The sequence below is a fragment of the Allobrachymonas chironomi DSM 19884 genome, assembly GCF_000374625.1.
Classification (GTDB): Bacteria; Pseudomonadota; Gammaproteobacteria; order Burkholderiales; family Burkholderiaceae_C; genus Brachymonas; species Brachymonas chironomi.
Window position 1 is genome coordinate 1 of sequence record NZ_KB894777.1, and the last position, 50511, is coordinate 50511.

Sequence of the window (50511 nt, forward strand, 5' to 3'; positions counted from 1 at the left end):
GACTTCTTTTAAAATTCCAGTTCGCAACGAGTGCCACCCTAAGGCAGCTACCGCAAACACCCACGCTTATCGGCTGTAAATTCTTAATGATCACGAGAGACTCCCATCTCCCAAACTCCGCCGCGATCAGCGAAGCCCTCTACTATAACACACTTCTTGATGACGTCAAGGAAATTTTTCAAAATCCTTTTTCATCCCGCCTGGATCAGCGCCTCAGCCCCTCAACCAGACCGCCTGTGCGGCGAAGAAGTGAACTATAACAGCATTTCCGGGTTTCCACCAGCTTCAGTCAAAAAATTGTCAAAAAAGTGCGCGTTGCGTGCGCTCTTCGACCCTGCTGCCGGTGAAGGTCAAGAGTATACACCGTCTTCACGTTCAGGGCGAGAACTCTTTCTCATTCCCCCATGACGATGCCTTCTCGTCTCGGGTCGGCGCCACCGAAGTAGCCATGGGGGGTGCGCATGATCGCCTGCAGGCCGCTGGTCATGGGCATTTCGCGGATCTCGGCGCCTCGTGTCCGCAAGGCATGGATTTCTGCTGCGGGGAATCGATGCTGCTCCAGCAAGGTGGGGCCGTTGGTGGAGCCGAAGTTGGGCAAGGCGATGGCCTGCTGGGTATCCAGCCCCCAATGCAGGGTGCCATAGAGTAGCTTGCTGACGTAATGGATGATGAGGGAACCGCCCGGGCTGCCGGCTGTCATCAGCAAGGGACCGCGGCTGCCATCGGCCTGCTGACGGTAGACCAGGATGGGCGCCATGCTGGAGCGCGGGCGCTTGCCGGGCTGCACCCGGTTGGCTACCGCGCGGCCTTGTGCATCTACCGGGGTGAAGCTGAAGTCGGTCAGCTGGTTGTTGAGCAGGAATCCACCCGGCAGACCCTGGCCGCGATTGACCATGAGACGGGCACCGAACTGGTCCTCGATGCTGCTGGTCATGGAAAGCGCCCTGCCCTGGGCATCGATGATGCTGATATGGCTGGTGCCGTATTCCAGCTGCGCCGGCATGCTGGCATGTGCCAGCCGGAAGCTGCCGGGCCGGCCGGGCTGTGCCGTCTGCATGGAGGCACCATCCGGGGCGATCAGGCTGGCGCGCTGGCGCAGGTAGGCGGAATCGAGCATGTCGGACCAGCTGTTGCCGGGTGCCGGCACGAAGTCCGGATCTGCCACATATTGGGCACGGTCGGCGAAGGCCAGGCGCGAGGCTTCCGTATAGAGATGCAGCCAGGGTGTCGATGGCAGCCCCTGCTGTAGCGGCAGTTGTGCGGCAGGTGTGTGGTCGAGGATTCCGAGGATCTGGCCGATGGCCAGCGTACCCGAGCTGGGTGGCGGCATGCCGCAGATAAGGTAGGCCTGCTGCTGCGCCAGGTGCCGGAAGCAGAGCGGCTCCCGCTGGCGAGGCTGGTAATGCGCCAGATCCTGCAGACTGAGCTGACCGGGGTTGCCGGGGTGCTGCTGCACCTTGTCGACCACGGCTTGTGCCCAGGCACCCTGCTGCAGGGCACTGGCGCCCTGGCTGGCAAGGGTTCGCAATATGGCAGCGTACTCGGGGTTCTTCAGGACATGCCCGACAGGCCAGGGCTGACCGGCGGCATCGTAGAAGTAGCGGGCTGCGACAGCATCGTTGCGTGCCAGATGCGGCTCGTTGCGCAGCAGCGTATGCAGGCGCGGGGAAATGGCGAAGCCCTGCTCGGCCAGACGGATGGCCGGATCGAACAGGTGCGCCCAGGGCAGGATGCCATGCTGGCGATGGGCCTGCTCCAGCATGGGCAGCAGGCCGGGAACGCCGACCGAACGACCGCCGACGACGGCATCATGAAAGGTTATGGGCTGGCCATCGGGCTTGAGGAACAAGGAGTCGGTTGCTGCAGCCGGTGCAGTTTCGCGGCCATCCCAGGCTTGCAGCTGCCGGCCATCGTCATACAGGAGAAAGGCTCCGCCGCCGATACCGCTGGACTGCGGCTCGACCAGGCCCAGTACCAGCTGGACGGCGATGGCAGCATCCAGGGCGCTGCCACCGGCTTGCAGGATCTCGAAGCCGGCACGGGTGGCGACCGGGTTGGCCGCCGCCACGGCAAAGCGGCTGGTGGACCAGCCAGGCTTGCTGCTGTAGCCGCTGGCAGCTTCGGGAGACTGGCGCGCCGCTGCGTGGGCGAAGCTGCCGGCTTGCGACCCGGAGCTGCCCGGCATGCTGCTGCAGGCACCGAGCAGCAAGGCGGAGAGCCAGACCGGCAGGCTGCGCCAGACTGCCGGTGCCAAGGCATGACACCGGCCTGCAGCCTCAGCCGCAGGAGACTGGCGGCGCGGCAGCATCGGACAGCTTATTCGGCGCCGATGTCTTCGGGGTCCTTTTGCGGCCAATCGCGGATGTAGGCCTTGAGCATCTTGTTCTCGAAGTTCTGGCTTTCGACCACGGTCTTGGCGACATCGTAGAAGCTGATGACACCGTGCATGGTGCGACCGTCCATGACCGGAATGTAGCGCGCATGGTGATCGAGCATGATGCGACGGACTTCGTCGAGGTCGGTATTGAGCGTGCAGGTGATCGGATGGTCATCCATGGCGGTACGCACCAGGGTGCTGCCGAGGTTGCCGCCATTGGCATGCAACTGGATGTTGAGCTCGCGGAAGGTCAGCATGCCGACCAGATCGCCATGCTCCATGACGGCGAGGGAGCCGATGTCTTTTTCGACCACGGTGGCCAGTGCCTTGAGCAGGGTGTCGTCGGGGTGAATGGTGTACAGGGTGTTGCCCTTGACACGGAGGATATCGCTGACCTTCATGCTTGCCTCTTGCTGGTTGCGTTGGAATTCCTGACAGATCGTCACAATATAGCCCAGCTTGCGGCGCTTTGGGCCATCTGCTTACCCCTATGTTCCCGGAGTCGCCGTCAGGCAGACGATACACTGTGACCAGACATCACTAGCAGGAGACCCCATGCCCGGATATTCCGATCCCGGATTCGACACCCTGGCGCTGCACGCCGGTGCCGCCCCCGATCCGTCCAATGGCGCACGCGCCGTACCGATTCACCTGACGACCTCGTTCGTGTTCCAGGACAGCGATCAGGCCGCCTCCCTGTTCAACATGGAGCGGGCCGGTCATGTCTACAGCCGCATCAGCAATCCGACAAATGCCGTGCTGGAACAGCGCGTGGCGGCGCTGGAAGGCGGTGTGGGCGGTATCGCGGTGGCGAGTGGCCAGGCTGCGCTGCACCTGATCGTGAGCACGCTGATGGGCGCTGGCGGCCATATCGTGGCCAGCACGGCGCTGTACGGCGGCAGCCACAACCTGCTGGATTACACCTTGCGCCGTTTCGGGATCGAGACCAGCTTTGTGCAACCGGGTGACCTGGATGGCTGGCGTGCCGCCATCCGCCCGGAGACGCGCATGCTGTTTGGCGAGACCGTGGGCAACCCGGGTCTGGACGTGCTGGATATTCCGGCAATCAGCCAGATTGCGCATGCGGCCGGTGTGCCGCTGGTGGTGGATTCGACGCTGACCACGCCTTATCTGATGAAGCCGCTGGAGCTGGGTGCCGATATCGTCTACCACTCGGCGACCAAGTTCCTGAGTGGCCATGGCACGGTGATTGGTGGCGTGGTGGTGGATGGCGGCAGTTTTGACTGGGCAGCATCGGGCAAGTTTCCGGAACTGAGCGAACCCTATGACGGCTTTCACGGCATGGTGTTTGCCGAGGAGAGCACGGTTGGCGCTTTCCTGCTGCGTGCGCGCCGCGAGGCCTTGCGCGATTTTGGTGCCTGCCTGAGCCCGCACAGTGCCTGGCTGATCCTGCAGGGCATCGAGACACTGTCGCTGCGCATGGAACGCCATATCGGCAACACCGAAAAGGTGGTGCGCTTCCTGGCCGAACATCCGATGGTGGAGCGCGTCGGGCATCCGCTGCTGGAGAGTCACCCGAGCCATGCCGCAGCAGAACGCCTGCTGCGGCTGGGTGCACGTGGTGCCGGCAGCGTGTTCAGCTTTGATCTCAAGGGGGATCGGGCACAAGGCCGCGTGTTTATCGAGAACCTGAAGCTGTTCAGCCATCTGGCGAATGTGGGCGATTGCCGCAGTCTGGTGATCCACCCGGCCAGTACCACGCATTTCCGCATGGATGATGCGGCCCTGGCCCAGGCCGGTATCGGAGCGGGCACGATCCGCCTGTCGATCGGACTGGAAGAGGCCGATGACCTGATCGATGATCTGAAACGCGCCCTGAAGGCGGCAGAAAAGGCGGGAGCACGCGCATGAACTACGCAATCAACGGACACAGCCTGTATGCCTACACCGGAGGCAAGACCTTTGACGCGGGCAAGCCGACGCTGGTGTTCATACACGGCGTGCTGAACGATCACAGTGTCTGGGCGCTGCAGAGCCGCTGGTTTGCCAACCATGGCTATAACGTGCTGGCGATTGACCTGCCGGGCCATGGCCGCAGCCAGGGTAAGCCGCCGGCCAGCGTGGCCGAGGCGGCAGAAGCGATCCTGGCGCTGCTGGACCAGCTGCAGGTGCCGCAGGCGGTGTTGGCAGGCCACAGCTGGGGCTCGCTGATTGCGCTGCACGCGGCCAGCCTGGCACCGCAGCGTGTCAGCCAGCTGGTGCTGGTGGGAACGGCGTTTCCGATGCCGGTGGCCCCTGCCTTGCTGGAGATGTCGGCATCGGCACCGGAGAAGGCGATCGCGATGGTGAACCAGTTCTCGCATTCCAGCTTGTGCAGCCCGGTGACAGGCCAGGGCATGAACAACGGCCTGTGGACCTATGGCGGTGCGCGCGCCCTGATGCGCCGGGTGCTGGCGAGCAACCCGGAACACAACGTGTTCCAGACAGGTTTCCAGGCCTGCAACAGCTACGCAACGGGTCTGGAAGACATGGCCAAGGTGAGCTGTCCGGTGCTGTTCATCCTGGGCAGCGCCGACCAGATGACCCCCCCCAGGGCGGCACGCGCGCTGGTGGATGCGGCCGCCAGCGCGCATGTGGTGACGCTGCCGGCCGGCCACAGCCTGATGACGGAAGCGCCGGATGGTGTGCTGCTGGCGATGCGCGAGCAGTTGTGCTGAAACCGGATGGAATCAACTGAGTGAAGTGACTGACTGATGTTGCCCCGTATCACACTGGCTCGCCTGGCCCAGAGCTTTTCGCTGACCCTGCCGCAGCAGCAGGCCTTGCATCAAAGTGCCGCGCTGGAACAGCCGCCGCCCGGTGCATGGCCACTGCTGCAGCGCATTCTGGTGTTGCTGGCCGCATCGCTGAGCGGATTTGGCCTGCTGATGGCGATTGCTGCCAACTGGGACGACTGGAGCCGCAGCACGCATTTTGTGCTGCTGGGACTGGCCGTGCTGCTGACGGCGCTGGCGAGCTGGGCGCTGTCCGGTCGGCGTGCGCTGCCGGCAACGGCACTGGGCGTGCTGGCGCTGGCCAGTGTGGGCGGCTTGCTGGCGTTTTTTGGCCAGACCTACCAGACCGGAGCCGATACCTGGCAGCTGTTTGCGCTGTGGGCAGCGTTGACACTGCCGCTCTGTCTGGGACTGCGCCATCCGCTGCTGTGGATCGTCTGGCTGGTGGTGGCGCATCTGGCGATCACCTTGTGGGCACATGAGCGGATCCAGGGCGGATTCTGGCTGCAGGATCGCCCTGTCCTGCTGACTCAGCTGCTGGCCATGGGCCTGGGTGGCCTGTGGTGGCTGGCCTTGCAGCCGGCCTGGCAGGCCTGGACCGGCAGTTCGCGCCTGGGCGCACGCGTGGCCTTGCTGTTGCTGGTGCTGCTGGCCACCGGATTGGCACTGTCGGGAGCCCGCATGGAGCAACCGCTGACGACGCTGTACAGCCTGCTGCCTGCCGTGCTGCTATTGCTGCTGTTGGGACTCTGGTATGGGCGGCCTGCGCACCATGACCTGATGAACCTAAGTGCAGTGGCACTGGGCCTGCTGGTGCTGGCCATGGCCCAGGTCAGCAGCATTCTGCTGCAGGATTTTCTGAGCCTGTTCAGCATCGGCCTGGTCGGGTTGCTGCTGCTGGGGTTGACCGTGGCGGGACTGATGCGTCTGCACACGCAACGCCAGGGCATGAGCCGATCCGAACCTGCGGGACAGGCTTCCGCGCCCATGCACAGGCTTGCGGATCTGCTGGCCGGGTCACAGGCAGACGGGCTGGCGCGTGCCCTGCGCCACGGCGTGACGCAAGATTGGTGGCCCTCTGCGGAGCAGGCCCTGGCAGCAATCCGGCCGGATGCCGCCGGGCAACGTCCCGCTTCGCTGATTGTTCTGTCGGCGCTGGGCGGCTGGCTGGCCGTGCTGCCCATGGCGCTGGCCTTTTTTGTCTCGGGCTCCAGCCCCGAAGCAGGTGCTGTCCTGGGTTTTCTCATGGTGGCGCTGGCACTGGCCGGATTGCGCGCCGGTGGACGCAGCCTGTTTCTTGAGCAGTGTTGCTATGCCTTTCTGCTGACGGGCATGCTGGCGGCCAGCGTCTTTACGGCCCTGTCCCTGGAGCGCGTGGGCTTGGACACCCGTGAGTTCGTTGCCGGCCTGTCTGTGCTGACGTTGCTGATGCTGCTGAGCACCTGGCTGCTGCGGCAGACCTGGCTAGTCTTGCTGATGGGTGCCGGCCTGTGCGTGACGCTGCCCTGGCTGATCGTCCAGCTGACGGGCACGGACAGCTTCCTGTTTATCGGCCAGGAGGCACCCGCCTGGGCGCTGGCCTGGCTGAATCCGCTGGTGGCACTGGTATTTCCGGCAGGCATCTGGTGGCTGCAACGCCAGGGCCTGTCCCTGCCCTGGAAGCGGCTGGAAAAAGCCGAGAGCTGGCTGGCCGGCTGGATGCTGGCAGTGCTGGGCCAGCACATGCTGGAAGCCGGCAACACTTTCTTGCTGACCGGCCTGCTGGGTGGCGGCCCGGGCATGGCCATGGGCTTGCCGGGAAGCGGTCCGGGCTGGAACTTCTGGAGCTGGTGGCTGCCGCTGATGTCGCTGCTGTTTGCCTTGCTGGGCAGCACCGCGCTGTGGCGTGCCTGGCCAGAATGGCGCCAGCCCCCCATGGTGGCACTGGCCGCCCTGCTGCTGCTCGCCTCGGCGCTGTTGCCCTCGCTGGGCGTACCGCTGTGCTATCTGGCGCTCTGCTGCGCGACCGGACGCTGGCGTCTGGCCGCTGCCGCCGTGGCTGCCGTGCTCTGGGTGATCGGTGCCTTCTATTACCAGATCCATTTCAGCCTGCTGGAAAAAGCCGGCATGCTGCTGCTGACCGGCATGCTGCTGGCTGCATTGGCGGCCTGGATGCGCGTGCGCCAGCAACGCCGAACAGCCGCTGAGCCAGCCGTCCCCGCTACTGCCCCCCGCCTGCCCATGCCACAGCTGCGGCACCTGATCCCGCTGACGGCACTGGCCACTGCCGCCGTGGTCCTGCCCGGCATCCAGAGCAACGAAGCCCTGATCCGCGACGGCGAACGCATTCTGGTGCGGCTGGCCCCGGTCGATCCGCGTTCGCTGGTGCAGGGCGACTATATGGCACTGGCGTTTGCGATTGATCCGACGCTGCCGCTTGGCGAACGCAGCCTGGCCGAAGCGGAACCCGCGCCCGACACCCTCCCCTCACCCGACGCAACGGCCAGCGCACCCGATGCGCCGGGCAGCCTGGACCAGCCCGAGCCGGACAACCAGGACTGGAAGCCCGAACCGCCAGCACGCCATGCCGTGTTCCAGCTTGATGCGCGTGGTGTGGCAACCATCGTGCGCCTGGAGCACGATGACAGCAAGCCGCCCCTGCAAGCCAACGAGCGACGCATGGCGCTGCGCCACCAGCATGGCATGCCGGTTCTGGTCACCAATGCCTGGTATTTCCGCGAGGGCGAGGCGCAAGCTTGGGAAGCCGCACGCTATGGCGAATTCCGCCTGCGTGACGATGGTCGTGCGCTGCTGGTCGGCATGGCCGACGAACAGCTGCAGACGATCAGGCCAGCACGGCCCTGAGGCTGCGGCCGCCGGAATCAGGGGCCGTAAGGGCTGTGCAACACATCGGCCAGCGTGACCTCTTCCGGCGGATGCCGCCACAGCGCCTCCAGCTGCGGCGTGCGTGGCAGCAGCCAGCGCTCGATCAGCGGCTGCATGCGGGTCTGTGCCACCGGGGCAATCAGCACCCAGCGGGCGTTGTCCTCGTCCAGCCGGGCCACCCAGTCAAGCGCCGCCATGTCTTCCAGTACCGATTCCAGCTGCGGTGACTCGACACGCAGACCGCACGACAATTCCTGCAGCGTGGCCCCCCGGCGCGGCTCCTGTTGGGACTGGTGCAGGCGGCGCAGCAGTTCAATCGCCAGCTGCAGCTGCCAGCCCCTGCCCTGGCCGTGACGACGCAAGCCGTCCAGCAGGCTCGGCAGGTAGGCCGCAACCACCGCGCCCAGCAGGATCACGATCCAGGTCAGATAGAGCCAGATCAGCAGGATAGGCACAGCGGCGAACGTGCCGTAGACAACGGAAATCGAGGGCACCGACTTCAGATACCAGCCGATCAGCTGCTGGCCGGTCGTGATGCCTGCTGCCGTGAATACGCCGCCAGCCAGCGCATGCGACCAGCGCACCTGGGTGTTGGGCACGAAATGGTAGAGCGCGGCAAAGCTGAGCGCCATCAGGCCGAATTCGATCAGGTCGATCAGAACCTGCAGCCCGCCCGGCGTGACCACCGGTATGCCGGTCACCCAGCCGCGCGACAGCGACAGCAGATAGGAGGTGGTGACAATGCTGCCACCCAGCAGCACCGGGCCGACGGTGGCGGCAGCCCAGAAGATCAGGATGCGCTGCCCCAGCGGACGCGGCTTGCGCACCCGCCAGATCGCATTGAGGTGCTGGTTGATGCCCGACATCAGGCTGAACACGGTGAGCACGAACAGCAGCATGCTGACGGTCCCCAGCTTGCCGGCATGGCTGGCAAAGCTCATCAGCCCTTCCAGCACCGGTTGCGCGATGGCGGGCGGGATCAGGCTGTCCACCATCCAGCTCTCGATGGCGTGGCGCAGCCGGCCGAACATGGGGAAGGCGGTAAAAATCGCCAGCATCAGCACGAAGAACGGCACCATGGCCATCAGCGTGGTCAGGGTCAGGCTGCTGGCGGTGAGCGCCAGATGGTCTTCGCGAAAGCGCTGCCAGAGCATGAGCAGGGTATCGCGCAGGGGGAAGTCCAGCACCAAGTGTGAAAACCTGGCCTTCCAGTGGTTCAGCGTGCGGAGGATCTGCATGGCGCTATGATGCCAGCATTGCGCGATGCTGCGCCCTCCGATTTTCCGCACCCATGACACCCGACACCCCTGATTCCGATGGCCTGCAGGTCATTCCTCCCACCCCGGCCATCCGCTGGACGCGCCATGTTGCCGTGGGCAGCCTGATGGCGCTGATTGCGCTGTGCCTGGCCTGGGAGCTGTGGCTGGCTCCGCTGCGTCCGGGCGGCTCCTGGGTCGCCCTGAAGGCCCTGCCGCTGTGCATTCCGCTGGCCGGCCTGCTGCGCAACCGCATGTACACCTATCGCTGGGTCAGCCTGATGATCTGGCTCTATTTCTGTGAAGGCGTGGTGCGCGCCTGGGGTGATCCGCCGCCGGTGCGCTATTACGCCATTGCCGAGATCGTGCTGTGCCTGGTGCTGTTTGTCTCCTGCAGCCTGCATGTCCGGCTGCGCTTCCGTGCCGCACGCGCCTTTTTTGCCAATGTGCTGCGCGAAAATGCCGAGGCCGTGCAACAGGCGGAGTCTGCCGCGCCGCAGGACAAGCCGGCCGCATCGGCCTGACTGCCACGAGGGGTATCATGACGGCCATGACCGTATCCAGCCCCACCACCTCTCCTGTCGACAACACCACTTTTCTCCGGCAACTGCAGACGCTGCTGGGGGCGACCCACGTGCTGACAGGCACGGATGCCCAGCCCCATCTGCAGGACTGGCGCAAGCGTTATCGCGGCCAGGCCCTGTGTGTGGCCAGGCCGGGCACGACCGCCGAAGTGGCCGCCGTGGTCCGGGCCTGCGCTGCAGCCGGCGTGGCGATAGTGCCACAGGGGGGCAATACCAGCCTGGTCGGCGGCGCCACGCCCGAACCGGCAGGCCACAGCATCGTGCTGAGCCTGCAGCGCATGGACCGCGTGCGCCGGATGGACGTGGCGAACCAGACCATCACGGTGGAAGCCGGCTGCATCCTGCAACAGCTGCAGCAGACCGCGGCAGACGCCGGCTGGCTGTTTCCGCTCAGCATGGGATCGGAAGGCAGCTGCACGATAGGCGGCAACCTGGGCACCAATGCCGGCGGCACGCAGGTGCTGCGCTACGGCAATACGCGCGAGCTGTGCCTGGGCCTGGAAGTGGTGACGCCGCAGGGCGAGGTGCTGGACATGCTGTCCGGACTGCGCAAGGACAACACCGGCTATGACCTGCGCGACTTGTATATCGGCAGCGAAGGCACGCTGGGAGTGATCACTGCCGCCACGCTCAGACTCTACCCGCAGCCCAGGGCGCAGCTGACAGCCTGGGCGGCCGTGCCCTCGGTGCAGGCCGCTACCGAACTGCTGAACCTGGCACGCGAACGGCTGGGTGCCAGCCTGACCGGTTTCGAGATGATGGCGCAGTTTGCGCTGGAACTGGTGGACCGCCATTTTCCGCAGCTGCGGGTGCCGCTCTACCAGGACACGCCCTACTGCGTGCTGCTGGAAAACTCCGATCAGGAGAGCGAGGAACATGCGCGTGCGCTGTTCGAATCCCTGCTGGAATCGGCCATGGAACAGGGCTGCGTCACGGATGCCATCGTGGCAGAAAACCTGAGCCAGGCACAGAACCTGTGGCATATGCGTGAAAGCATTTCGCTGGCACAGGCTGAGGAAGGCCTGAACATCAAGCACGATATTTCCCTGCCGATTTCGGCGATTGCCGATTTCGTGGCGCAGACCGATGCCGCGCTGGCGGCGGCCATTCCGGGTGTGCGCATCGTCAACTTCGGCCATCTGGGCGATGGCAATCTGCATTACAACGTGCAGGCCCCGGTCGGAGTCGATCCGGCCGATTTCCTGCGCGAGCAGGAGCCGGCGATCAACACGCTGGTGTTTGATGCGGTGCAGCGTTTCCAGGGCAGCATCAGCGCCGAACACGGCATTGGCCAGCTCAAGCGCGACACCCTGCCCGACTACAAGTCGCCGGTAGCCCTGCAGCTGATGCAGGCCGTGAAACAGGCGCTGGATCCGCAGGGCATCATGAACCCCGGGCGCGTGCTGCGCTGATGTCTGCCGCGCTGTTGCTGGGCGTATTCGCCCCGGCCGCCGTGCTGCATGGCATGGTCGGCATCGGTTTTCCACTGATCACCACGGCAGCACTGGCCTTGTTCATGCCGATGCCGCAGGCGGTGGCGCTGACGCTGCTGCCCACGCTGTTGCTGAACCTGGCCAGCCTGCTGCCGCTGCACAGCCTGCCGGCGATGATCCGGCGTTATGCACTGCTGGCGCTGGCCAGCGTCGTTGGCAGCCTGCTGGGGGTGTATCTGCTGCTGATCCTGCCTGCGGCCTGGCTGCAGCTGGCGCTGGCGCTGGCCACCGGCTTCTATGTCCTGCATTCGCTGCGGCGCGACCTGCCGGCACCACCCCGGGGCCTGCCGGCGACCCTGCTGCTCGGCCTGCTGGCCGGTGTGGTTGGCGGGGCCACCAATGCGATGTCCTCGATCCTGATGATGGTGCTGCTGGCGCAGAGCCGGGATCGGCACGAGATTGCACAGGCCGCCAACCTGTGCTTTGCGCTGAGCAAGCTGGTGCAACTGGTGGTGCTGTGGCCGGTGCTGCAGACGCTGCCACTCGGCTGGGCCATGATGGGGGCGTTGTGCCTGGTGGCGATCATCGGCCTGCTGGCCGGACTGGCCCTGCGCCAGCGCATGGCCTTCCGGCATTTCCGGCTGCTGTGCCTGCTGGTGCTGTCGGTGCTGGCCTTGCTGATGGGCTGGCGCGGCCTGCAGGGGCTGCTGGGTTGAGGGGCTGATGGGAGCTGAACCAGCCTGCCGGCACCATGGCTTCAGGCCGCCGGACAACCGGCCACAAGGCACGACTGCTATCATGGCCGCTTTCCTCCATGACACGCACATAGCGGTCCCGCGCAGCGGCTGACCGGCACTTTCCACCATGCAACAGTATCTGAATCTGGTCCGGGACATTTTCGAGAATGGCTCCTGGCAGGACAACCGCACCGGCATCCGCACGCGCAGCATTCCGGGCGCGATGATGCGTTTTGACCTGCAACAGGGCTTTCCGGCGGTGACCACCAAGAGGCTGGCCTTCAAGTCGGCGATTGGCGAAATGGTGGGTTTTCTGCGCGGCAGCCGCGATGCGGCGGAGTTCCGTGCGCTGGGCTGCAAGGTCTGGGACCAGAACGCCAACGAGAATGCCGCCTGGCTGGCCAACCCCTATCGCCTGCAGGAAGATGACCTGGGTCCGGTGTACGGTGTGCAGTGGCGTGCCTGGCCGGCCTTCAAGCTGATTGACCTGGCGCTGCCGCAAAGTGCCGCCCAGATCGCCGATGCCGAACAGCGCGGTTACCGCCAGCTCGGTACGGTGCTGGAGTCACAGCGCCCGCATGCGCTGCTGTACAAGGCGATCGACCAGCTGCGCCAGTGTCTGGACACCATCATGACCGATCCGACCAGCCGCCGCATCCTGTTCCATGGCTGGAACTGGGCGCAGCTGGAAGAGATGGCGCTACCGCCCTGCCACCTGCTGTACCAGTTCCTGGTGAACCAGGAAAAGCGCGAGATTTCGCTCTGCCTGTATATCCGCAGCAACGATGTCGGCCTGGGCACGCCGTTCAACCTGACCGAAGGCGCAGCGCTGCTGCATCTGGTGGGCCGGCTGACCGGCTACACGCCGCGCTGGTTTACCTATTTCATCGGCGATGCGCATATCTACGAAAACCATGTGGACATGCTGCAGCAGCAGCTGCAGCGCGAGCCCTTCCCGGCACCCAAGCTGGTGCTGTCGGACCGCATTCCCGACTATGCCGTGACCGGCCAGTACCAGCCGGAGTGGCTGGAACAGGTGGAACCATCCGATTTCCGGCTGGAAGGCTACGAACACCATGCGCCGCTGACGGCACCGATGGCGGTCTGATCGCATCATGCAGAAAACCGTTCTGAGCCGCCAGCAGCTGATCGCGCTGGTGGTGCTCACCCTGATGTGGGGGGTGAACTGGCCGATGATGAAGCTGTCGCTGCAACAGCTGCAGCCGCTACATTTCCGCACCCTCACCATGGGCCTGGGGATGCTCTGTCTGGCCATCTACTTCAAGTCGCGCAGCGTGCGCCTGATGCCGCAGAACCGGCAGGACTGGATCACGATTGGTGTGCTGGCCGTACCGAACATGCTGGGCTGGCACGGCCTGTCGATCTTCGGGCTGCAGCAGCTGCCCTCCGGCCGCGCCGCGATTCTCGGCTTTACCATGCCGGTGTGGACGGTGCTGATTGGCGTGCTGTTTTACCGGCAGCAGCTGACGTTGCGCCTGGGCGTGGCGGTGGGTGCCGTGCTGCTGGCGATTGGCCTGCTGCTGTCCAACGAGCTGGAGCGGCTGGCAGGCAGCCCGGCCGGCATCCTGTGGATGCAGGGGGCGGCCTTTGCCTGGGCGCTGGGCACGATCTGGATGCGCCGGGCGCAAACCACGCTGTCCAACGAGGCGCTGATTGTCTGGCTGCTTGGCTTTGGCACGATCTGCATGGCGATTCTGGCCTGGCTGTTCGAGGCACCGCAATCGTACGATTTCAGCGTGCCGGTCTGGATCAGCCTGGCTTATGGCGTGCTGATCAACTACGGCGCGGCGCAGGTGCTCTGGTTTGGCCTGGCACGCGCCCTGCCGCCTTCCACCAGCGCCATGAGCATCATGATGATTCCGCTGATCGGCATCCTGAGCGCGGCGCTGATCGTGGGCGAATGGCCGCAGTGGCAGGATATCGTGGCGGCGGCTTGCGTGATGCTGGCGATTGCGGCGGTGCTGCTCAAGCGCGCAGACTGAACAGCGCGCTACTGCCGCGATCAGCGCGCCCGGAACTGGTCATGGCACTTGCGGCAAATGGCGCCGGCTTCGTTGAGCGTCTTGCGCAGCTGCACCAGATCGCCACGCGCCACGGCACCATGGATCTTGTCGGATTCCTGCTGCAGGCTGCGCGCACTGTCGGCATAGCGCGGGGCAGCGGTCCAGATCTGGTCGGTTGCGCGGGAACCGGCCAGCGGTGCCGCCGTACCCGCCGGGAAGGCATGGAACGGCAGGCGTGACAGCACGCGGATGGCATTGGCATCGAGACGCGCCTGCAGCGGATCGTAGGGAATACGGTTCAGCGTCATCGCGGTCAGGTTGCTGAAGTGGGTTTCCAGCAGGCCGAAAGCCTGCTGGCGGTAGGCCACGGCATCTTCCGGCTTGTCAAAGGTCAGGGCTTGTGCCGAGGCGGACAGGCTGGCCAGGGCCAGGCTGCCGGCCAGCAGGAATCGGGAAAGGGTCATGTCGGGCATCCGTGTTCAGCGGGTTGCAGCGTGCTGCACGGCCCAGTCTACCAAGTCCTGGGCCACGCTATCGGTAGCAGCGCCAAAGGCCTGCACCACCTGCGGCACCTCCTTGCCGATCACCGAATGGCGGTGGGAAAAGCTGCGGCTGGCGATGATGCGGTTGGTGCTGGCGTTCAGCAGATGGGCATCGAGACGCACCACCACCACCGGCTGCCCGTTCTCGTAGACGCTCTGGAAGTCGCGCAGCTGGCTGGACAGCAGCAGATCGGCATGCGCCATCACGCCTTCATCGGTGGTGATGGACGGCAACCGGCCATCGGCCAGAAAGGCATCGACGATACGGTCCCGCACCAGCTGGGCCGCCGGTTCGCTCCAGACCGCGCCCTGGTAGACGCTTAACTGGTCCGGCTCCGGCATGACCACGATGCGCTTGCCGGCAATGGCACCGCCGGCGACCGGACGCACCACGCGCAGCGCCGGGCTGATGCCGGCCGAGTACACGCCGGCGGCGCGCTGGGACAGGGTACCGGGCAGCGCGTAGGTATCCACCGGCTCCTTCTCCGGCAGGATGGAGCAGGCAGAAGCCAGCGCAGCCGCTGCCAGCAGCAGGCCGACGCGGGACGCACGCAGAAACGGGAGACGCATCATGGCTTGAATTCCTTCATCGGTTCACGGCTCAGCAGGTAGCCGGCCGGGTCGTTGTCGAGCTCGCGCACCACGCCCTGCACCGAGCTCAGCGTGCCGCGCAATTCGGTCATGGTCGGGCCCAACTGGGCGACACCGCGTGCGCCGCTGTCAATGGCACCCCGGTTGTCCTTGACCAGTGCATCCAGCGTGCCCATGCTGCTTTCGAACGAGGCCATGGCGGCATTGGCACGCGCCAGGCTCTGCTTGAGTTCGCCATTGGCCAGCTTGTCGCTCGACTGCATCAGCTTGTTCATTTCGGCAAAGGCGCGATTGGCCTCGGCGCTGGCCTTGCTGAAGTTGGCCAGTGCCGCATTCATGCCCTGCTGCTTGTCGGCCAGGGCACTGGTGGTCTGCTCCAGGTGCGCCAGCGTCTTGCTCAGGCTGGCCACGTTGTCCTGGGAGAACAGGTTGCGCGCCCCAATCAGCAGTTCGTTGAAGTTGTAGAGCACGTCCTCGCCACCAGCCAGCAGCTTGCTCATGGGCGATGGTGTCGCCATGATGGTGGGAATCGAGACATCGGTGCTGACCAGCGGCTGGCTGTTCGGGTCTTCGCCGCTGGTGAGGCGGATCAGGGAGGTGCCGGTAATGCCGACCGGTACCAGCCTGGCCTTGGTATCGGTGCGCACCGGTGCCGTGCTTTCCACCCGCACCCGCGCATATACATTGCGCGGGTCCTTCGGGTTGATGCGCAGGTCGATCACGTCACCGACCTTGATGCCGTTGAACTCCACCGTGCTGCCACGCGACAGGCCGGTCACGGCCTCCTCGAAGGCGATATCGTAGAAATGGAAGTCGCGTTCGCTCTGTTGCGTCAGCCACAGGGTGAACAACAGGGCCAGTACCGTGGCAAGCACGGTAAACAGGCCAATCAGCACATGTCTGGCTCGGGTTTCCATCAGGATGTCTCCGGCAAATGGGTGGCAGAACGGATCGCTGCAGCGGCGGCCCGGCCGCGCGGGCCGTGGAAATAGGCCTGCACCCAGGGATCGTCGAACTGTTCGACGCGTTGCAGCGTGTCGTTGATGATGACGCGTTTCTGCGACAGCACCGCCACGCGGTCGGTAATGGTGTAGAGGGTGTCCAGATCATGCGTGATCAGCAACACGGTAAAACCCAGCGCATCGCGCAGGGTCAGGATCAGCTGGTCGAAGGCCGCCGCGCCGATCGGATCCAGGCCGGCGGTGGGCTCATCCAGGAACAGCATGTCGGGGTCCAGTGCCAGCGCCCGTGCCAGGGCGGCACGCTTGATCATGCCGCCGGACAGATCGGACGGGTAATCATTGCCGGCCTTGGCCGGCAGCCCGGTCAGCGCGATCTTGACGGCAGCGATGCGCTCGGCTTCGGCACGCGACAGGCCGGCATGCTCGATCAGCGGCATGGCGACGTTTTCCGTCACCGTCATCGACGAGAACAGTGCGCCCTTCTGGAACAGCACGCCAAACCGGCGCTCCTCCAGGCGACGTTCCGCCTCGGGCAGCGCCAGCAGATCCTTGCCGAACACGCGCACACTGCCGGCAGCCGCGCGGTTGAGGCCGACGATGGTGCGCAGCAACACCGACTTGCCACTGCCGGAGCCGCCGACCACGCCCAGGATTTCGCCCTGGCGCACATCCAGATCGAGCTGGTCATGCACCACATGGCTGCCAAACTGGGTGCGCAGGCCACGCAGTTCGATGATGTTGCGGGTGTCCGTGGCTTGCATGGCTTACCAGTCCATTTCCATGAAGAACAGCGCCGCCACCGCATCGATCAGGATCACGGTGAAGATCGATTGCACCACCGCCATGGTGGTGTGCTGGCCAACCGATTGCGCACTGCCCTGCACCTTGAAGCCTTCGGCACAGCCGATCATGGCGATCAGCACGGCCATGACCGGGGCCTTGCTCATGCCCAGGTAAAAGTGCAGCGCCGGAATGCTTTCCTGAATGATGGCCATGAACTGGCGCGGCGCGATGTCGAGCACGAGCGCGCACACCAGCATGCCGCCCGCCAGGCCGGACAGCATGGCGATAAAGGTCAGGATCGGCAGCCCGACCAGCAGGGCCAGCACACGCGGAATCACCAGCAGCTCCATCGGGTTCAGACCCTGGGCGCGGATCGCATCGATTTCCTCGTTGGCGCGCATCGAGCCGATCTGGGCGGCAAAGGCACTGGCAGTACGGCCGGCCACCAGGATGGCCGCCAGCAGCACGCCGAATTCACGCAAAAAGGCGAAACCGACCAGATTGACGGTGTAGATCGTGGCACCGAAATCGCGCAGGATGGTGGCGCCGAGAAAGGCCACCACGGCACCCACCATGAAGTTCATCAGCACCACGATGGGCACGGCGCGAAAGGTGGTCTGGTCCAGGTGGGCAACCCAGGAAGTGATACGCCAGCGCCAGGGACGGAACAGGATACGGATCGACTGCTCCAGCACCAGACCGATAAAACCCATGAAGGAGACGGCATGCGACCAGCCGCCCGCCATCAGCTCGCCCAGCGCGGCCAGCGTATCGATGACCGGCACGCGCTTGCGCCGCGGCGGCGGCTCGCCGGTCGTCTGCAGCGCCTGTGCCACCACCTGCAGCAGGGCGCGGCGTTCGGGGGGCAGCGGGGAATCTTCGGCCGCCAGGGCCGCCAGACGCGCGTCACCCAGCAGCTGGTGCAGCAGGCTGGCACCGGCGGTATCGATGGCGCCCAGGGCACCGGCATCGATACGGGTGGCATCGCCCAGATCGGTCTGCAGGCGGCGGACCTCGGCTTCGAGAGCGGCAAAGTGCGGCAGTGTCCAGTCCCCCTGCAGGTGCAGGGTGTCGCTTTCCCGGGCATAGGACAGCCCGGCGGTCTGGCTGGCAGCTCGCTTTTCACTCATCGTGGCAGTATAGCAAGGCTTGCCGGCATCGGCAGGCCGCGCCACAAATTCCTACAATGTCCTTCCATGACACACGATACACCGCATCTGCACCTGATCTATGCCCGCGCACGCAATGGCGTGATCGGCAAGGACAACCGCCTGCCCTGGCACCTGCCGGAGGATCTGGCGCACTTCAAGCGCCAGACGCTGGGCGCACCGGTGATCATGGGCCGGCTGACCTGGGACAGTCTGCCGCCGCGTTTCCGGCCGTTGCCGGGCCGCATCAATGTGGTAATCACGCGCCAGACCGGCTGGCAGGCCGAGGGCGCGCAGGTGGCGCACAGCCTGGAGCAGGCGCTGGCGCTGTGCGGCGATGCCGAGGTCGCCTGGGTGATGGGCGGTGCGCAGATCTACACGCAGGCCCTGCCGCTGGCGCGCCGCGTGCTGGTGACGGAAATCGATGCCGATGTCGAGGGCGATGCCCATATGCCGGCACTGGGCGCGGAATGGCAGGAAACCGCGCGCGAGGCGCATGTCAGCGCGGATGGCCTGGGCTATGCGTTCGTGACCTACGAGCGCAAGCGCTGAAGGGCACTCACACTCAATCGGCCTGGCGCTCCAGCGCTTCGCCAATCGCGTAGTAGTGGCCACCCGAGACATAGTGCAGGCTGCGCAGGGCCGGATCGGCCTGCTCGAAATGCCAGCGGCCGTGGTGGAACACGCGTTCATCCGCCCAGGCAGCGGTGATGTTGGCAATGAACAGGTCGTAACTCTGCTGGTTGTGCGCTTCCGGAATCAGCTCGCAGGCCAGCCAGGCGGAACAGCCGGCAACAAAGGGCTGGTCCACGCCGTCCACCTCGAACAGCCCGGCACCGGCCTGTGCCAGCTTGGCCGGCTCATCGTGCCAGCTGTGGCTGCCCAGGTACTGGGTCAGCTCCACCTGCGCCACATTCGGCACCTGGATCACCATGCCCCCGCTCTGCTCCACCAGCTCGCGCGTCTTGGCCGACTTGTCCAGCACCACGGTCAGGCGCGGCGGAGCGTAATCGAGCACGCAGACCCAGGCGGCCGCCATCACGTTGGAGACGCCGCCATGGCGCGCCGAGACCAGTACCGTGGGGCCGTGGTTGAGGAGCCGGAACGCCTTGTCGAGCGCCACGGGGGTCATGTGGGGAGGGAGATGCATGGTGGAATGGTGCGGCTGCAGCGACAATACGCCCTGCCAGCCAGGAAAATCTTGCAGCGGGAATGATAGCGGCATGGCCCGACCTGCGTGTGACGCCCATGAGGAAACCCGCAGGCACACCGGACTTCCTGCCCTGCCCCCTGAACCCGTTGGAACCATCGTGATCTTCGCCATCCTGCTTTACGCCGCCGCCGTGGTGGCCGCCAACCTGACCATTGCCGCTTTCGGGCCGTGGGTATCTCCGATCAATGCCTTTGTACTGATCGGCCTGGACCTGACGCTGCGCGACTGGCTGCATGTACGCGTGCGTCCGTGGCAGATGCTGGCAGTGATTGCCGCTTCCGGCCTGATTTCCTGGCTGCTGAACCCGGCAGCCGGCCAGATCGCCGTGGCCAGCGCCATCAGTTTCACACTGGCTGCGCTGGTGGACTGGCTGGTATTTGCCTACGGCAAGGGCAGCTGGATGCAGCGCGCCATGCGCTCGAACATCGCCGGTGCGGCGGTGGATTCACTGGCGTTCCCGACGCTGGCGTTTGGCGTGCTGATGCCATCCATCGTGCTGCTGCAGTTTGCCGCCAAGGTGGCCGGAGGTGCGCTATGGGCCGTGGCGCTGCGACGCCTGCTCGATCCGGGACGCACGCATGCCCCCACGGACGCACGGCAGCCACCCGCTGACCGATAATGCCCGCTGGCCTGCCTTCTGCTGCAGGCCCTTGTTTTTCAAAGGAATAGCACCACCATGCAAATCGCCACCTGGAACGTGAACTCCCTCAATGTGCGCCTGCCGCAAGTGCTGGACTGGCTTGCTGCCAACCCGGAAGTGGAGATTCTGGCGCTGCAGGAAACCAAGCTGACCGATGACAAGTTTCCGCTGCAGGCGATCGCCGATGCCGGCTACCACTGCGAGTTTTTCGGCCAGAAGACCTACAACGGCGTGGCGCTGATCTCGCGCGAAAAACCGCAGGATGTGGTGCGCAACATTCCCGGCATGGACTGCGACATGGCGCGCGTGCTCAGCGGCAGCTATACCGCCCCCAACGGCCAGCCGCTGCGCGTGGTGAACGCCTATTTTCCCAACGGTCAGGCCCCCGGCACCGACAAGTTTGCCTACAAGATGCGCTGGCTGGAAGCCATGCAGACCTGGCTGCGCGCCGAGCTGCAGCGCTTTCCGCAACTGGTGCTGCTGGGCGACTACAACATCACTTTTGACGATCTGGACGTGTGGGACCCGGAAGGCCTGCGCGAAACCATCCACTGCACCACCGAAGAGCGCACCCACTTGCAGGTGCTGATCGGCCTGGGCCTGCACGACAGCCTGCGCCTGTTCCCGCAGCCGGAAAAAGCGTACAGCTGGTGGGACTACCGCAACTTCGCCTTCCGCCGCAACAACGGCATGCGCATTGACCATATCCTCGTCAGCGATGCCCTCAAGCCGCTGGCCAGCGCCTGCGTGATCGACAAGGAGCCGCGCCGCAACGAACGGCCCAGCGACCATACGCCGGTGGTGCTGACGCTGGCCACCCCACCCTCGACATAACAAAAACAAATAAAAACAGAATTTTTTATTCGTTCCACGGTGTGAAAGAAGCGGACAAGATGCAGCCCTGTTCCGCTTTTTTCTTGCAAAGGTTTTTCACCCCATGGCTTCCATCTCCCTCCCCCGCCGCACCCTGTTCCGCACTGCAGGCTCCCTGCTGACCGTTCTGGGGGCCGGCATGCTGCTGCAAGCCTGCTCGGGGCAAAACAACCAGGGCAAGGCCAGTCCCGCCGCCAGCGCGGCATCGGCGCCGGCATCCGAAGCGGCGGCCAACGGCAAGGGCATCACCCTGCTCAACGTCAGCTACGACCCCACGCGCGAGCTGTACGCCGAGCTGAACCAGGCCTTTGCCAGCCAGTACACGCAGCGCACCGGCACGCCGATCACCATCCGCCAGTCGCATGGCGGCTCCGGCAAGCAGGCGCTGTCGGTGCTGGGCGGGCTGAAGGCCGATGTGGTGACGCTGGCGCTGGCCGCCGATATCGACACCCTGGCCACGCAAGGCCAGCTGCTGCCGGCCAACTGGCAGCAGCGCCTGCCGCACAACAGCACGCCCTACCAGAGCACCATCGTGTTCCTGGTGCGCAAGGGCAACCCCAAGGGCATCGAGGACTGGAATGATCTGGTCAAGCCCGGCGTCCAGGTCATCACCCCCAACCCCAAGACCTCCGGCGGCGCACGTTGGAACTACCTGGCGGCCTGGGGCTATGCGCTGCAGCAGAACAACCAGTCGGCCGACAAGGCACGCGATTTCGTGACCCAGCTGTACCGCAACGTGCCGGTGCTGGATTCCGGCGCACGCGGCTCGCTGATCACCTTTACCCAGCGCGGTCAGGGCGATGTGCTGCTGTCCTGGGAAAACGAGGCCTACATGGCGGTGAAGGAGCTGGGTGCCGACCAGTTCGACATCGTCACGCCCTCGGTCAGCATCCTGGCCGAGCCGCCGGTGGCGCTGGTAGACAAGAACGTGGACCAGAATGGCACCCGCGAGGCGGCCCAGGCCTATCTGGACTACCTGTACACGCCCGAGGCGCAGCGCCTGATCGGCAAGCATTTCTACCGCCCGTCCAATGCCGAGGTGGCCAAGGAGTTTGCCGATACCTACGCGCCGGTCAAGCTGTTCACCATTGACGAGGTGTTTGGCGGCTGGACCCGCACCCAGCAGGAACACTTTGCCGATGGCGGCATCTACGACCAGATCTTTGCCAAGGCGCGCCAGTAAACCGTTCCTTATTGCGATTACGGCATAACAAAACAACTATTTATTCGTTCCATGAATGGTCAGGAGCTTCTACGATGGGCTCCTGACATTTTTTTGACCCTGTTTCTTCCTACGATCATGACCTCTGCCCGTTCCGAAGCCTACTCCTCCCTCAGCCGCCGCAGCCTGCTGCGCGGTACCAGCCTGGCACTTGCAGCCTTGGGCACCGGTCTGGTGCTGCAGGGTTGCTCGAAGGAAGCCAGCACCAGCGCCGCCTCGGCTGCAGCGCCGGCATCGCAGGCCGCCGCTGCCGACAGCGGCACGCTGCTGAACGTGAGCTACGACGTATCGCGCGAGTTCTACAAGGAGCTGAACCCGCTGTTCCAGCAAGGCAAGCAGATCAGCGTGCAGCAATCGCACGGTGGCAGCAGCAAGCAGGTGCGCAGCGTGGCCGAAGGCCTGCAGGCCGATGTGGTGACCATGAACCAGGCCAGCGACATCGATTTTCTGGCCGACAAGGGCCTGGTGGACAAGGACTGGGCCAGCAAGTTCCCCAACAACGCCGCGCCCAACACCTCGCTGTCGGTGATTCTGGTACGCAAGGGCAACCCCAAGCAGATCCACGACTGGAAGGATCTGGCCAAGCCCGGCGTGGAAGCCATCATCCCCAACCCCAAGACTGCCGGCAATGGCCGCTACACCTGGCTGGCGATCTGGGGCTCGGCCCTGAAGTCCGGTGCCAGCGCCGACGAAGCCAAGGCACAGACCGCCCAGGTATTTGCCAACGTGCCGGTGCTGGACGGCGGTGGCCGTGCCGCCACCACCACCTTTGCCCAGCGCAGCATCGGTGATGCCCTGGCCACCTTCGAGAGCGAAGTGCCGCTGATCAAGAAGGAATTTGGCGACAACTTTGAAGTGATCTACCCGAAGTGGACGGTGCTGGCCGAAAACCCGGTCGCCATCGTCAACCCGGTGGTCGACAAGAAGGGCACGCGCCAGGCGGCCACCGATTACCTGAACTTCCTGTGGTCGCCCGAAGCCCAGGAACTGGCGGCCAAGCACCACCTGCGCCCGCGTGACCCGCAGGTGCTGGCCAAGTATGCCGATGCCTTCCCGCAGCAGCAGACCTTTACCGTGGACGAGCTGTTCGGCGGCTGGGCCCAGGCCCAGAAGGACCACTTTGCCGATGGCGGTTTCTACGACCTGGCCGTGGCCCAGCTGAAAAAGTAAGCCCTTGCTGCAGGGCCTGCCGATAGTGCAGGCCCGCCCCTGACCGGGGCAGCTGGCTCCTCCAGACCTCCTGCCCTGCCGTTTCCGATCTGCCATGTCCAGTGCCACCTTGACCGCTCCTGCCTCCCACGCTCCCGCACGGAACACCGCTGCGCCCCAGCCGCCGGCACGGCCTGCCGCGCCGCGCCCCTGGCGCAATCCGCTGCTGCGCACCCACAGCATCCTGCCCGGCTTCAACCTGTCGCTGGGCATTTCGGTGCTCTACCTGAGCCTGGTCGTGCTGATCCCGCTGGCCACCGTGTTTGTCTCGGCCAGCGAGCTGAGCCTGGCGCAGTTCTGGCGCGTGGCCAGCGATCCGCAGGTGGTGGCCTCGTACAAGCTGACCTTTGGCGCCTCGCTGGTGGCGGCCAGCATCAATGCCGTGTTCGGCATGCTGGTGGCCTGGGTACTGGTGCGCTATGAATTTCCGGGCCGTCGCCTGCTGGACGCCATGGTGGACCTGCCGTTTGCGCTGCCCACCGCCGTGGCCGGTATCGCGCTGACCGGCCTGTATGCACAAAACGGCTGGATCGGCAGCCTGCTGCCATTCAAGGTCAGCTATACCCCGCTGGGCGTGATGCTGGCGCTGACCTTCATCGGCCTGCCGTTTGTGGTGCGTACCGTGCAGCCGGTGCTGCAGGATCTGCACCAGGAACAGGAAGAAGCGGCCGCCATGCTGGGCGCCAGCCGCCTGCAGACCTTCCGCCGCGTGATTCTGCCGGCGCTGATGCCGGCCCTGCTGACCGGCTTTGCCCTGGCCTTTGCGCGTGCGCTGGGCGAGTACGGTTCGGTGATCTTCATTGCCGGCAATATCCCGTTCAAGACCGAAATCACCTCCCTGCTCATCATCAGCAAGGTAGAACAGTTCGATATTCCCGGTGCCTCGGTCATTGCCGTGGTGATGCTGCTGGCCGCCTTTGCCATGCTGTTTGCCATCAACCTGCTGCAGGCCTGGAGCCGTCGCCGCCAAACCGTCTGATCCGAGGTTGTCATGTCTGCTCCTGCTGCCGTTCGCACATCTCCTGTTTCCAGTGAGCCCTTGTGGCTGAGAATCACCTTGATCGGGATCGCCCTGCTATTCATGGGCCTGTTCCTGCTGGTTCCGCTGTTCAGCATCTTTTACGAGGCCTTCCGCCAGGGCATGGTGGTGTACTGGGCCGCCATCACCGAACCGGACGCCCTGTCGGCCATCAAGCTGACGCTGCTGGCGGCGGCGATTGCGCTGCCGCTGAACGCGATTTTCGGCATTGCCGCAGCCTGGGCGATTACCAAGTTCGATTTCCGCGGCAAGAGCATGCTGCTGACGCTGATCGATCTGCCGTTTTCCGTGTCGCCGGTCATTGCCGGCCTGGCGCTGGTGCTGATTTATGGCGCCAACAGCCTGATCGGCGGCTGGCTGGAAGCGCATGGCCTGCAGGTGATTTTTGCCGTGCCGGGCATCGTGATTGCCACCGTGTTCATCACCTTTCCGTTTGTGGCGCGCGAACTGATTCCGCTGATGCAGCAACAGGGCAGCAGCGAGGAAGAAGCGGCCCGCATTCTTGGCGCCAGCGGCTGGCAGATTTTCCGCCGCGTGACACTGCCCAACATCAAGTGGGCGCTGCTGTACGGCCTGATCCTGAGCAATGCGCGTGCCATGGGCGAGTTTGGCGCGGTGTCCATCGTGTCCGGCCATATCCGCGGCGAAACCAACACCATGCCACTGCACATTGAAGTGGTTTACAACGAATACCAGTTCTCGGCCGCCTTTGCCGTGGCCTCGCTGCTGGCGCTGCTGGCGCTGGTGACGCTGGTACTGAAGTATTTTGTCGAGCGCCACACGGCGTCCTCGCACTGATTTCCGGAGTTTTGCAAATGCATATCTCGATCCAGAACCTGAACAAGGCCTTTGGCCGCACCGTGGTGTGCGACAACATCCACCTGGACATTGCCAGCGGCGAACTGCTGGCACTGCTGGGCCCCTCCGGCTCGGGCAAGACCTCGCTGCTGCGCGTACTGGCCGGGCTGGAACTGCCCGACAGCGGCACGGTACAGTTTGACGGCCAGGACGTGACCTATGCCGATGCCCGCAAGCGCAATATCGGCTTTGTATTCCAGCACTACGCGCTGTTTGCCCACATGACCGTGGCCGACAACGTGGCCTTTGGCCTGACCGTGCTGCCGGCCTCGCAACGCCCGCCCAGGAAGGAAATTGCCGCCCGCGTGCAGGAGCTGCTGGACAAGGTGCAACTGGGCCAGCTGGCCCAGCGCTACCCGCACCAGCTGTCGGGCGGCCAACGCCAGCGCGTGGCCTTGGCCCGTGCGCTGGCCACGCGGCCGCAGGTGCTGCTGCTGGACGAGCCCTTTGGCGCGCTGGACGCCAAGGTGCGCAAGGAGTTGCGCCGCTGGCTGCGCCAGATCCACCACGACATGGGTGTGACCAGCATCTTCGTCACGCACGATCAGGAAGAAGCACTGGAAGTGGCCGACCGCGTGGTGGTGATGAACGCCGGCCGCATCGAGCAGGTAGGCTCCCCCAACGAGGTGTATGAGCAACCCGCCACGCCTTTCGTGATGGAGTTTCTGGGCGATGTGAACCGCCTGCACCCGCAAGGCAGCCAGACCCCCACCTATGTGCGCCCGCACCAGATCGACGTGCTGCCGGCCCTGGCCAATGCCGCCGCGCCGGCAGGCAGCATCAGCGCCATATGGAAACAGACCCAGATCGTGGGGCCGTACAGCTACATGGAGTTCGAGCGCGAGGACGACCGCCATCTGGTGGATGTGCAACTGACCCGCAGCGAGCATCGTCAGCTGGAAGAACGCCTGCAGTTTGCGCCGGGCACCCGCGTCTGGCTGCGGCCGAGCAAGGTGACGGAGTTTGTGGATGCGGGAGCGGGCATCTGATAGCACCCTGCCCTGCATGACTGGCGCGGCTCTGGCCGCGCTTTTTTGTGCCTGCCGTTTTGGCATGAAAAAGGCCCCGGTCTTGCAACCGGGTCCTGGAGGGCATCAGCTGGCTGATGCGACTTACAGGATCACGAAGTCCGTGGGCTGCAGGGTGGAAACACCCGTCAGCGTGGCGAACTGGACTGGGCCAGCACTGCCTGCCCCGTCGGCATCATAGAACAGCGCTCCCGCGTTGTTGATGATGGTCGGAGTACCAGCAGTGGTAGCTGCCGCACCGTTGACCAGGCTCACACCGGTAGCAAAACTCGTGAAGACCCAGGTGACTCACCGACCACTACGCAAACCAAACCCCGGCCACACCCACATCGCCAGCGTCCAGCACAGCAATGCCCAGCTAGCCCCGCCGGCCCAGCCCGCCAGCACGTCCGTGGGCCAGTGCACGCCCAGGTAGATGCGGCTCAGCCCGACCAGCAGTGCTACCAGCATGGCCGACAAGACCACGAAAATCTCCAGCCGCCGTTCAGTCAGCAGCCTGGCCAGCAACACGCCCAGGGTCAGGTAAACCAGCGTGGAAATCATGGCGTGGCCGCTGGGAAAGCTGGCGGTGAGTACCGTGTCGCCGTGCGGGAACAGGTTTGGTCGCGGCCGCTGGAACAGCGCCTTGAGCAGAAAGGACAGGCCGGCTCCAACCGAAGTCGATACCAGCACATACAGCGCCATGCCGCGCCGCCCGAGCAACCAGAGAAAGAGCACGACCAGCAACACCAGCAGGCTCAACACCGATGTGCTGCCCAGCGCCGTGATGTCGCGCGCGGCCTGATCCAGCCAGGCCGGCCCGACCGCCTGCTGCAGATTGGCGGGATCGCGCATCGCCAGCAGGATGGCGCGGTCCAGTGCGCCGGTTTCGCCTTCGGACACTTCCTCGGCCACTGCGATGAACAGCCAGAGACCGATCGCCGCCAGCAGGGCCATGCCGAGCAGCAGGGGTTCGGGACGTCGGATCGGCAGGCGCATGGCAGTTCCTTCTGGAGCGGGGACAGGTGTCCGATTATCAGCCCTGTCCCGCGCCAGCCCGGCCGGAGATGTCTTCGCCGGCAGAATCGCGCACAATCGGGGCATGACAACACCTGACACTCCCTCCCGCAAGCGCTGTGTGGTGCTGACTGGTGCCGGTATCAGCGCCGACAGTGGACTCGACACTTTCCGCGGAGCCGGTGGCCTGTGGGAAGGCCACCGCGTGGAAGACGTGGCCACGCCCGAAGCCTTTGCCCGCGATCCGCAGCTGGTGCTGGATTTCTACAACGCGCGCCGCCGCCAGCTGCGCGAGGTACAGCCCAACGCGGCGCACTATGCCCTCGCCGCACTAGAAGAAGCCTGCGACGTGTACATCGTGACGCAGAACGTGGACAACCTGCACGAACGTGCTGGCAGCAGCCGCGTGCTGCACCTGCATGGCGAGCTGATCAAGCTGCGCAGCCAGGACGACGAAGGCCACGTGATCGAATGGCATGGCGACCAGCCGCCTGACATGAAGGATCCCGCCGGCGCGCCAATGCGGCCGCATATCGTCTGGTTTGGCGAAGCCGTACCGCTGATCGAAGACGCCGTGGACCTGATCAGCGATGCCGATATCGTGCTGGTGGTCGGCACCTCGCTCAAGGTCTATCCGGCGGCCGGGCTGATCGAGTACGCCCCGCAGGATGCGTTGTGCGTGTTGATCGATCCGCACCCCAACCTGGGAGCGGCAGTAGCCGACCGCGAACTCTATGTGGTGGAAGAACGTGCCGCCACCGGTGTGCCGCTCGTGGTGCAGTCCCTGATCGAGCAGCTCTGAGCGCGGCGACTACAGCAGGAACAGGGTCGCCAGCGCCAGGAACACGCCAAAGCCGATGCCGTCGGTCAGCATGGTCAGCACCACGCCACCGGCCAGCGCCGGGTCCAGACCCAGGCGCTGCAGCAGCAGCGGAATCATGGCGCCACTGAGCGTGCCGTTGACCAGGTTGATGAACACCGCCACGGCAAACACCGCAGCCAGTGCCGGAATGTCAAACCAGACCAGGACCACCGCGCCGACGATCATGGCCCAGAACAGGCCGTTGAGCGAGGCCACGGCCAGTTCGCGCCGCATCAGGGCACCGGTGTTGCGCCGGCTCACCTGCTCGGTCGCCAGGCCGCGCGTGACCAGCGTCAGGGTCTGGTTGCCGGCCACGCCGCCCATGCTGGCCACCACCGGCATCAGTACCGCCAACGCCACCATGGCCTCGATGGCCCCCCCAAAGCGGCCAATGATCCAGGCCGAGATCAGCGCATTGAACAGATTGACGCCCAGCCAGATGGCACGTGATCGCACACTGCGCCCGACCGGCTCGAACAGATCGGAGGCCTGATCCAGGCCGGCCGCCGCCAGCGCGCTGTGCTCGGCATCTTCTTCCAGCACGTCGACCATGTCATCGATCGTGATACGCCCCAGCAGGCGGCCTTCGGCATCCAGCACCGGGGCCGAGATCCAGTTGCGGTCACGGAATCGGCGTGCCACCTTGCTCGCCGGCATGGTCACCGGCACCCCTTCGACACTGGTATCCATCACTTCGCGGACCAGCTTGTCGCCGCCCAGCGACACCAGATCGACCAGCGACAGCACACCCTGAAAACGGCCGGCCGCATCGATCACCATCAGGCTGTCGGTGGTGGCCGGCATGACGTTGTGCTGCTTGCGCCGCATCATGCGCAGATAGCGCCGCACCACCGACAGGCGCATGTCGTCGCGGATCACGATGGCATCGGCGTCCATCATGCCGCCGGCGCTGTCTTGCGGGTACTGGCGCAGCTGCTCCAGCCGCTCGCGTCGCTGCGCGTTCATGTCGCGCACCACCGCCTGCATCACCTGTGGCGGCAGCCGGTCGTACAGGTCGGCCAGCGCATCCAGATCCAGGTCATGGATCGCCTCGGCCAGGCGCTGGGCCTTGGTCGCGCCAATCAGCTGTTGACGCACACTGGCGCTGGTTTCCATCATCACCGCGCCCAGCGCCGCCGGCTCCAGCTCTGCCGCCACGCGCAGGCGCTGGCCCTTGGGCAGCCCCTCCAGCACGCCGGCGATATCGGCCGGGTGCAAGGTGCGCAACAGCGACCGCAAGGCTTCGGGCGAGGCATCTTGCACCAGCTCGACAACATGGTCTGCCAGGTCGCGGTCGTTCAGCAGGGAGGGGGTGGAGGGCATCGGGTCTTTCGAAAACAAAACGGTACACCCTACCCAATCGCCGGGCCTCTTGTCAAGCCGGCACACGCCTGTCATGCAACCGACAAATCTCCTTCACGAACCTGCCATGGCGGATTCATACCATGCCTGCAGGGCAGCAGTCTTGATGCGCTGCAGCAAAACCGGAGAAAGACCATGAAGATTGCGATTGCCGGAACCGGTTACGTGGGCATGTCGATTGCGGTGCTGCTGGCCCAGCACCAGGAAGTCGTGGCGCTGGACATCGTGCCGCAGCGGGTGGCCCTGATCAACGCCGGCCGGTCGCCAATTGCCGATACCGACATCGAGCACTACCTGCAACAGCGGCCGCTGCAACTGCGTGCCACGCTGGATGCCGAGGAGGCCTTTCGCGATGCCGATTACGTGGTGATCGCCACGCCGACCGATTACGATCCGGAAACCGGCAGCTTCGATACCAGCTCGGTCGAGGCCGTGATCCGCCAGGTGATGCAGCTGGCACCGCAGGCGGTGATGGTAATCAAGTCCACCATCCCGGTCGGCTATACCGAACGCATGCGGCGCGAGTTGGGCACGGAGCAGCTGATCTTCTCGCCGGAGTTCCTGCGCGAGGGCAAGGCACTGCACGACAATCTGTACCCCTCGCGCATCATCATCGGCGAGGATTCGGAACGGGCACGCCGTTTTGCCGCCCTGTTGCAGCAGGGCGCCGAACGCCAGGATGTACCGGTGCTGTACACCGGCGCCACCGAGGCCGAGGCGGTCAAGCTGTTTTCCAATACCTACCTGGCCATGCGCGTAGCCTATTTCAACGAGCTCGACACCTACGCCGCCACCCATGCCCTGGACACGCGCCAGATCATTGACGGCGTGGGCATGGACCCGCGCATCGGCAGCCACTACAACAACCCCTCGTTCGGTTACGGCGGCTATTGCCTGCCCAAGGATACGCAGCAGCTGCTGGCCAATTACCGCGATGTACCGCAGAACCTGATCCGCGCCATCGTCGATTCCAACACCACGCGCAAGGATTTCATCGCCGACGAGATCATCCGCCAGCAGCCGCGCACGGTGGGCGTATTCCGCCTGATCATGAAGTCCGGCTCGGACAACTTCCGCTCCTCCAGTGTGCAGGGCATCATGAAGCGCATCAAGGGCCGGGGCATCCGCGTCATCGTCCACGAACCGGCGCTGGAAGCGGAGCACTTTTTCCGCTCGCCCGTGGTGCACGATCTCGCTGCCTTCAAGCAGGAAGCCGACATCATCCTGGCCAACCGCCACAGCCCGCAGCTGGCCGATGTCGCGCACAAGGTCTATACGCGCGACCTGTTCGGCAACGACTGACCCCCAGTATCGGGGAGTATGTCCCCATATGCCTCGCGGAATTAATGTAACAAGCTGGATTTCGTGTGCAAAGGGTAATCCCTGACGCCTCCCTCTGGGAGCTGCTGAAGCCTTGAGCACACAAATTACGGGTCAGGCAATTGTCAGGGAAAACCTGAGTCCGATCGTGCTTTTCTGCAGCGTAGACTGCGCCGGTCTTACCCAACCCCGGTACACAGCACGATGAGCGACATCATTCTCGAAGCCAGAGACCTGACCAAGGAATTCAAGGGATTCGTGGCGGTCAACAAGGTCAACCTCCAGGTCCAACGTGGTGACATCCACGTCCTCATCGGCCCCAACGGCGCCGGCAAGACCACCTGCTTCAACCTCCTGACCAAGTTCCTCAAGCCCACCTCCGGCCAAATCATCTACAACGGCCAGGACATCACCGGCGAAGAACCCGCCTCCATCGCCCGCAAGGGCATCGTGCGCTCGTTCCAGATCTCTGCCGTGTTTCCGCACATGACCGTGCTGGAAAACGTCCGTCTGGGCATGCAGCGCAAGCTCGGTGTCTCCTACCACTTCTGGCGCGGCCAAAAAATGCTCGACCAGCTCAACGACCGCTGCATGCAGCTGCTCGCCGAAGTCAAGCTGGAGCAGTTCGCCGATGAACTCGCCGTCAACCTGCCCTACGGCCGCAAGCGCGCCCTCGAAATCGCCGCCACCCTGGCAATGGAGCCCGAGCTGATGCTGCTGGACGAACCGACCCAGGGCATGGGCCACGAGGACGTCGGTCACGTCACCGACCTGATCAAGCAGGTCTCTGCCGGGCGCACCATCATGATGGTCGAGCACAACATGAAGGTCGTCTCCACCATTGCCGACACCATCACCGTGCTGCAACACGGTGCCGTGCTGGCCGAGGGCGACTACGCCGCCGTGTCCAGCAACCCCCAGGTGATGGAAGCCTACATGGGCACCACTGCCGGCGAACTGCAAGGAGCCCACTGAGATGGAAGCCGTGATCGAGAAAACTGCTGCCAGCCACGCCGCCACCGGCGCCCCGGTGCTGGAAATCAGCGACCTGCACGCCTGGTATGGCGAATCCCATATCCTGCATGGCGTCAACCTGACCGTGAACAAGGGCGAGGTGGTCAGCCTGCTGGGCCGCAACGGTGCCGGCCGCACCACCACCCTGCGCGCCATCATGGGCCTGACCGGCAAGCGCCGTGGTTCCATCAAGGTCAATGGCGTGGAAACCATCCGCATGCCCACCTACCGCATCGCCCACATGGGCGTGGGCTACTGTCCGGAAGAACGCGGCATCTTCGCCAGCCTGAGCTGCGAGGAGAACCTCTACCTGCCGCCGCGCGTGCGCAGCAAGCAGCCGCAGCCGCCCATGCACACCAAGGAAATCTACGAGATGTTCCCCAACCTGGAACGTCGCAAGAACAGCCCCGGTACCCGCCTGTCGGGTGGCGAGCAGCAGATGCTGGCCGTGGCCCGCATCCTGCACACCGGGGCCAACCTGCTGCTACTCGACGAGATCTCCGAAGGCCTGGCCCCGGTGATCGTGCAGGCGCTGGCGCGCATGATCACCATGCTGAAGTCCAAGGGCTACACGGTGGTGATGGTGGAGCAGAACTTCCACTTTGCCGCTCCGCTGGCCGACCGCATGTACGTCATGGAGCACGGCGAGATCATCGAGCAGTTCTCCGCTGACCAGTTGCAGGAAAAGATGCCTGTGCTCAACGAGCTGCTGGGCGTCTGATCATTGCCTTTCCTTTTTCCGTTTTTTCACACGCACTCCAACTATCCACCCCAGGAGACATACCCATGAAAATCAAGCAAAGCGCTACCCTCACCGCGATCGCTGCATCGATCCTGATGCTGACCGCCTGTGGCAAGCAGGCCAGTACCACGGCGCCGGCAGCCTCCGGTGCCAGCGGCACTGCTGCCGCAGCCACGGCCGGCGGCAGCGGTGATGTGATCCGCATCGGCTTTACCACGGACATGTCCGGCGTCTATTCCGACGTGGACGGCAAGGCCGGTGCCGAAGCGATCCAGATGGCGATCGACGACTTTGGTGGTGAAGTGCTGGGCAAGAAGGTCGAGCTGGTCAGCGCCGACCACCAGAACAAGGCCGACATCGCCGCCTCCAAGGCACGCGAGTGGCTGGACCAGAGCAATGTGCAGATGATGATTGGCGGCACCAACTCCGCCACCGCCCTGGCTACCGCCAAGATCATGGCCGAGAAGAAGAAGCCCTACTTCATCATCGGTGCCGGCTCTGCACGCATCACCAACGAGGACTGCACGCCCTACAACGTGCACTACGCCTATGACACGGTGGCGCTGGCACGCGTGGCCGGCAAGGCCCTGATCGAGCGCGGCGACAAGGCCTGGTACTTCCTGACCGCCGACTATGCCTTCGGCCACTCGCTGGAAAAGGACACCTCCGACATCGTCAAGGCCGGTGGCGGCCAGGTGCTGGGCTCGGTCAAGGTGCCGCTGGGCAACTCCGACTTCTCCTCCTTCCTGCTGCAGGCCAAGCAGTCCGGCGCCCAGGTGCTGGGCCTGGCCAATGCCGGTGGCGACTTCATCAACAGCGTGAAGGCAGCCAACGAATTCGGCCTGACCAAGGACATGAAGCTGGCCGGTCTGCTGGTGTTCATCAACGACGTGAACAGCCTGGGCCTGAAGGATGCCCAGGGCCTGCTGGTGACGACCAGCTGGTACTGGAACCAGAATGACGACACGCGCAAGTTCGCCAAGCGCTTCTACGAGAAGTTCAACCGCATGCCGAGCATGCTGCAGGCCGCCGACTACTCGGCCACCACCACCTGGCTGAACGCGGTCAAGACCACCGGCACCACCGATGGCGACAAGGTCATGGAGCACATCAAGAGCACGCCGATCAACGACATGTTCGTCAAGGATGGCAAGGTGCGTGAAGACGGCCGCCTGATGCAGACCATGTACCTGATGCAGGTCAAGACGCCCGAGGAGTCCAAGGAACCCTGGGACTACTACAAGGAAGTGAAGGCGGTGCCGGGCGACGAGGCCTACACCCCGATCGCCGATTCCAAGTGCAGCTTCGTCAAGAAGTCCTGATCTGACTGCCTCCCCGGCGGCTGCCGCTACACGGCGGCAGCCCGCTGACACGCCGGGCCGGCAACGGTCCGGCTCCCTCCCACCCTGAATACTGCATTCCCATGGAAATATTCGGCATTCCCCTGGCGGGCGTCCTGAGCCAGCTGCTGATCGGCCTGGTCAACGGCTCCTTCTACGCCATGCTCAGCCTCGGCCTGGCCGTCATCTTCGGCCTGCTCAACGTCGTCAACTTCGCCCACGGCGCCATGTTCATGCTTGGCGCCATGTTCGCCTGGATGGGCGGCCAATACCTGGGACTCAGCTACTGGGTCATGCTGTTCCTGTCACCGCTGGTGGTGTTCGCCATCGGCATCGTGATCGAGAAACTCTTCCTCAAGCACCTCTACAAGCTGGACCACCTCTACGGCCTGCTGCTGACCTTCGGCATCACCCTCGTCGTCGAGGGCCTGCTGCGTACCCAGTACGGTGTCTCCGGCCTCTCCTACAGCCCGCCCGAGCTGCTGCGCGGCTCCACCGATCTCGGCTTCATGGTGCTGCCCAACTACCGCGCCTGGGTCGTGTTCGCCTCCCTCATCGTTTGCCTGGGCACCTGGTTCGTGATCGAGAAAACCAAGCTCGGCGCCCTGCTGCGTGCCGGTACCGAGAACCCCAAGCTGGTCGAGGCCTTCGGCATCAACGTCCCGCTGATGGTGACGCTGACCTACGGTCTGGGCGTGGCCCTGGCCGCCGTCGCCGGCGTGCTGGCTGCCCCCGTGCTGCAGGTCAGCCCGCTGATGGGCTCCAACCTGATCATCGTGGTGTTTGCCGTGGTGGTGATCGGCGGCATGGGCTCGATCCTGGGCTCCATCGTCACCGGCCTGGCACTGGGTGTGATCGAGGGCATGACCAAGGTGTTCTACCCCGAGGCGTCCACCACCGTGGTGTTCGTGATCATGGTGCTGGTGCTGATGTTCCGCCCTGCGGGACTGTTCGGCAAGGAAAAGTAAGCAGTAAAGGCCCTAAAAAATGAACAAGACCATCGGTTACGCACTCCTCCTGCTGCTGGCACTGGCTGCACCCTTCATGGTGTATCCCGTGTTCATGATGAAGCTGCTGTGCTTCATCCTGTTTGCCTGCGCCTTCAACCTGCTGCTGGGCTACACCGGCCTGCTGTCCTTCGGCCACGCCGCCTTCCTTGGCGGTGCCGGCTACATCACCGGCTGGGTCATGACCAGCGTGATTCCCGATCCGGTCATCGGCATCCTCGCCGGTACCGCCTTTGCCACCCTGGTCGGCGTGATCATGGGCTATGTGGCGATCCGCCGCCAGGGCATCTACTTCGCCATGATCACGCTGGCACTGGCGCAGATGTTCTTCTTCATCTGCCTGCAGGCCAAGTTCACTGGTGGCGAGGACGGTCTGCAGGGTGTACCGCGCGGCATGATTGCCAGCATCCTGGATCTGAACAATGACTTCACCATGTACTACGTGGTACTGGCCATCGTGGTTGCGGCCTACCTGCTGATCTACCGCACCGTGCATTCGCCCTACGGCCAGATCCTGAAGGCGATCAAGGAGAACGAGCCGCGCACCATCTCGCTGGGCTACGACGTGGATCGCTTCAAGCTGCTGTGCTTCACGCTGTCGGCAGCGCTGGCCGGGCTGGCCGGTGCGACCAAGACGGTGGTGCTGGGCTTTGCCACGCTGACCGACGTGCACTGGTCGATGTCCGGTCTGGTGATCCTGATGACGCTGATTGGCGGCATGGGCACGCTGCTGGGGCCGGTCGTCGGTGCCACCATCGTGGTGATCCTGGAGAACCGCCTGGGCAACATCGGCAACTTCCTGGCCAACCTGACCGGCGTGAGCTGGTTCAACAGCCTGGGTGAACAGGTCACCATGGTGATCGGCTTCATCTTCGTGATCTGCGTGATGCTGTTCCGCCGCGGCATGGTGGGAGAGTGGCTGGCCTTTGTGGATCGTCTGCGAGGACGCAAGCGCAAACCGGCCTGACAAGCTGCTGCGCCCGATGTATCTGGTGCAGGTGAAGACAGCAGCCGAGTCCCAGAGTGCCTGGGACCTGTACAAGACCGTGCAGGAGGTGTCCGGTGAAGACGCCTTCACGCCACGCGCCGAGTCCAAGTGCCGGCTGATGCCCAAGGCCTGACCGCATCTGCGACGCTTCCCCGCTCCACCCCGGCAGCCCCCTGCCGGGGTTTTTTACATGGATCTGTCAATTCCGCCCAGGTGAATCGGCCAGCCGCGAGACTTCCTTCACGTTCTGGCCGAAAAAGTGCCTAGAATCAGGACATTGGCCTTTTCCGGGCTACGCGCCCACTGCGGGCATCCCTGCCAACAGGCTATCCCCCGAAAGCTCCCTGGAGGATCCGCATGTCCAGACATCCCGCGCCGCATCGCCGGCATATTCCCCCGGCCCCCTTGCGCAGGACTGTGCTGCGCTGGTCACTGCCGGCACTGGCACTGGTTGCCGGCGGCTCTGCCCTGGCCCTCAAGATTGAAAGCGTTTCGCCGCGCGGCGAGACCAGCGAGGTGCGCCAGTTCCTGGTGCGCTTCGACAAGGACGCGGTGCCGGCCGGCAATCCGCAGGCCCAGGCCCCGTTCCGCATCCAGTGCGAAGGGCCGGCACAGGCGGTGATTCCGCCGCATGACGGTGGTTGGCGCAACCCGCGCACCTGGGCCGCCGACTTCGAGAACGCACTGCCGGCCGGCGTACGCTGTACCGCCACCAGCACCCCCGGATTCCGCGCCCCGGACGGCGATACGCTGGCAGACACCCGCGTGGCCTTTGCCACCGGAGCGCCCTATGCCCGGGATGTCTACCCCGGCGGTGGTGAGATCAGCGAAGACCAGGTCTTCATCCTGCGCTTCAACGGTGCCGTTGATGCCGCCCAGGTGCAGGCTGCTGCCCAGTGCCGTGTCGAGGGCATGGGCGAAGCAGTGCCGCTGCGTCTGGTCAGCGGCGATGCACGCACGCAGATTCTGGCATCGCGCTGGTTTGCCGACGATGCCAAGAAGCAGCCCGACAATTTCGTGCTGCTGGCCTGCAACCGCAAGTTGCCGCCCGATGCCAGCGTCAGCCTGACGCTGGGCCGTTTTGCCGGCAGCGGCGATGCGGCACGGCGCAGCTGGGACTTCCAGGTGCGCTCGCCACTCGAAGCCAGCATGAGCTGCGAACGCCCGAATGCGCAATCGGCCTGCCTGCCAATCCGCCCGGTAACGCTGCGTTTCAGTGCGCCGGTGCCGGTGGAACTGGCACGCCAGATGGTACTGGAAGTCGGTCAGGAAAAGCGCAAGCCGGAACTGGATGAACAGCAGCAAGGCAGCGTGCGCTCGCTCGAGTTCAAGCCGCCGTTCCCCGAACAGGCCGCCATGCGGTTGATTCTGCCGCAGGGCCTGCAGGACGATGCCGGCCGCCCGCTGCAGAATGCCGCCAGCTTTCCGCTGAGCGTCAGCACCGGCGTGATGCCGCCGCTGGTCAAGTTTGCCGCGGCGCCGTTTGGCGTGGTGGAACGCTTTGCCGAAGGCCCCAAGGGCCCGGCGCTGCTGCCGGTCACGCTGCGCAGCGTGGAACGCGATCTCGCCGGCAAGGCGCTGCAGCCGGCCGGCGAGATCCGCACGCTGACGCCCCAATCCGATGCCGACATCATCCGCTGGTACCGCCAGCTGGCCGATTACGACCAGACCCTGATCGAACGCAGCCGCGCGCGCAAGGATGGCCTGCGCCAGCTGCCACCCACGCTGCCGGAGCCGGTCGGCGAGGACAGCTACAAATCCGTGCCCGATGACAGCGTGGAAACGCGCATGCTGTCGCTGCTGCAGGCCGAGTCTGCAGCCCAGGCGATGACCATGCCGCAGATCGACGACAAGGATCCGCGCCCGTTCGAGGTGGTCGGCATTCCACTCACGCCGGGCTACCACGTGGTCGAAATCGCTTCGCCCCTGCTCGGCAACGCGCTGCTCGATCCGCATTTCAAGCAGCGCCACATGTATGTGCGCACCGGCGCCCTGGTCACGAATCTGGGCGTACACGTGAAACAGGGGCGTGCCGGCTCGCTGGTCTGGGTCACCACGCTGGATGGTGGCAAGCCGGTGCCGCAAGCGCAGGTAGCCATCAGCGGCTGCAATGGCAAGCCGCTGGCCAGCGGCACCACCGATGCCAACGGCCTGTGGCAATACCCGCAGGCGATCGAGGCCCCGGCCTGCGGCGAGTACGGCAGCGACAATGCGCTGTTCGTCAGCGCACGCACCACCGATGCCCAGGGTGTGTCCGACATGGCGTTTGTCTGGACCGACTGGAACCGCGGCATCGAATCCTGGCGTTTCAACGTCCCCACCAGCACCGATCCGAACCCGGATCTGCGCGCCCACAGCGTGCTGGACCGCAGCCTGCTGCGGGCCGGCGAAACGGTATCGATGAAGCACTTTGCCCGCATCGAAACGATCCAGGGCCTGGATGCCATGCAGACCCTGCCCGGCACGCTCAAGCTGACCCATGTCGGCAGTGACAGCGTGATCGAGCAGCCGCTGGGCTGGCGCAAGATGGCCACCGGCGGCATGACGGCCGAAACGCAGTGGCAGATTCCGCGGGGTGCCCGGCTTGGCATGTACCGCATCAGCATGAGCGGCAAGGATGCCCGGGGCCGTGACATCGAGATCGACAGCGGCGATTTCCGCGTCGAGGAATTCCGTCTGCCGGTGATGCGCGGCAGCATCCAGCCGGTACCGAAAGCCCCGCTGGTCGCCACGCAGCAGCTGCCGGTGCGAGTGGAGCTGGCCTATCTGAACGGCGGCGCGGCCAAGGGCCTGCCGGTTGAAGTCTCGGCCAGCGTGCGCGATGGCTGGATCCATTTTCCCGGCTACGGCGAGTACAGCTTTGGCCGCAACAGCGACTGGTTTGACTACGACACCGAAGACGACAGCGCCAATCCGGACGACAACGCCAGCAGCACGCGCCTGCTGGCCAACCGCATGCCGCTGACGCTGGGAGCCGATGGCACGGCGCAACTCAACCTGCCCGAGCTGGTGGCCAGCCCCAAGCCGCAGGATCTGACGCTGGAAGCCACCTACAGCGATCCCAACGGTGCGTTCCAGACGCTGCAGTCGCGCCAGCGCATCTGGCCGGCAGCGGTGATCGCGGGCATCCGCACCGAAGGCTGGATCTCGATCGACAAGGACCTGAAGCTGCAGGCGCTGGCGCTGGACACCAGCGGCAAGCCGCAGGCCGGCGTGCCGCTGTCGGTACGCGCGATTGCCCACACCACCACCACCAGCCGCAAGCGTCTGGTGGGCGGCTTCTACACCTATGACAACCAGCACAGCAGCGAGGATCTGGGCGAAGTCTGCTCGGGCAAGAGCGACAGCCGCGGCCTGCTGCTGTGCAATGCCCATCTGAAGAAGCCCGGCGAAGTCGAACTGGTGGTGACCGCCACCGACAGCGAAGGCCGCAAGTCGCAGGCCGGCAGCTCGGTCACGGTGACGAAACAGGGGGAAATCTGGTGGGGCGGCGATGACCACGACCGCATGGATGTGCTGCCCGAACAGCGCAGCTACCAGCCCGGCGACACCGCCAAATTGCAGGTGCGCATGCCGTTCCGCTACGCCACCGCCCTGCTCACGGTAGAGCGCGAAGGCATTCTGCACAGCGAGGTGCTGCAGCTCAACGGCCAGGATCCGACCGTGAAACTGAAAATCCAGCCCGAATGGGGCCCCAACGTGTACGTGAGCGTGCTGGCACTGCGCGGCCGCCTGCGTGATGTGCCCTGGTACAGCTTCTTCACCTGGGGCTACAAGTCGCCGCGTGAGTGGTGGCGCGCCTTCTGGCACGATGGCAAGGAGTATGTGGCGCCCACGCCGCTGGTCGATCTGAGCAAGCCGGCCTTCCGCCTCGGCATGGCCGAACTGGATGTCGGGCTGCAGGCCCACACGCTGCAAGTCAGCGTGACAACAGACAAGGAGAGCTTCCAGCCACGCCAGCAGGCCCAGGTAACGATCCGCGCCCTGCTGCCCGATGGCAAGCCGGCGGCCCATGCCGAAGTGGCTGTGGCGGCAGTCGACCAGGCCCTGCTGGAGCTGCGCAACAACAACAGCTGGAACCTGCTGCGTGCCATGTTCCAGCAACGTCCCTGGGGCGTGGAAACCTCCACCGCGCAGATGGAAATCATTGGCCGCCGCCACTATGGCCGCAAGGCCGTGCCGGCCGGCGGTGACGGCGGTGCCGGCACCCATGTGCGCGAACTGCTGGACACGCTGCTGCTGTGGGACCCGCGCGTCCAGCTCGATGCCAACGGCGAAGCACGCATCAACGTGCCGCTGAATGATGTGCTGAGCAGCTTCCGCGTGGTGGCCGTGGCGACCAGCGGCCAGGACCTGTTCGGTACCGGCGAAGCCAGCATCCGCACCACGCAGGATCTGCAGATTGTCAGCGGCCTGCCGCCGCTGGTGCGCGAAGGCGATAGCTACATCGCCCAGGTCACGCTGCGCAACACCACCAGCAAGCCGATGAAAGTCGAGCTCACGCCCAAGGCCATGCTGCTGGAGCTGAAATCGCAGACCGTGGACATTCCGGCCGAGGGGGCGCAGGACGTGAGCTGGGAGGTGCGCATTCCGGCGCAGACCGCTGGCGAGGCGCTGCAGGAAATCGTCTGGGAAATCCGTGCTGCTGACCAGTCCGGCAGCCAGGCCAGCGATGCGCTGCGCGTCAGCCAGCGCCTGCTGCCAGCCGTGCCGCTGACGGTGCAGCAGGGCCTGCTGGAGCAGGTCAGCGGCCAGGAAATCGCGCTGGCCACGCCGCCGGGCAGTCTGGCCAGCGGCAATGTGGCAAGTGGCGGTGTGCAGGTCACGCTGCAGGCCTCGCTCGCGGACGGCCTGCCAGGGGTGCGCGACTGGTTCTCGCAATACCCGTACACCTGCCTGGAACAGCGCAGCAGCCGTGCCATCGGCATGCAGGACAGCAGCCAGTGGCAGGCGATCCTGAATGAGTTGCCGGCCCATCTTGATGGCGATGGCCTGGCCAGCTACTTCCCGCCGCAGCAGGGTGGCCGCTCGCGCGGCAGCGACACGCTGACCGCCTATCTGCTGGCCAGCGCGCATGAAGCCGGCAAGCTGGATCCAGCCTGGCGTCTGCCGGTAGCCAGCCGAGACGCCATGCTGTCCGGCCTGGCGGCATTTGTCGAAGGCCGCATCGAGCGCGATTTCTGGAGCCCGGTGAAGGACCGCGACATGCGCAAGCTGGCCGCCATCGAGGCGCTGTCGCGCTATGGCAAGGCCCGCCCGGAGATGCTGGGCAGCATCGCCCTGACGCCACAGCAGTGGCCGACACACACCGTGATCGACTGGCTTAACATCCTGCAGCGCATGCCGGCCCTGGCCGGCCGCGACCGCCTGCTCGACGAGGCGCAACAGGAGCTGCGCGCGCGTCTGAACTACCAGGGCACGCGCCTGAGCTTCAGCAACGAGCAGAACGACTACTGGTGGTGGCTGATGCAGAACGCCGATACCAATAGCGCACGCCTGCTCCTGGCGGTGCTGGAACTGCCGGGCTGGAAGGACGACCTGCCGGCGCTGGTCAGCGGCTTTATCGCGCGCCAGCAGCATGGTGCCTGGAACACCACCACCGCCAATCTGTGGGGTAGCCTGGCGCTGCAACAGTTTGCCGCGAAGCACGAAAAGGCAGCCGTCAGCGGCCAGACGCTGATCCGCCTGGACCAGCAGAGCCGCAGCATCGACTGGAGCCAGGTCGCACGTGTCGCCCCGGGCGCATCCACGGCGGAGCATCCGGCCTACGGTGCCCCGCCAGCCGCCCACATGTACACCAACAACCTGGCCTTCCTGCCCTGGCAGAACGCGCCCGGCGGCACGGCACGCCTGCAGCTGCAGCAGCAAGGCAGCGGCCAGCCCTGGGCCACGGTACAGGCGCTGGCAGCAGTGCCGGTGACCGCCCCGCAATCGGCCGGCTACAGCGTGCGCAAGACCATCACGCCGGTACAGCAGGCCGTTTCCGGCAAGCACAGCCGTGGCGATATCTGGCGCGTGAAGCTGGAGATCAACGCCGCCAGCGACATGACCTGGGTAGTGGTAAGCGATCCGGTGCCGGCCGGAGCCACCCTGCTCGGCAGCGGTCTGGGCGGTGATTCCGCCATCGCCACCCAGGGCGAACGCAGCAGCGGCAACGGCTGGCTGGCCTATGTGGAACGCGGCTTCGAGGCCTGGCGTGCCTATTACGAATTCCTGCCGCGTGGCAGCAGCAGCATCGAGTACACCGTGCGCCTGAACAGCGCCGGCAGCTTCGGCCTGCCCGCCACGCGCGTGCAGGGCCTGTACGCACCCGAGGTGTTTGGCGTCACGCCGAACGCCCGCGTGACCGTGGAGCCGGCACCCTGATGCCGACCCGTCTGCCGCGCGCGATCCTGCTGGGCAGCCTGCTGGCCGTGAGCCTGCTGCTGCCCGCCCGCGCCGTGGCAACGTTTGACGAGGTACGCCAGGCGCATGCCTCGTCCGAATCGCTGCTGCTGGACCGTCAGGGCGAGGCGTTGCACCGCCTGCGCACCAACCCGCAGCTACGGCGCGGGGCCTGGATCACGCTGGATGATGTCTCCCCTGCACTGCGCAGCGCCATGCTGATCAGCGAGGACAAGCGCTTCTACCAGCACGGCGGCATCGACTGGCGCGCCGTCGGTGCGGCGGCCTGGAGCAATCTCCGCAACGAGCGCACACGCGGCGCTTCCACCATCAGCATGCAGTTGGCCGGCCTGATCGATGCCGACGGCCTGCCCGGCCAGCGCCGCAGCATCGTGCAGAAAATCGGCCAGGCTGCCACCGCCCAATGGCTGGACGGCCGCTGGCGCAAGAACGAGATCCTCGAAGCCTATCTGAACCTGGTGCCGTTCCGCGGCGAGCTGGTCGGCATCGATGCGCTCAGCCGCACCCTGTTCGGCAAGGCCGCGCACGGGCTGGACGAGCGCGAAGCCGCCATCACGGCTGCGCTGGTACGCGCGCCCAATGCCGCGCCGCAGCAGGTCGGGCAGCGCGCCTGCGGCATTCTGGCGCAGATGCGCGGCAGCGGCACCTCGGAGATGCTGTGCGACAGCCTCGGCCTGTACGCGACCGGCGTGCTGCTGCGCCGCCCGTGGGCCCCGAGCGATGGCGCAGCGCCGCATCTGGCACAGCGCCTGTTGGCCGATCAGCCCGGTGGCAGCACCCTGCGCAGCACCCTGTTCGGCCCGCTGCAGCGCCAGGCCAGCGCCCTGCTGCAACGCCAGCTGCACGAGTTGCAGACGCTGAATGTGCGCGATGGCGCAGTGCTGGTGCTGGACAACGCCAGCGGCGACGTGCTGGCCTGGGTCGGCAGTTCGCCCGATACCAGCCGCAGCCCGCAGGTGGACGGCGTGCTGGCGCGGCGACAGCCAGGCTCCACGCTCAAGCCCTTTCTTTACGGCCAGGCGCTGGCCGAATCGCGCCTGACCGCGGCCTCGCTGCTGGACGATTCGCCGGCCGCGATCCCGACCCAGAGCGGACTCTACATCCCGCAGAACTACGACCGCCACTTCAAGGGCTGGACCTCGCTGCGCATGGCGCTGGGCAACTCCTACAACGTGCCGGCGGTGCGCACCGTCGGCATGGTCGGCGTGAATCCGTTTGCGCAGCAGCTGCAGCAGCTCGGCATCCGGCTTGATCGCACCGGCGACTACTACGGCTACAGCCTGGCACTCGGCAGTCCGGAGATGAGCCTGCTGGAGCTGACCAATGCCTACCGCGCACTGGCCAACGGCGGCCACTGGACGCCGGTGCGCACGCGCCTGGACGAGGCGATCCCGGCCACGGCGCAACGCCAGGCGCTGGATGCACGCGCCAGCTTCATTATTGGCGACATCCTGTCCGACAACCACGCCCGCCTCACCACCTTCGGCATCAACAGCGTGCTGCGCACGCGCTTCTGGAGCGCCGTCAAGACCGGTACCAGCAAGGACATGCGCGACAACTGGGCGATCGGCTGGAGCGAGCGCTACACCGTCGGCGTCTGGATCGGCAATGCCGAAGGCGATGCCATGTGGGATGTCAGCGGCACCAGCGGTGCAGCGCCGATCTGGGCCGAGCTGATGCAGGCATTGCACGCCGAACTGCCCAGCCATGCACCGACACCGCCACGCGGCGTGGTGCGCCAGCCGGTACGCTTCGGCCCGGGCCCGGACGGCCAGCCGCTGGAAGCCGCGCGCAGCGAATGGTTTGTCGCCGGCAGCCAGCAGGCGCTGTTCGCCCTGCCCGATCAGCCCGCCGCACGCCAGCTGCCGCCACGCATCGACAGCCCGGTAGATGGCACGATCCTGGCGCTGGACCCGGACATTCCGCCGCAGCGCCAGCGCCTGCAGCTGCGCACGCACGCTGCCCAGGCCCAATGGTGGATTGACGGCAAGCAGGTAGGCCAGGGCCAGCAGGCCGGCTGGCTGCCCTGGCCGGGCCGCCACCAGATCCAGCTGCGCCAGCCCGATGGCCGCCTCATCGATCAGGTGCAGATCGAGGTGCGCGGTGCCGGCGTGGTGGCGCAACACCGGTAAAACCCGCTGTCATTGGCGCCGCAGATTCGCGTAATATGAGCTCTTTGCCGGCCACAAGCTGATGCCATCCAGGAGCACACCATGCCCACCATCACCTGTATCGAAGACCTGCGCCAGCTGGCCCAGGCGCGCGTGCCGCGCATGTTCTACGACTATGCCGATGCCGGCTCGTACACCGAAGGCACCTACCGCGCCAACGAGGACGACTTCCGCCGCATCCAGTTCCGCCAGCGCGTCGCGGTGAATCTGGAAAACCGCAGCACCCGCGCCCCGCTGCTCGGCCAGGACTACCGCATGCCGGTCTATCTGGCCCCCACCGGCCTGACCGGCATGCAGCACGCCGATGGCGAAATGCTGGCCGCGCGCGCCGCCCGGGACTTTGGCGTGCCCTTCACCCTCTCCACCATGAGCATCTGCTCGATCGAGGATGTGGCCGAGGCCACCGGCGGCCACCCATTCTGGTTCCAGCTCTACGTCATGCGTGATCGCGATTTCATGCTTCGCCTGATCGACCGCGCCCGCGCCGCCAACTGCTCGGCGCTGGTACTCACGCTGGACCTGCAGGTACTGGGCCAGCGCCACAAGGACATCAAGAACGGCCTGAGCACCCCGCCCAAGCCCACGCTGGCCAACCTGATCAACCTGGCCACCAAGCCGCGCTGGTGCCTGGGTATGCTGGGTACGCAGCGCCGCACCTTCCGCAACATCGTCGGCCACGCCAGCAGCGTCAGCGATGTCAGCTCGCTCTCCACCTGGACCGCCGAGCAGTTCGACCCGACGCTGAGCTGGGACGATGTGGCCGAAATCAAGCGCTACTGGGGCGGCAAGCTAATCGTCAAGGGCATCATGGAGCCGGAAGATGCGCGGCTGGCAGTGCAGCATGGCGCCGATGCCATCGTCGTCAGCAACCACGGCGGCCGCCAGCTCGATGGCGCACCCAGTTCGATCCAGGCGCTGCCGACGATTGTCGAGGCGGTCGGCGACCAGATCGAGGTGCACATGGACGGCGGCGTGCGCAGCGGCCAGGATGTGCTCAAGGCCTGGGCGCTGGGCGCACGCGGCATCTCGATTGGCCGCGCCTTCCTCTACGGACTGGGAGCCATGGGCGAAGCCGGCGTCAGCAAGACGCTGGACATCATCCACAAGGAACTGGACATCAGCATGGCCTTCTGCGGCCACACGCGCCTGGGCAATGTCCGGCAGGACATCCTGGTGCCGGGCAGCTACCCGCTGCCGCGCTGAGGCGGCCAGGTTACCAAGTGCAAGAGCGGCCCGGCACAGCCGGGCCGGCACCGCAAAGCAGACCCGGCTGAGGCACAATAGGGCCATGTGCTGCCACCCTCCGGCAGCGCCTTGTCCACAGATTTGCACGATACCGACACATGAAGCCCTCCATCCCTTCCCGCCTGCATTCCGGCCTGTGGCTGGCCGCTTCTGCGCTGGCCCTGGCTGCCTGCACCAACGTCTACTATCCGCCTGCCACCGGCGGCGCTCCGGTGGTCGATGCCAGTGTCGGCAGCAGCACGCTGTCCGCCAGCAATGGCACCAGCCCCGCCCAGACAGCGCAAACGGCGGCAGCGCCTGTGGCCACCGATGGTGTGCTGCACGGCCTGCACCTGCAGGCCGGCACCTTCTCCAGCCACGACAACGCCGAACGCATGGCCAGCAACATCCGCAACAAGCTGCCCAGCGTGTCGACCCTGGTGCATGTGGCACCGCGTGGCAGCAACTGGCGCGTGCTGATCGGCCCGTTTGCCAGCGAACAGGAGCGCATGGAAGCCGGTGGCCGGATCCGTACCGAAACCGGTAACGAGGTGGTCAACGCCGCCCCCTGAGCCTTTCCCCGAGGTGAGCACGGAGAGCCCTCCGTCCCCGTCCCGCCAGCGACGCATCGCGCATCTGGACATGGATGCGTTCTTTGCCTCGGTGGAACTGTTGCGCTACCCGCAGCTGCGTGATCTGCCGGTGGTGATTGGCGGTGGCCGCCACAACCCGAACCACCCGCTGCAACGGGCCTGGGCCGGCCGCCTGCACGAGATTCCGCTGGAGCAGTTCCCGCGCCTGCGCAGCTATGCCGGGCGCGGCGTCATCACCACCGCCACCTACCCGGCGCGCCAGTTTGGCGTGGGCTCGGCCATGGGCCTGATGAAGGCGGCGCGCCTGTGCCCCGACGCGATCCTGCTGCCCGGCGATTTCGAGCGCTACCGCGATTTCTCGCGTCGCTTCAAGGCCGTCATCACCGGCATCGCGCCGGTGATGGAAAACCGCGGCATCGACGAGGTCTATATCGATTTCACCGAGGTCCCCGATGGCCAGGCAGACGGTGGCCGCGTGCTGGCCGAACGCATCCAGCGCGGCATTCTGCAGGAAACCGGCCTGACCTGTTCGGTAGGCGTGGCACCCAACAAGCTGCTGGCCAAGATGGCGAGCGAATTCAACAAGCCGAACGGCATCAGCATCGTGCAGGACAGCGATCTGCAGCCGCTGATCTGGCCGCTGCCCTGCCGGAAGATCAAGGGCATAGGCCCCAAGTCCGGTGCCAGGCTGGAACAACTCGGCATCCACACGATTGGCGAGCTGGCCGCCTGCGATCCGCTCTGGCTGATGCAGCAGTTTGGCAAGAGCTATGGCCACTGGCTGCACGCATCGGCCTGGGGCCGTGACGACAGCACGGTGGTGACACACAGCGAGCCGGTCAGCGTGAGCCGCGAAACCACGTTTGCGCGTGACCTGCACGCGGTGCACGACAAGGCCGAGCTGGGCGAAATTTTCACGCGGCTGAGCCAGCAGGTGGCAGCCGACCTGCAACGCAAGGGCTATGTGGCGCGCACTTTCGGCATCAAGCTGCGCTATACCGATTTCCGCATCGCCACGCGCGACCAGACCGTAGACCACTACACCGCCGATGCCGCCGAGATCCGCCGCCATGCCGGCCAGTGCCTGAAGCGCGTGGACCTGACGCGCCATTTCCGCCTGCTTGGCGTGCGCGCCAGCAACCTGCTGCCGCTGGCCGAATGGGAAGCCGACCCGACAGCCGGCCTGGCGCAGGACGATGGCATGACGCTCAGCCTGTTCTGAGATGCGACGCCCCTGTTTCTGCCGCGCAACAACAGCGTTATTCACACAAAAAACCTGCCGCCATCGCTTAATGAATGAAAATCATTGTCATTACAGCGCTATACTGGCATCCGTTCAGCAGCCTGTAGCGGCTGCACTTTTCTGACCGGAGACCTGCTTCCATGTCCAACACCCGCTCTTCCCGTACCTCGCTGGCGCTGACCGGCATCGCCCTGGCGGCCAGCGTGCTGGCCAGCCCTGCTGCCCACGCCCAGGCCAAGGAGCTGAACATCTACTCGGCGCGCCACTACCAGACCGACCAGCAGCTGTACGACGGCTTTGCCAAGGCGCACGGCGTCACGATCAACCGCGTGGACAGCGACGATGCCGGCGTGATGCAGCGCCTGCGCGCCGAGGGTGCCTCCTCTCCGGCGGATGTGGTGCTGATGGTGGATGCAGCCCGCCTGTCCATGGCCGACAACGCCGGCCTGTTCGCCCCGATCAAGTCCGGCGCGCTGGAAAAGGCGGTACCGGTGCAGTATCGCGCTGCGGCCACGGCCGACGGCACCACCTGGTTCGGCTTCTCGACCCGTGCCCGCCTGATCGTCTACAACAAGATGGCAGTCAAGCGCGCCGATGTCGATACCTACGAGGAACTGGCCGATCCCAAGAACAAGGGCAAGGTCTGCACCCGCAGCGGTTCGCACCCCTACAACCTGAGCCTGTTCAGCGTCATGTACGAACACATGGGCGAGGCGCGCACGCAGGACTTCCTGCAGGGCATGGTCAACAACATGGCGCGCAGCCCCAAGGGCGGTGATACCGACCAGATCAAGGCCGTGGCCAGCGGCGAATGCGGCGTGGCGCTGACCAACTCCTACTATCTGGCACGCATGATGCGTTCCGGCAACCCGGCAGACCGCGCCGTGATCGAGAAGGTAGGCGTGGTGTTCCCCAACCAGGGCAGCTGGGGCACGCACATGAACATCGCCGGCGGTGCAGTGGCCAAGCACTCCAAGAACAAGCAGCTGGCGCAGCAGTTCCTGGAGTACCTGGCCAGTGCCAAGGCACAGGACTACTTTGCCAACGGCAACAACGAATGGCCGGTGGTGAAGGGAGTTTCGCTGCCCAACCCGGCGCTGCGCGCCATGACCGGCGGCAAGAGCTTCAAGTCTGAAACGATTCCGGTCGCCGTGGTCGGCAAGCACCAGACGCGCGTGCAGCAGCTGCTGGACCGCGTGGGCTACAAGTAAATTCATAACCGGGGCAGCACCCTGCTGCCCTTTTCCGGAGTGTCCTTTGGCGCCGCGCTTGCGGCGCTTTTTTTGTTTCACGATGACTTCAGCCCGACATTTGGCTGGACTGCGCTGTAGCCCGATACAGCAGGTTTATCAATAACTTACGTGCGTCCATCATATGCAAGACCGCTGCATAACCTCGCCGATCATCCGGCCGAAGCAAGAATCATGCTGATTTTGTCGCGTTTTGCATGATTTCATGCCCCCCGAAGTGGCTGTGAGCCACTTTGGGAGCTCCATTTGCCCTCTCAGGGCGCACCTACCCCCGCAAGCTCCATCGCTTTCAACTTGCGGTGCGCCTTCAGCAGGTTCATCCCCAAGGCCGCCCAACACATCTGCGCCTGCACCTTTGCTGTCCCAAAGTACCGCGCCCGTGCCAGATTGAACCTGCGTTTCATCGTCCCGAACGCCTGTTCCACCTTGAAGCGGATCGCCCCGATCTTCTTGTTGAACTGGCTGTACAACGGATGCAACGGGTGACCCCGGCTGCCCTTGTGCTGGATCAGATCCCCTATGCCGCGCTCCTGCAGAAACTGCCGGTTGGCCTTGCTGGCATAGCCCTTGTCGGCCAATACCGCTACCACCCCCGGCTTGAGGGCATCCACGATGTCCGGCAACCGGGTAATCTCTGCCTCATTGGCCGGGCGTACCTGCACGTGCTCCACATAGCCGTCTTCGCTGTCGACTGCCGTATGCCCGCGATAGCCAAAAAACGCATCCTTGCCCTTCTTGACCCAGCGCGCCTCTGCGTCGGGACTGTCGATCACCTGGGCAGGCTGGCCTTCTTCAAGGTACCTGTTGGGCCGGGCGGCACTGGGAATGATGGTGGCGTCGATGATGGCTCCACGCGCGCCTTGCACCTTCAGTCCCAGCTGTTCGAGTTGCCCATTGATGAGCGTGAGCAGGTTCTGATCCAGCCCGGCTGTGACCAGACGATTGCGAAAGCGGCAGATGGTGCTGGCATCCGGCAACTCGCCTGCAGAGGGCTCGAATCCGGTAAAGACCATGAAGTCCAGGCGTACGCGCAGGGCCTGTTCCAGCTGGGCATCAGACAGGCCGTGCCACTGACCGAGCAGCATGAGCTTGAACATGCCCAGGCGGTTATAGGGCTCGGGGCCACCGGCACCCGACTTCTCACGCTGGTACAGTCCCTTGAGGTGGCCGGCGATGGAATGCCAGTCCAGCAACTCGTGCAGCTTCATGCTGGGACTGTCCTGCACCAGCGGCTTGGCACCCAGCAAGAAGAAACTGTCCATCGCGATCATCCTCCTGCTGTCATTGGAACATGGTTTGTTAGGCTTCCGGGGGGTTATGCAACGGTCTTGGGTCAATACACTGGCACCCATCAAGAAGAAACTTTCCATCGCGATCATCCTCCTGACGACATTGGAACACAGCTAGGTGGGCTTCTGAGGGGGTTTTGCAACGGTCTTGACTTGGGAGACATGGCGATTTCCTTAGAGAGACCTAACGCCTGAGTTAAGCCGACTTGCGTAGTGGAGCCGGCAACATGGCAAGCTTAATCTGCCATGTTGCCGGCGTAACGAAGCAAGTTCGGCTTGAACGAATTGTTAGGCTATGCCTGTATCTACTGATTTGGTTGCGGCTTGGTTGCGCCGCGAACCAATGATCGAATGAAAGCAATGAGCATGCCACCTGTCAGCATGCCTAAGAAGTAGGTGCCGAAGGTCAACAGCGATAAAGGCAACGTCGCTGAAGAAGAAAGGAGGGAAACCGTCGCACTGCCGCTATTTTGGACCATGAATGTGACGACGACGAGTGTCATGAGGATGATGATTGCAAGATACAGATAGCGCATTTAGCTCTCCTTGAAGATTACGTACTGTTGGATGCAAAGCCTAACGCCTG

General features: G+C 64.9%; 45 protein-coding genes. 31 read left to right on the forward strand and 14 right to left on the reverse strand.

The window, feature by feature from the left end; translation table 11 throughout:
- Positions 1 to 260, forward strand: a 260-nt coding sequence (locus tag C513_RS14455) for a hypothetical protein (protein ID WP_211215740.1), incomplete at its 5' end; no start/stop codon positions are given.
- A gap of 134 nt (positions 261 to 394) precedes the next feature.
- On the opposite strand, the gene C513_RS0110810 is transcribed toward C513_RS14455, so the two are convergent.
- Both C513_RS0110810 and C513_RS0110815 read right to left on the reverse strand, forming a co-directional pair.
- Positions 395 to 2185, reverse strand: a complete 1791-nt coding sequence (locus C513_RS0110810) for a gamma-glutamyltransferase family protein (RefSeq protein ID WP_211215741.1) — start codon at positions 2183 to 2185, stop codon at positions 395 to 397.
- A gap of 131 nt (positions 2186 to 2316) precedes the next feature.
- Positions 2317 to 2778 (reverse strand): CBS domain-containing protein, encoded by a 462-nt coding sequence (locus tag C513_RS0110815; protein ID WP_018716030.1) that lies wholly within the window; start codon positions 2776 to 2778, stop codon positions 2317 to 2319.
- A gap of 154 nt (positions 2779 to 2932) precedes the next feature.
- On the opposite strand from C513_RS0110815, the gene C513_RS0110820 reads away from it, so the two are divergent.
- Genes C513_RS0110820 through C513_RS0110830 form a run of 3 tightly spaced genes read left to right on the forward strand, consistent with a single transcriptional unit; the run spans position 2933 to position 7956 of the window.
- Positions 2933 to 4249: an O-acetylhomoserine aminocarboxypropyltransferase gene (locus tag C513_RS0110820; protein ID WP_018716031.1), complete on the forward strand. Its 1317-nt coding sequence runs from the start codon at positions 2933 to 2935 to the stop codon at positions 4247 to 4249.
- Entirely contained in the window at positions 4246 to 5055 is an 810-nt protein-coding gene (locus C513_RS0110825) for an alpha/beta fold hydrolase (protein ID WP_018716032.1), read from the forward strand. Before C513_RS0110820 ends, C513_RS0110825 begins: the two co-directional genes overlap by 4 nt.
- A 36-nt stretch (positions 5056 to 5091) precedes the next feature.
- Complete coding sequence (locus tag C513_RS0110830) at positions 5092 to 7956, forward strand: GDYXXLXY domain-containing protein (protein WP_018716033.1); 2865 nt, start codon at positions 5092 to 5094, stop codon at positions 7954 to 7956.
- A 17-nt stretch (positions 7957 to 7973) separates the two neighbouring features.
- Here the strand turns inward: C513_RS0110830 and C513_RS0110835 are convergent, their stop codons facing one another.
- Positions 7974 to 9215: a YihY family inner membrane protein gene (locus C513_RS0110835; protein WP_018716034.1), complete on the reverse strand. Its 1242-nt coding sequence runs from the start codon at positions 9213 to 9215 to the stop codon at positions 7974 to 7976.
- Positions 9216 to 9268: 53 nt separating this feature from the next.
- On the opposite strand from C513_RS0110835, the gene C513_RS0110840 reads away from it, so the two are divergent.
- The 5 genes from C513_RS0110840 to C513_RS0110860 all read left to right on the forward strand — a co-directional run bounded on the left by C513_RS0110840 (position 9269) and on the right by C513_RS0110860 (position 13990).
- Positions 9269 to 9757, forward strand: coding sequence for a DUF2069 domain-containing protein (locus tag C513_RS0110840; RefSeq protein ID WP_018716035.1), 489 nt, complete (start codon positions 9269 to 9271; stop codon positions 9755 to 9757).
- Positions 9758 to 9774: 17 nt separating this feature from the next.
- Entirely contained in the window at positions 9775 to 11229 is a 1455-nt protein-coding gene (locus C513_RS0110845) for an FAD-binding oxidoreductase (protein WP_018716036.1), read from the forward strand.
- Positions 11229 to 11966: a TSUP family transporter gene (locus C513_RS0110850; protein WP_018716037.1), complete on the forward strand. Its 738-nt coding sequence runs from the start codon at positions 11229 to 11231 to the stop codon at positions 11964 to 11966. The genes C513_RS0110845 and C513_RS0110850 overlap by 1 nt, the downstream gene beginning before the upstream one ends.
- Before the next feature lie 148 nt (positions 11967 to 12114).
- Positions 12115 to 13095: a thymidylate synthase gene (locus tag C513_RS0110855; RefSeq protein WP_018716038.1), complete on the forward strand. Its 981-nt coding sequence runs from the start codon at positions 12115 to 12117 to the stop codon at positions 13093 to 13095.
- Positions 13096 to 13102: 7 nt separating this feature from the next.
- A complete protein-coding gene (locus C513_RS0110860; RefSeq protein ID WP_018716039.1) occupies positions 13103 to 13990 on the forward strand; it encodes a DMT family transporter in 888 nt (295 codons plus the stop codon).
- A 20-nt stretch (positions 13991 to 14010) separates the two neighbouring features.
- Here the strand turns inward: C513_RS0110860 and C513_RS0110865 are convergent, their stop codons facing one another.
- From C513_RS0110865 to C513_RS0110885, 5 genes are read right to left on the reverse strand one after another with little or no spacing between them, the layout of a single operon-like run.
- Positions 14011 to 14475 carry a c-type cytochrome gene (locus C513_RS0110865; RefSeq protein ID WP_083927403.1) on the reverse strand — a complete coding sequence of 155 codons (465 nt, stop codon included), beginning with the start codon at positions 14473 to 14475 and terminating at the stop codon, positions 14011 to 14013.
- A gap of 15 nt (positions 14476 to 14490) precedes the next feature.
- Entirely contained in the window at positions 14491 to 15126 is a 636-nt protein-coding gene (locus C513_RS13310) for an ABC-type transport auxiliary lipoprotein family protein (protein WP_018716041.1), read from the reverse strand.
- Entirely contained in the window at positions 15123 to 16061 is a 939-nt protein-coding gene (locus C513_RS0110875; RefSeq protein ID WP_018716042.1) for an MlaD family protein, read from the reverse strand. Before C513_RS0110875 ends, C513_RS13310 begins: the two co-directional genes overlap by 4 nt.
- A complete protein-coding gene (locus C513_RS0110880) occupies positions 16061 to 16867 on the reverse strand; it encodes an ABC transporter ATP-binding protein (RefSeq protein WP_018716043.1) in 807 nt (268 codons plus the stop codon). The genes C513_RS0110875 and C513_RS0110880 overlap by 1 nt, the downstream gene beginning before the upstream one ends.
- Before the next feature lie 3 nt (positions 16868 to 16870).
- The gene (locus tag C513_RS0110885) at positions 16871 to 18019 is read right to left on the reverse strand and encodes an ABC transporter permease (RefSeq protein WP_076342742.1); all 1149 of its coding nucleotides are present in this window, start codon (positions 18017 to 18019) and stop codon (positions 16871 to 16873) included.
- Between the two features lie 66 nt (positions 18020 to 18085).
- Here C513_RS0110885 and C513_RS0110890 point away from each other — a divergent pair, with 66 nt between their 5' ends.
- Positions 18086 to 18589, forward strand: coding sequence for a dihydrofolate reductase (locus tag C513_RS0110890; protein WP_018716045.1), 504 nt, complete (start codon positions 18086 to 18088; stop codon positions 18587 to 18589).
- 13 nt (positions 18590 to 18602) lie between these two features.
- On the opposite strand, the gene C513_RS0110895 is transcribed toward C513_RS0110890, so the two are convergent.
- The gene (locus tag C513_RS0110895; protein WP_033395071.1) at positions 18603 to 19187 is read right to left on the reverse strand and encodes a flavin reductase family protein; all 585 of its coding nucleotides are present in this window, start codon (positions 19185 to 19187) and stop codon (positions 18603 to 18605) included.
- Positions 19188 to 19347: 160 nt separating this feature from the next.
- On the opposite strand from C513_RS0110895, the gene C513_RS13315 reads away from it, so the two are divergent.
- The 7 genes from C513_RS13315 to C513_RS0110930 all read left to right on the forward strand — a co-directional run bounded on the left by C513_RS13315 (position 19348) and on the right by C513_RS0110930 (position 26080).
- Entirely contained in the window at positions 19348 to 19869 is a 522-nt protein-coding gene (locus C513_RS13315; RefSeq protein WP_018716047.1) for a VUT family protein, read from the forward strand.
- Between the two features lie 57 nt (positions 19870 to 19926).
- The gene (xth, locus tag C513_RS0110905; RefSeq protein ID WP_018716048.1) at positions 19927 to 20724 is read left to right on the forward strand and encodes an exodeoxyribonuclease III; all 798 of its coding nucleotides are present in this window, start codon (positions 19927 to 19929) and stop codon (positions 20722 to 20724) included.
- 103 nt (positions 20725 to 20827) lie between these two features.
- Positions 20828 to 21946 (forward strand): sulfate ABC transporter substrate-binding protein, encoded by a 1119-nt coding sequence (locus C513_RS0110910; RefSeq protein ID WP_018716049.1) that lies wholly within the window; start codon positions 20828 to 20830, stop codon positions 21944 to 21946.
- A gap of 117 nt (positions 21947 to 22063) precedes the next feature.
- Positions 22064 to 23155: a sulfate ABC transporter substrate-binding protein gene (locus C513_RS0110915; RefSeq protein ID WP_083927400.1), complete on the forward strand. Its 1092-nt coding sequence runs from the start codon at positions 22064 to 22066 to the stop codon at positions 23153 to 23155.
- 94 nt (positions 23156 to 23249) lie between these two features.
- The gene (cysT, locus tag C513_RS0110920; RefSeq protein ID WP_018716051.1) at positions 23250 to 24173 is read left to right on the forward strand and encodes a sulfate ABC transporter permease subunit CysT; all 924 of its coding nucleotides are present in this window, start codon (positions 23250 to 23252) and stop codon (positions 24171 to 24173) included.
- A gap of 12 nt (positions 24174 to 24185) precedes the next feature.
- On the forward strand, positions 24186 to 25031 hold the full coding sequence (gene cysW / locus C513_RS0110925; protein WP_051084443.1) for a sulfate ABC transporter permease subunit CysW: 846 nt from the start codon (positions 24186 to 24188) through the stop codon (positions 25029 to 25031).
- Positions 25032 to 25048: 17 nt separating this feature from the next.
- Complete coding sequence (locus tag C513_RS0110930) at positions 25049 to 26080, forward strand: sulfate/molybdate ABC transporter ATP-binding protein (RefSeq protein ID WP_018716053.1); 1032 nt, start codon at positions 25049 to 25051, stop codon at positions 26078 to 26080.
- Positions 26081 to 26203: 123 nt separating this feature from the next.
- On the opposite strand, the gene C513_RS14325 is transcribed toward C513_RS0110930, so the two are convergent.
- Complete coding sequence (locus tag C513_RS14325; RefSeq protein WP_018716054.1) at positions 26204 to 26374, reverse strand: hypothetical protein; 171 nt, start codon at positions 26372 to 26374, stop codon at positions 26204 to 26206.
- A 33-nt stretch (positions 26375 to 26407) separates the two neighbouring features.
- Positions 26408 to 27097, reverse strand: coding sequence for a phosphatase PAP2 family protein (locus C513_RS0110940; protein ID WP_018716055.1), 690 nt, complete (start codon positions 27095 to 27097; stop codon positions 26408 to 26410).
- 103 nt (positions 27098 to 27200) lie between these two features.
- On the opposite strand from C513_RS0110940, the gene C513_RS0110945 reads away from it, so the two are divergent.
- The gene (locus C513_RS0110945) at positions 27201 to 27917 is read left to right on the forward strand and encodes an SIR2 family NAD-dependent protein deacylase (protein ID WP_033395067.1); all 717 of its coding nucleotides are present in this window, start codon (positions 27201 to 27203) and stop codon (positions 27915 to 27917) included.
- Positions 27918 to 27926: 9 nt separating this feature from the next.
- Here the strand turns inward: C513_RS0110945 and mgtE are convergent, their stop codons facing one another.
- Positions 27927 to 29300: a magnesium transporter gene (gene mgtE / locus C513_RS0110950; RefSeq protein WP_018716057.1), complete on the reverse strand. Its 1374-nt coding sequence runs from the start codon at positions 29298 to 29300 to the stop codon at positions 27927 to 27929.
- 174 nt (positions 29301 to 29474) lie between these two features.
- Between mgtE and C513_RS0110955 the strand changes: the two genes are divergently transcribed.
- The 13 genes from C513_RS0110955 (at position 29475) to C513_RS0111010 (ending at position 48597) form a co-directional block, all read left to right on the forward strand.
- A complete protein-coding gene (locus tag C513_RS0110955) occupies positions 29475 to 30641 on the forward strand; it encodes a nucleotide sugar dehydrogenase (RefSeq protein ID WP_018716058.1) in 1167 nt (388 codons plus the stop codon).
- Between the two features lie 222 nt (positions 30642 to 30863).
- Entirely contained in the window at positions 30864 to 31634 is a 771-nt protein-coding gene (locus C513_RS0110960) for an ABC transporter ATP-binding protein (RefSeq protein WP_018716059.1), read from the forward strand.
- Position 31635: 1 nt separating this feature from the next.
- On the forward strand, positions 31636 to 32394 hold the full coding sequence (locus tag C513_RS0110965; RefSeq protein WP_018716060.1) for an ABC transporter ATP-binding protein: 759 nt from the start codon (positions 31636 to 31638) through the stop codon (positions 32392 to 32394).
- A gap of 65 nt (positions 32395 to 32459) precedes the next feature.
- Positions 32460 to 33737, forward strand: coding sequence for an ABC transporter substrate-binding protein (locus C513_RS0110970; protein WP_018716061.1), 1278 nt, complete (start codon positions 32460 to 32462; stop codon positions 33735 to 33737).
- A 101-nt stretch (positions 33738 to 33838) separates the two neighbouring features.
- Positions 33839 to 34723: a branched-chain amino acid ABC transporter permease gene (locus C513_RS0110975; RefSeq protein ID WP_018716062.1), complete on the forward strand. Its 885-nt coding sequence runs from the start codon at positions 33839 to 33841 to the stop codon at positions 34721 to 34723.
- Positions 34724 to 34742: 19 nt separating this feature from the next.
- On the forward strand, positions 34743 to 35729 hold the full coding sequence (locus C513_RS0110980) for a branched-chain amino acid ABC transporter permease (RefSeq protein ID WP_018716063.1): 987 nt from the start codon (positions 34743 to 34745) through the stop codon (positions 35727 to 35729).
- Positions 35730 to 35745: 16 nt separating this feature from the next.
- Positions 35746 to 35883 (forward strand): hypothetical protein, encoded by a 138-nt coding sequence (locus C513_RS13960; protein WP_018716064.1) that lies wholly within the window; start codon positions 35746 to 35748, stop codon positions 35881 to 35883.
- A 224-nt stretch (positions 35884 to 36107) separates the two neighbouring features.
- Complete coding sequence (locus C513_RS0110990; RefSeq protein ID WP_083927402.1) at positions 36108 to 42116, forward strand: alpha-2-macroglobulin family protein; 6009 nt, start codon at positions 36108 to 36110, stop codon at positions 42114 to 42116.
- On the forward strand, positions 42116 to 44287 hold the full coding sequence (pbpC, locus tag C513_RS0110995; RefSeq protein WP_018716066.1) for a penicillin-binding protein 1C: 2172 nt from the start codon (positions 42116 to 42118) through the stop codon (positions 44285 to 44287). Before C513_RS0110990 ends, pbpC begins: the two co-directional genes overlap by 1 nt.
- 81 nt (positions 44288 to 44368) lie before the next feature.
- Positions 44369 to 45529 (forward strand): alpha-hydroxy acid oxidase, encoded by a 1161-nt coding sequence (locus C513_RS0111000; RefSeq protein ID WP_018716067.1) that lies wholly within the window; start codon positions 44369 to 44371, stop codon positions 45527 to 45529.
- Positions 45530 to 45669: 140 nt separating this feature from the next.
- A complete protein-coding gene (locus C513_RS13320) occupies positions 45670 to 46122 on the forward strand; it encodes an SPOR domain-containing protein (RefSeq protein ID WP_018716068.1) in 453 nt (150 codons plus the stop codon).
- Positions 46123 to 46192: 70 nt separating this feature from the next.
- Complete coding sequence (gene dinB, locus C513_RS13325; RefSeq protein WP_018716069.1) at positions 46193 to 47365, forward strand: DNA polymerase IV; 1173 nt, start codon at positions 46193 to 46195, stop codon at positions 47363 to 47365.
- A 161-nt stretch (positions 47366 to 47526) separates the two neighbouring features.
- Positions 47527 to 48597 (forward strand): extracellular solute-binding protein, encoded by a 1071-nt coding sequence (locus C513_RS0111010; RefSeq protein WP_018716070.1) that lies wholly within the window; start codon positions 47527 to 47529, stop codon positions 48595 to 48597.
- Between the two features lie 293 nt (positions 48598 to 48890).
- Here the strand turns inward: C513_RS0111010 and C513_RS0111015 are convergent, their stop codons facing one another.
- Positions 48891 to 49898: an IS5 family transposase gene (locus C513_RS0111015; RefSeq protein ID WP_033395074.1), complete on the reverse strand. Its 1008-nt coding sequence runs from the start codon at positions 49896 to 49898 to the stop codon at positions 48891 to 48893.
- 332 nt (positions 49899 to 50230) lie between these two features.
- Positions 50231 to 50461 (reverse strand): LapA family protein, encoded by a 231-nt coding sequence (locus C513_RS0111020; protein WP_018715122.1) that lies wholly within the window; start codon positions 50459 to 50461, stop codon positions 50231 to 50233.
- Positions 50462 to 50511: the final 50 nt, after the last annotated feature.

What these genes read in the sequence shown, in the direction of transcription:
- C513_RS0111000 (WP_018716067.1), top strand. Translation starts at nt 44,369, where the DNA reads ATGCCCACCATCACCTGTATCGAAGACCTGCGCCAGCTGGCCCAGGCG.
- dinB (WP_018716069.1), top strand. Translation starts at nt 46,193, where the DNA reads ATGGATGCGTTCTTTGCCTCGGTGGAACTGTTGCGCTACCCGCAGCTG.
- C513_RS0111015 (WP_033395074.1), bottom strand. Translation starts at nt 49,898, where the DNA reads ATGGACAGTTTCTTCTTGCTGGGTGCCAAGCCGCTGGTGCAGGACAGT.
- C513_RS0110820 (WP_018716031.1), top strand. Translation starts at nt 2,933, where the DNA reads ATGCCCGGATATTCCGATCCCGGATTCGACACCCTGGCGCTGCACGCC.
- C513_RS0110830 (WP_018716033.1), top strand. Translation starts at nt 5,092, where the DNA reads ATGTTGCCCCGTATCACACTGGCTCGCCTGGCCCAGAGCTTTTCGCTG.
- C513_RS0110970 (WP_018716061.1), top strand. Translation starts at nt 32,460, where the DNA reads ATGAAAATCAAGCAAAGCGCTACCCTCACCGCGATCGCTGCATCGATC.
- C513_RS0110910 (WP_018716049.1), top strand. Translation starts at nt 20,828, where the DNA reads ATGGCTTCCATCTCCCTCCCCCGCCGCACCCTGTTCCGCACTGCAGGC.
- C513_RS0110845 (WP_018716036.1), top strand. Translation starts at nt 9,775, where the DNA reads ATGACGGCCATGACCGTATCCAGCCCCACCACCTCTCCTGTCGACAAC.
- pbpC (WP_018716066.1), top strand. Translation starts at nt 42,116, where the DNA reads ATGCCGACCCGTCTGCCGCGCGCGATCCTGCTGGGCAGCCTGCTGGCC.
- C513_RS0110965 (WP_018716060.1), top strand. Translation starts at nt 31,636, where the DNA reads ATGGAAGCCGTGATCGAGAAAACTGCTGCCAGCCACGCCGCCACCGGC.
- C513_RS0110890 (WP_018716045.1), top strand. Translation starts at nt 18,086, where the DNA reads ATGACACACGATACACCGCATCTGCACCTGATCTATGCCCGCGCACGC.
- C513_RS0110835 (WP_018716034.1), bottom strand. Translation starts at nt 9,215, where the DNA reads ATGCAGATCCTCCGCACGCTGAACCACTGGAAGGCCAGGTTTTCACAC.
- C513_RS0110915 (WP_083927400.1), top strand. Translation starts at nt 22,064, where the DNA reads ATGACCTCTGCCCGTTCCGAAGCCTACTCCTCCCTCAGCCGCCGCAGC.
- xth (WP_018716048.1), top strand. Translation starts at nt 19,927, where the DNA reads ATGCAAATCGCCACCTGGAACGTGAACTCCCTCAATGTGCGCCTGCCG.
- C513_RS0111010 (WP_018716070.1), top strand. Translation starts at nt 47,527, where the DNA reads ATGTCCAACACCCGCTCTTCCCGTACCTCGCTGGCGCTGACCGGCATC.
- C513_RS0110865 (WP_083927403.1), bottom strand. Translation starts at nt 14,475, where the DNA reads ATGACCCTTTCCCGATTCCTGCTGGCCGGCAGCCTGGCCCTGGCCAGC.
- C513_RS13960 (WP_018716064.1), top strand. Translation starts at nt 35,746, where the DNA reads ATGTATCTGGTGCAGGTGAAGACAGCAGCCGAGTCCCAGAGTGCCTGG.
- C513_RS0110980 (WP_018716063.1), top strand. Translation starts at nt 34,743, where the DNA reads ATGAACAAGACCATCGGTTACGCACTCCTCCTGCTGCTGGCACTGGCT.
- C513_RS0110815 (WP_018716030.1), bottom strand. Translation starts at nt 2,778, where the DNA reads ATGAAGGTCAGCGATATCCTCCGTGTCAAGGGCAACACCCTGTACACC.
- C513_RS0110880 (WP_018716043.1), bottom strand. Translation starts at nt 16,867, where the DNA reads ATGCAAGCCACGGACACCCGCAACATCATCGAACTGCGTGGCCTGCGC.
- C513_RS0110990 (WP_083927402.1), top strand. Translation starts at nt 36,108, where the DNA reads ATGTCCAGACATCCCGCGCCGCATCGCCGGCATATTCCCCCGGCCCCC.
- C513_RS0110860 (WP_018716039.1), top strand. Translation starts at nt 13,103, where the DNA reads ATGCAGAAAACCGTTCTGAGCCGCCAGCAGCTGATCGCGCTGGTGGTG.
- C513_RS0110840 (WP_018716035.1), top strand. Translation starts at nt 9,269, where the DNA reads ATGACACCCGACACCCCTGATTCCGATGGCCTGCAGGTCATTCCTCCC.
- mgtE (WP_018716057.1), bottom strand. Translation starts at nt 29,300, where the DNA reads ATGCCCTCCACCCCCTCCCTGCTGAACGACCGCGACCTGGCAGACCAT.
- C513_RS0110940 (WP_018716055.1), bottom strand. Translation starts at nt 27,097, where the DNA reads ATGCGCCTGCCGATCCGACGTCCCGAACCCCTGCTGCTCGGCATGGCC.
- cysT (WP_018716051.1), top strand. Translation starts at nt 23,250, where the DNA reads ATGTCCAGTGCCACCTTGACCGCTCCTGCCTCCCACGCTCCCGCACGG.
- C513_RS0110825 (WP_018716032.1), top strand. Translation starts at nt 4,246, where the DNA reads ATGAACTACGCAATCAACGGACACAGCCTGTATGCCTACACCGGAGGC.
- C513_RS0110855 (WP_018716038.1), top strand. Translation starts at nt 12,115, where the DNA reads ATGCAACAGTATCTGAATCTGGTCCGGGACATTTTCGAGAATGGCTCC.
- C513_RS0110850 (WP_018716037.1), top strand. Translation starts at nt 11,229, where the DNA reads ATGTCTGCCGCGCTGTTGCTGGGCGTATTCGCCCCGGCCGCCGTGCTG.
- C513_RS0111020 (WP_018715122.1), bottom strand. Translation starts at nt 50,461, where the DNA reads ATGCGCTATCTGTATCTTGCAATCATCATCCTCATGACACTCGTCGTC.
- C513_RS13310 (WP_018716041.1), bottom strand. Translation starts at nt 15,126, where the DNA reads ATGATGCGTCTCCCGTTTCTGCGTGCGTCCCGCGTCGGCCTGCTGCTG.
- C513_RS0110810 (WP_211215741.1), bottom strand. Translation starts at nt 2,185, where the DNA reads ATGCCGGGCAGCTCCGGGTCGCAAGCCGGCAGCTTCGCCCACGCAGCG.
- cysW (WP_051084443.1), top strand. Translation starts at nt 24,186, where the DNA reads ATGTCTGCTCCTGCTGCCGTTCGCACATCTCCTGTTTCCAGTGAGCCC.
- C513_RS0110955 (WP_018716058.1), top strand. Translation starts at nt 29,475, where the DNA reads ATGAAGATTGCGATTGCCGGAACCGGTTACGTGGGCATGTCGATTGCG.
- C513_RS0110945 (WP_033395067.1), top strand. Translation starts at nt 27,201, where the DNA reads ATGACAACACCTGACACTCCCTCCCGCAAGCGCTGTGTGGTGCTGACT.
- C513_RS0110885 (WP_076342742.1), bottom strand. Translation starts at nt 18,019, where the DNA reads ATGAGTGAAAAGCGAGCTGCCAGCCAGACCGCCGGGCTGTCCTATGCC.
- C513_RS0110960 (WP_018716059.1), top strand. Translation starts at nt 30,864, where the DNA reads ATGAGCGACATCATTCTCGAAGCCAGAGACCTGACCAAGGAATTCAAG.
- C513_RS0110895 (WP_033395071.1), bottom strand. Translation starts at nt 19,187, where the DNA reads ATGCATCTCCCTCCCCACATGACCCCCGTGGCGCTCGACAAGGCGTTC.
- C513_RS0110875 (WP_018716042.1), bottom strand. Translation starts at nt 16,061, where the DNA reads ATGGAAACCCGAGCCAGACATGTGCTGATTGGCCTGTTTACCGTGCTT.
- C513_RS0110930 (WP_018716053.1), top strand. Translation starts at nt 25,049, where the DNA reads ATGCATATCTCGATCCAGAACCTGAACAAGGCCTTTGGCCGCACCGTG.
- C513_RS0110975 (WP_018716062.1), top strand. Translation starts at nt 33,839, where the DNA reads ATGGAAATATTCGGCATTCCCCTGGCGGGCGTCCTGAGCCAGCTGCTG.
- C513_RS13320 (WP_018716068.1), top strand. Translation starts at nt 45,670, where the DNA reads ATGAAGCCCTCCATCCCTTCCCGCCTGCATTCCGGCCTGTGGCTGGCC.